Here is a 57,671-nt window from a genome sequence, read left to right as displayed (position 1 = left end):
CCAAGCTGAAGCTGGCCCTTAAGGAGGCCGAGGCCGCCGCTACAGCCCGCGAAAACTTCCTGGCCAACATGAGCCATGAAATTCGCACCCCCATGAACGGCGTGCTGGGCATGGCCGGCCTGCTGGCCAAAACCGAGCTCAATGAGCAGCAGCGGGCCTACACCGACATTATCATGCACTCGGGCCGCCACCTGCTCAACGTGGTGAACGACGTGCTGGACATGGCCAAAATCACCTCTGGCTACCTGGAGCTGGAGCAAGCGGCCTTCAACCTCTGCGACTCTATGGGCCAGGCCGTGCAGCCGCTGGTGCTGCAGGCGCAGGAAAAGGGCATCACGGTGCAAGGCACCCTGCTGCGCGAGTCATGCCCCCACCCCTGGGTAGTGGGCGACCCGTACCGGCTGAATCAGATTCTGATAAACCTGGTATCCAACGCCATTAAGTTTACGCCCTCCGGCGGCACGGTTACCGTGGGCGGCTACCTGGTAGATGAAACCGAAGACACCCTCACCACCGAGTTCCGGGTAAGCGACACCGGCATTGGCATCGCGCCCAACAAGCTGCAGAGCATCTTCCAGGAGTTTACCCAGGCTTATACCGACACTACCCGGCAGTTTGGGGGCACGGGCCTGGGCCTGAGCATCAGCAAAGCGCTGGTGGAGCAGATGGGCGGCACCCTCAGCGTGCAGAGCGAGCCCGGCAAGGGCAGTACATTCTCGTTCAGAACCACCCTGCCCAGGGCCACGGCCGAGCAGCGCCGCGCCGCGCTGGCCCCGAAAGCGGCCCTCAACACCTCGACGCTGCGCGGCCGGCGCGTGCTGCTGGTAGAAGACAATGCCGTGAACCGCGAAGTGGTGCACATGCTGCTCAGCAACTACGGCATGGTGATAGACGAAGCCGACAGCGGCCACCAGGCCCTGGAGCTGTTTGGGCAGCACCGCTACGACGTGGTGCTGATGGACATTCAGATGCCGGGGATGAATGGCATGGAGGCCACAGCCCTCATCCGGCAGCACGCCGACGCGACCCGGGCTGCCACGCCCGTGCTGGCGTTGACCGCCAACGCCTTTCGGTCGGATGCCGACAAGTACCGCGCGGCTGGCATGAACGACACCCTGCCCAAGCCTTTTGAAGAAGCCGAGCTGCTGACCAAGCTGGCCGCCCTCATCACCGGCAGCGCGCAGGCGGCAGACAGCCCACCGGCTCCAGCCGCGCCGCCGGCTCCTGCGCCCAGGAAGGCGGCCAAGGCGCCCAAGGCCGCGCCGCCCCTGTTCGACCTGACCATGCTGCGGCAGACAGCCCACGGCAGCACCGCCTTCATGAACCGCGTGCTGGCCTCGTTTCTAAACAATACGCCCGCCAGCCTGGAGGAGGTGCGGGCTGGCCTGGCGGCTGCCGACTGGCCGGCCCTGGCTACGCTGGCTCACAAGCTGCGGCCTTCCCTGCGCCTGCTGGGTGCCGCCGCCCTGGTCTCCCCGATGGAGGTGCTGGAGTCGCCCAATGCCAGCGACGCGGAGCGAAAAGCAGCCGCTGCCCAGTTTGCCGACGGCCTGCAGGCCTTGCTGGAAGTGCTACCCAACGACGTGGACCTGGTGCCCTAATCCCGGCCTGTTTTGTCCTGCCTATAAGAAACCAACGCCCCGACCAGACCGGCCGGGGCGTTGGATTAAGGGCAATGCCTCGGCAGCGCTAGGGCAGTATTACCTGGCGCTGGGTGCGGCCCAGGGCAGCCCCGTCCACGTCGAGCATGCGCACCAGGTAAGTGCCTGCGGCCAGGTTGCTGAGCTCCAGGCTGCCGGCGGCGCCGGCAGGCAGGGCCACCTCGCGTACTACCTGGCCCAGCGTGGTGTAGAGCTGCAGGCGGCCGGCGCGGCGGCCGGCCGGCAGCTGCCAGCTGAGCTTGGCCGTGCCGTGGGCGGGATTCGGGGCCAGGGTAAACACCACGTCGGCCTGCGTAGCCGCGGTCGAGAGCGGGGCGTTCACCACCACGGGCAGGTTCTGCAGGTCAATCACGGCCACATAGCCCCGGCTGCCGGCGCTGGTGAAGCAGCTGCCGCCCACGTACACTGTGCGGCCATCCGGCCCGGGCACCAGGTCGTACGACGACACCGCCGAGCAGGCCGTGCTCACGAAGGGGTACGCCACGCTCAGCTTGCCGGTATGGCCCAGCAGGCGCTGCACCACGAAGCTGTTGGAAGCCGAGGCGGTATTCTGAGCGGAGAGGAGCGTCAGCAGGGTGCCGTCGGCCAGCTCACATACCTTGCCGCCGTACTGCATGCGCTGGCCCGGGGCCAGGCGCTCGAGGTGATACCACTGCAGCTGCAGCATGGAGTCGACCTTAATCATGATGGGCTGGCTGATGAGGGCCCCGGTGGTGTTGCTGGTGGAGTCGGCCTGGGCCGGAATCAGGAAGCCGCCGTCGCGCAGCTGGGTAATGTGGTTGCTTACCGAGCTGATGCTCCAGTTGGCCGCCATGGGGCTGATAAAGGCGTTGCGCAGGGAGTCGCCCTGCTGATTGAGCAGCATCAGGCGCAGCTTGATGAGGTGGTAGGGCGCGCCGTACTGGCCGGTGCCGGCCATGAGCAGGCGGTTGGTGCGCTGGTTGGTTTGCAGCAGGAAGGGCACCTCAGTGAAGCTGATGCCGTAGTTACGCACCCACAGCGGCTGGCCCAGGCTGTCGGTTTTTACCAGCTGCCAGCTTTTGCGCATGCCGCCCATGCTGGAGCCGCTCACAAAGAAGCCGCCGTCGAGGGCCGGCGTGAGCTTGCCTACGCGGCTGAGGCGGCTGCCGGTGCCGGGGTTAAAGGTCTGCGTCCAGCGGGCGCTGCGGGTATCGGCCGCGTAGCGCCCCATGAAGAAGTCGCGCTCGGTGCATTGGGTAGCGCCGGGCAGAGCCCGCTGCTGGTCGCCGAAAATCACGAAGTCGTTGCGGCCCATCCAGGTGATGTCGGACCAGCCCCCGCTCAGGGCCGGGCCGCGCTGGGTCCACACCGTGTCGAGCAGGGACGAGAGCAGGAAGTTGTCGTTCAGCGTGGAGTTGCAGCCGGTGCCGGGGGCCTGGCTCGAGATACCCTGCACCAGCAGGTTGTTGGCCGGCGTCAGCTGCAGGCGGTAGATGTTGAGCTGGGACTGGCGCAGGCCGCTCAGCAGGCGCTCGCGCACCAGGCGCTGGGCCTGTGCCGGCTGGGCCGCAAGGGCACAAAGCACGAGCATCAGCACCGCCTGCGCGGTTTTAATCAGGGATGGGTAACCAGGTACGCGTGCCATAGAATAAATGGTTGGTTGCTGCTTGCCCGCGTCCGAAAGTGCCCGCTTCACTGGTCGCAAATCGACCCGAAACTGATTAAATAAAGAAAGGCAAATCCAGGCGCAGAATAAAAGAATAGTAAGGGTAATTCTGTTACCAAGTTAAGTGAACTTTTTTAGTTTTCAAGCTCATCACCCCAACCTTTCTGGAATTCTTTTCGTAGCGCAGCCCCTCAAGCACTAGAAAAAGGAAGGCACCCCTCCGAGAAAAACACGTTTTTTCATCATGTCAAGCCATTTTCTAAGCTGGCAATGTCAGAGCCGCCGGCCAAGGCCCCAGGTAGAGAGGCCACGGCACAATGTCCAAATTCTGCACATTCAGCCTTGCGCTACCGCACAATACATTCCTGCACTTTTCCCGGATTTCGCTTGAACTGAGCGGGGCCATTCAAAAGCTGTTGTCCAGCTTATCGCTCCCTGTTTGGCGGCTCCCTTTTCGTGCCAGCCCTCCAGGCCCGGCTGGCTGTCGGGTCAGGGAATGCCGTGTTCCTAGTTGCGTATGCGGCTATTTTGGGGCGCTATCGGCGCCCCAGCCGCCATTCAGCGCTGAGCTCGAAATAGGGCAGAATGCGCTTCGTTTCGCGGTCCAGGTCGGCGGGGGTATAGCTGCTGCCGGTGTAGGCGCCGCGGCCGGGCGCATAGGTGGAGAAGGTGCGCAGCCACTGCAGCCACACGCTGGCCACGAGGTTGAAGCCGGCATTGGCATGGCGCTCTACCGCCAGCTCGGGCCCGTGCTGCCGGGTGATGTTGTGCAAGTAGATGAGCTGCGACAACGGTCCGGTAGGGGCATCGGTGAGCAGGGCCGCCCGGCCGTAGTTGCGCTGCTCCAGCAGGCGGTAGCCCAGGCGCAGGGAGCTGCCGCCGCGGCGCCCGTTCCAGGTCTGGCGCAGGCCGGCGGTAAGGTCGTGCGTGACGCTGGTATCGAGGGGGCTTTCCCGAAACTGCTGCCACTGCAGCTGCCCCACGCGGTTTTCGCGGCGGGCGTAGTCGGCCAGCAGCAGCAGGCGCGGCCGCAGCTGGTAGCTGATGCTCTGGGTTTGCTCCAGCACGCGGCTGGCGCGGTTGCGGGCCTGCTCGCTGGGCCGGTCGCGCACCTGGTAGCTCACCCAGAGGTGGTAGCCCGACCGGATGCTGAGCTTGCCCGGCGCCCACACAAAGCCCGGCTCCCAGTGCAGCAGGTGGTCGGCGTAGTTTTCGGAGCTGAGCCCCGCCCGGATAAATACCGTCTGCCGGTACTCGCCGGCCACGGCCAGCGAGGTGCGAAACGCGCCGGCCCAGCGCCCGGTCCAGGTAAGGCGCAGCAGGTGCTGGGCTTCGTCGCGGGTTTGCTGGTTGTCGCGGCTGGGGGCATCCACGCGCAGCAGCTGGGCCGTGCCCAGCAGGGCCAGAACGTGCCGGGCGGTAGGCAGCCAGGTCAGGTCGCCCTGCCAGAGCGTGGTTTGCTCGGTAATGTCCTTCACCTGCTCGCGGCTCAGAGCCGCGTTGAAGCGGACGGGGCTTAGGAAGCGCGAGTTTTCCAGGTAGTAGGAGCGGCTGCGCTCGCGGTAGCTGAAGCTGATGCTGCTTTGCAGCCGGGGCCGGCTCAGGCGCAGCTCCTGCCGGGTGTCTATTTCGCGCTGGCGGTAGCCCAGGTCCTGCAGGGTATCGGCCGGGGCCGAGAGCCGGCGGTAGTTGAAGGCCCGGGTGGGCAGCAGCAGGCTGTTGTCGGAGCGCAGGCTGGCGTAGGGCGTGATGCGGTAGCTGGCACTGGCCTGCGCGGCCAGGGTGTCGGACTGAATGCGCTGCACCGAGCCGCGCAGGTAGTCCTCGGCGCGGTTGCTGCGGTAGCCCAGCCGGCCCTGCACGGTCAGGGGCGCCTGCTCCAGAAATGCCTGCTCGCCGACGGCTTCGGCCACCAGGCGCTGCACGGTGCGCGGCCCCAGCGCGGCCCGCGTGCCCAGCACCCGCACAATGAGGGGCGCCGCCGCGGGGCCATTGGCAAAGAGCATAGCCGCGGCATCAAGGCCATAGGCAAAGCCGGTGTCGTGGAAGCCGTTGCGGGCGTCGGTAGCCAGCCCGCCCAGCACCGTCAGGCGCAGCTGCGAGAGCGAGTCGCTGGCGTGGGCGGGGCGCAGGCGGCGCTGGTAGCCCAGCCGGCCCAGCCACAGGCCGGTGCGGGTGGCGTTGGCCCGGCTCTGGTCGTAATGCACTTGCTGGCCCAGCTGCCAGTGGTTGGCCTGGTCGAGGGCGTAGATGTGGGCCAGGTCGGCGCCGTAGTCTTCGCGCACAAAGGGCGGCTCGCCGCGGGAATCGTAAATCCAGTCGCTGCCCAGGCGGTAGCGCAGCTGCTGGCGCCGGCCCAGCGACAAAAAGCCGCGGGCGCTGCTGGTTTGCACAAAGGTGCTGATGCCCACCCGCCGGGCGCGGGTAGCCAGCAGCAGCAAGGTGTCGCGGCTGGCAGGGCGGGGCTGGTTGAAGACCGGTCCAAAAGCAGTGGCTCCCACTACCATCTGGCCTGCTGCCGGCATTGGCGCAGCCAGCAGCATAAGCCAGGCCAGCAGGGCCAGCACTTTTTTAACCGCTTCTGTGTTGCGCGCCTTCAGCCCGGCACGCCCCAGCGGCCGCCGCGCCTCGAATGCACAACAAAGAAACCAGTAAGCTAGCACACCAAAACGGCCATTTATTCCCTGCCTCCCGGCGCCGTACCGGGAAGGTAACACATCGGTTGATGTGGGACAAGAAATAGTTTTTCGTTAGGTTAGCGCTAGAAAGCAGGCTCGGTCCGCTTTCAGCCAGTAATGGAGTGCCGGGCCTGCTTGCTCGCACCCTCTTTTTCTGCTCTCCTCTATTATGCATAAGTTTCGTCCTGCTCCTCTGCTATCTGCCCTGCCGCTGGCAGCCTTCTTTCTGGGCGCTGCTCCTGCAGCGCAGGCCCAGCATGCTTTGTGGGCTTCCAAAATTATAGCTGTATCGTCGCAGAAGTCGGCTGGCAAAGAAGCCTTTTCCCCCGAAAAAGTCCTGGGCGCGCCCAATGCCCTGCCCCTGGGTCAAATCAACAACGAAGCCTGGATTCCCAAGAAGGAAGGCCCCAACGAGTTTATTGAGGTGAAGTTTGCCCGCTCCCTGCTGGCCCAGCAGGTGACGGTAGTGGAAAACTTCAACCCCGGCTCCATCACCAAGGTGGAGGTGGTCGACACCCGCGGCACCAAGCACGAGGTGTACAAAAACGACAACCCCGGCCCCATCCCGGAGCTGTACCGCACCCTGGAAATCAAGTTCCCAGCCGCTACCTACCGCACCATTGGCGTGGTCGTGACCATGAACACGGCCAAGGTGGAGGGGGTAAACCAGATTGACGCCATCGGCATTGCCGACGTGGCCCAGCAGATGGTGATGCAGGACTTCAAAGGACCCGCCGGCGACGACGACGCGGCGGTGAAGTTCGACTCCGCGCTGGTCAACCTGGGGCCCAACGTGAACACCCGCTACGTGGATACCCACCCGGTGATTTCGCCCGACGGCCGCACGCTGTTCTTTGCCCGCCAGGACCACCCCGGCAACGTAGGCGGCGGCAACGACCCCCAGGACGTGTGGTACTCCACCCTGCAGAACTCCAAAGCCAAAACCTGGGGGCCGGCCAAAAACATCGGCGCCCCCATCAACACCCCCGACGAGCCCAACGGCCTGGCATCGGTGACGGCCAGCGGCAACTCCGTGGTGCTCACCGGCGTGTACAGCGAAGGCGGCATTCTGGAACCCAAGGGCTTCAGCCTCAGCAGAAAAGTAAAAGGCGGCTGGTCGGTGCCTACCAAGATTGAGATTGAAGACTTCTACAACAACGACCCCGACCACGTCGACTGCTTCCTGGCTACCTCGGGCAAGGCCCTGCTCATGGCCGTGGAGCGTACCGACGGCCTGGGCGGCCAGGACCTGTACGTGAGCTTCCCCGCCCCCGGCAGCACCAAAAGCTGGACCCGCCCCCAGAACCTGGGGCCCAACGTCAACACCAAGAAAGCCGACTTTGCCCCCTTTCTGGCGGCCGATGAAAAGACTTTGTACTTCGCCAGCGAAGGCCGCGGGGGCTACGGCAAGTCCGACATCTTTTACTCCAAGCGCCTCGACGACACCTGGACCAACTGGAGCCCGCCCCGCAACCTGGGCTCGGTGGTGAACTCGCCCGACTTCGACGCTTACTTCACCCTGTCGGCCGCCGGCGACGACGCCTACCTGGTATCCTCCCGCAACGGCACCGACAAGTCCAAGGACATTTTTCGCATCGCCCTGTCGCCGGCCTTCCGGCCTGAAGTGGTAACGCTGGTACGCGGGCAGGTACTCGATGCCGTCACGAAAAAGCCCATCAAAGCCATTATCCGCTACGAAAACCTGCTCACCGGCGAGGAAATCGGGGTGACGGAAACCGACCCCGTCGACGGCTCTTATACCATTGTGCTGCCCAGCGGGGTGCAGTATGGCTACCGCGCCGAAGCCAAGAACTACATTGCCGAAAACGCCAACCTCGACGTGACTGCCCGCGACAAGTACTCGGAGCAGAAGCAGGACCTGTTCCTGGTGCCCTTCGCGGTAGGCCAAACCATTAAGCTGAACAACATCTTCTTTCAGCAAAGCAAGTATTACCTGCGCACCAACTCCTACCCCGAGCTGGCCCGCCTTATCCGCATCATGAAAGACTACCCCACGGTAGAAATCAAGCTTTCCGGCCACACCGACAACCAGGGCGACCCGGCCCTCAACCTCAAGCTCAGCCTCGACCGGGTGAACGAGGTTAAGAAATACCTCAGCAGCAAGGGCGTGAACGGGTCCCGCATCACCACCGAGGGCTTCGGCGACACCAAGCCCATCGCCAGCAACGACCAGGAAGAAACCCGCGCCCTGAATAGAAGGGTAGAGTTTACGATTACGAAGAAATGATTTTTGATGTGCTGATGGTTTGATGTGCTGAACCGGCGTGTCATGGCGAGCAAAGCGAAGCCATCCGTCCTCTCTGTGCGACTAGCCTTCTAATGTGAAAAGCCCCAACGCCAGCACTGGCATTGGGGCTTTTTGAGTTGTCACATCTCAAGGCGACTGAGAGCTAGAGGAAGGATTGCTTCGCTGCGCTCGCAATGATACATCAGCACATTATTAATCAGCACATCAAGACTGCCGCCCCTCTTCCCTACCCGGCTTCACGCTGCCGCTAGCGCCGCCAGGGTTGGCAATGGAGTCGCGCATCTCGGTATCAGCCTGGATGTTGCGCATCTTATAGTAGTCCATAATCCCCAGGTTGCCGCTGCGGAAGGCTTCGGCAATGGCGCGGGGAATTTCGGCTTCGGCGTCGACTACCCGAGCCTTGGCTTCCTGGGTTTTGGCGCGGTTTTCCTGCTCCATAGCTACGGCCATGGCGCGGCGCTCTTCGGCCCGGGCTTCGGCCACGCGCAGGTCGGCGCTGGCCTGGTCGGTCTGCAGCTTGGCGCCGATGTTTTCGCCGATATCCACGTCGGCAATGTCGATTGAGAGAATTTCGAAGGCCGTGCCGGCATCCAGGCCTTTCTGCAGCACCAGCTTGGAAATCTTGTCGGGGTTTTCCAGCACTTCCTTGTGCGACTTCGAGGAGCCGATGCTGGTGACGATGCCTTCGCCCACGCGGGCCAGAATGGTTTCCTCGCCGGCCCCACCCACCAGCTGGGTGATGTTGGCCCGCACCGTGACGCGGGCGATGACGATAAGCTGAATGCCATCCTGCGACACCGCCGCCACGTTGGGCGTGTTAATCACCTTGGGATTCACGCTGGTGGTTACGGCCTCAAACACATTGCGGCCGGCCAGGTCAATGGCCGTGGCCTGCTTGAAGCTCAGCGGGATGTTGGCCTTGTCGGCCGAAATCAGCGCCTTGATAACGTTGGGCACATTGCCCCCGGCCAGGTAGTGGGTTTCCAGCTCGTTGGCCGTCAGCTGCAGACCCGCCTTGGTGGAGGTAATCATGGAGTTGACGATAAGCGAGGGCGGCACCTTGCGCACCCGCATAAACACCAGCTGAAACAAGCTGACCCGCACCCCCGAAAATATTGCCGTTATCCACAGGCTGATGGGGAAGAAGTACAGAAAGACCAGCAGCACAACGGCTGCAATGCCCAGGGTAAATAATGAGAATTCCATGCCGCAATGTAGCGCGAAGTGGGCAGTTGACAGTTGACAGTTGTCAGTTGTTCGTTGTCAGTTGTCAGCTTCTTATTGCAAAGCAGCCGTCAGAACGACCTGACAACTGACAACGAACAACTGACAACAAACACTCTACACTGGCGCTACCACAATGCGGTTTTGCTCTATACCCAGCACCTGCACCTCGGTGCCGGCCGCCACAAACTCGCCGCGGGTAACTACCTCGCGCCGTTCTTCACCGAAGAGAACAGTACCGGAGGGCCGTAGCGCCGACAGGGAGCGGCCCAAGGTACCGGGCAGCATATCGGGGCGGCGGGCATCGTACACCGAGGCATCGTTAACATCCAGCAAAGCCACCTTGGCCAGGTTTCTGGGCCGCAGGCCAATGTAAACGATGAGCCCAGTAAGGGCCACCACGCTAAGCAAGGCAATATGGGCCATGGGCGTATCCAGGTCGCGGTAGCCCAGCCACACGCCTACTACCAGCAGCCCAAACCCAACAATGCCCACGATGGTGGTTCCCGGAATAAAAATAACTTCCGCCGCTAGAAACAGCAGGCCGAAGAGCAGCAGCATGACAATGGTGAGCCAAGGCATAAGACAAGGATTTTAAGTGGCAAAAGATAAAAGACCAGGGCTGAATTTGGGTCAGGCTGTTGGCCGCTTCTAATTTACGGCTTCCTTCACCCGATGTCATGCCCCCTGCCCCCGATTTTGCGGCGCCGGCCCGCCAGCTGCTCACTGCCCTGCTCAGCCAGGTGCCTTACCTGCCACCGGCCGAGATAGCCGAGTTTGCCGGGCTGTGGACCAAGGAGGTAGCCCTGAAGCGTGGCGACTTTCTGGTGCACCCCGGCCAGACCGAGCAGTTCCTGTACTTTATTCACCACGGGCTGCTCCGGATTTACTACCCCACGGCCAGCGAGGAAATCTGCGTGGGGTTTGGCCACGCCAATACCCTTATCTGCTCCTTTCCCTCCTTCGCCGCCGGCCGGCCTTCCGAGTATGCCATTCAGGCCCTGCGCCAGAGTGCCCTGATTGCCGTTAGCCGCCGCGACTTCCAGGCTTTTCTCGATGGCAGCCCGGCCTTTGCCCGGTTCTGGCGCTTTGAGCTGGAAAAAGCGCTGGTCGGCCGCATGGAGCACGAGATTGACCTGCTCATGCCCGAGCCGGCCCACCGGCTGGAGCGGCTGCGCAGGCGCAGCCCGCATATCTTTCAGCACGTGCCCAAGAAATACCTGGCTTCCTACCTGCGTATGTCGGCCGAAACCCTGAGCCGCCTGCGCTTTTGAGCTACCGTCCTGGTCAAGTTTGTCGGGTTAGGCCGCAGCCGGAACCAGCCGGCCCCAAGCGTATTCTTGATTCCCGTCAAGGTTTCGCCGGAAAGCAGCCCGGACCTTTGTCAAAAAACAAACACCATGAACGCCGCTGCTTTTCTCACCTCTCTGCAAGACGCCACCCAACAGCTTCGCGCTACTGCGCAGGCTGAGTTGGAGCCCCTGGAGCTGACCCTGCTCAACTACAAGCCCTCCCCTACCGCCTGGAGCATACTCGAATGCCTGGAGCATCTGAACCGCTACAGCCGCTACTACAACCCCCAGCTGGCCAAGGCCCTGACGCGCCCGGCAGCTCCGGCTCGTGCCCAGGAAACAGGCTATAGCTGGCTGGGCCGCAAGTCGGTAGCCATGATGCGGCCCGAAAACACAAAAAAGCAAACCACCTTCAAGCACATGAACCCCAGCGGCAGCAGACTGGGCCGGGAAGTGGTGAGCGAGTTCCTGGCCCACCAAACGCAGCTTCTCGACTTGCTGGCCCAGGCTCAGCAGGCCGACCTGAACCGCAAGGCCATCCCCGTGGAGTTCTTCCGGCTGCTGAAGCTGCGGCTGGGCGAAGCCCTGGAGTTTGTGGTAGTACACCAGCAGCGCCACCTGCAGCAAGCCTTGCGCGTGAAAGCAGGCCTGCAGGTGGCGCTGTCCTGCTAAGTCCGGTCCTTACTGCTTTACGGTGCCGTTGGCCACAAAGGCCGCCAGCCTGCCATCGGAGCTTTTCAGGCCCACAATCTCCACCAGCTCCTGGAAGAAGTCGGCTACCTGCTGGCGCTCCACGGCATTGCTGGTCAGCGAAGCCACCCGGGCGAGGCCTTTGTCGATGCATTCCAGGTAAGCCTCCCGGCTGGGAGTCTCCCGGGTTACCCGCCGAAACTCATCGGCGGCAATGATAAGCTGGCGGTTTACCTCCGGGCGGGCTTCCACGTGAATATTCTTGCCCGGCTTGGCTTTGGTAGCCACCGCCTGCTTGGTTACTTCCATGAAATCTTCCAGCTGCGTAATAGCATTGGCAGGTACTTGCACGGGAGTAGAGTCCTGGGCCAGGGAGGGCAACGAAGCCAATACAAAAAGGAAAGGTAGGAGGAGGCGCATCTGCGAAAGTAGATTGAGGATGAATGAATAGATAACAGGGGCTTGTACTGCTACGCCGCTGCTTCTGTTGTCTGTGGCAGGCACAACAAATTTATCCTCCCACCCAAGGGGGGCCTAATTATTTTTCTGTATCCGCAGACTTATTACCCCAACAAAACAGGGCCGGCCGCATTGCTGCGGCCGGCCCTGTTTTGTCAAGCTCCAGCGTAGAACGCGCCTGTGACTGAGCCTTAGTAAGCGCGGGCGAAGTAGGCCCGGCGTGGGCTGGGCTTGCCCGTCACCATGCAGATGCCCTCCTCATCAGGCTCGGCCAGCGCCAGGCAGCGCACCGTGGCCTTGGTTTCTTCTTTAATGCGCTCCTCGGTCTCCGAGGTGCCGTCGTAATGGGCCAGCACGAAGCCACCCTTGCCATCCAGCACCTGCTTGAACTCGTCGTAGCTTTCCACCCGGGTGGTGTGCTCCTCGCGGTAAGCTTTGGCTTTCTGGTAGATGTTGGCCTGAATGTCGTTGAGCAGCTGGTCGACGCTGGCCACGATGTCGGCCAGGGGCAGGCTCATCTTCTCCTTGGTATCGCGGCGGGCCACTTCCACCAGGCCGCTGTCGAGGTCGCGGGCGCCAATGGCCAGACGCACGGGCACGCCCTTCATCTCCCACTCGGCAAACTTGAAGCCGGGCCGCTCGGTGTCGCGGCTGTCCACCTTCACGGCAATGCCGCGGGCAATCAGCCCCTGTTGAATGGGCCGGATGCGCTCCAGCAGGGCGTCGAGCTCGCCGGTCTTGTAAATCGGCACAATAACAACCTGAATCGGGGCCAGCTTGGGCGGCAATACCAAGCCTTCATCGTCGGAGTGGGCCATCACCAGGGCGCCCATCAGGCGGGTGCTGACGCCCCAGCTGGTGCCCCATACGTGCTCCAGGCCACCTTCTTTGTTGGCGAAGGTCACGTCGAAGGCTTTGGCAAAGTTCTGGCCCAGGAAGTGGCTGGTGCCGGCCTGCAGGGCTTTACCATCCTGCATCAGCGCCTCGATGCAATAGGTGTCCTCGGCGCCGGCAAACCGCTCGTTGGGCGTTTTCACGCCCTTCACCACGGGCAGCGCCAGGTGCTCTTCGGCAAACTCAGCGTACACATCCAGCATCTGCCGGGTTTCAGCTACGGCTTCTTCGGCCGTGGCGTGGGCCGTGTGGCCTTCCTGCCACAGAAACTCGGCCGTGCGCAGAAACAGGCGGGTGCGCATCTCCCAGCGCACCACGTTGGCCCACTGGTTAATGAGCAAGGGCAGGTCGCGGTAGCTCTGCACCCAGTTCTTGTAGGTGCTCCAGATAATGGCTTCGGAGGTGGGGCGCACCACCAGCTCTTCTTCCAGCTTGGCGTTGGGGTCGACGCGCAGCTTGCCCGGCTTGTCGGGGTCGTTCTGCAGGCGGTAGTGTGTTACTACGGCGCACTCTTTGGCAAAGCCTTCCGCGTTTTTCTCCTCGGCCTCAAACAGGCTCTTTGGAATAAAAATGGGGAAGTAAGCATTCTCGTGGCCGGTGCGCTTGAACATGTCGTCCAGGGTGCGCTGCATTTTCTCCCAGATGGCGTAGCCATAGGGCTTAATCACCATGCAGCCGCGCACGGCCGAGTTCTCGGCCAAGCCCGCTTTTTTAACTAACTCATTGTACCAGAGAGAATAATCTTCCGCACGGGTAGGCAACTTTTTGCTCATAACAGGCATCTTACGGGTAAGCGAAATAAGTTCCCTAAACTGGTACAGCTTTTGATTTGACCGTTTGGGCACCGATTCGGGCTCAAATTACGTTATTAAACCGCAGCCCCTTGTAACGGTTATGATGAAGGGCAGAACTGTAAGCTGAGGCTCAGAACATTTGCTCACATATTTCGCAGTGGCTGCCTACTATCTTTACCTATTGTCTGCCTTTACGCACAAAGCCATGAAAAATTCCCTCACCGCGTTTCTTCCCGCCCTGGCCCTGCTGGCGTTGAGCGGCTGTGCCAGTACCGGGGCCATTGCCACGTCGGAAGACGATGGGGTATATTATTCCTCTAAAGACCGGAGTACCGCTATTGTAACCCCGGCCCCGGCGGCGGAAGCGCCCGCGGGCAATGAGGCGGCCAACCCCGATTACAACGGCAACGCGTCAACGCGCTCCAATGGTGGCAGCACCGCCAGCTCGCAGGACTATTACGACGACACCTACACCAGCACCCGCCGCACGTATGTGTATGCCGGCCCGGGGGTTGCTTACTACACTCCCGTAGTGTATGCTCCCTACACCACGCTGAGCTACGGCATCTCACCCTACGGCCCGGCTTTCTACGACCCGTTCTACTCGCCGTTTTATAGCCCCTTTTACGGCTATGGCCCGAGCGTAAGCATTAACATCGGCTATGGCCGCCCCTGGGGCTGGGGCCGCCACTATGGTGCCTACTACGACCCCTACTATGGCTATGCCTCCCCCTGGGGCTATGGCTATGCGGGCTACTACGACCCGTATTTCTATGGTGGCCGCTACTATGGGGGCTACTATGGCCCCCGTGGCTACTACGGCAATAGCTACTATGGCAACTCCTATTACGGCAACGCCTACTATGGTGACCGCAACCGGGCGCCCATCACCTCCCGTCACCGGGCTGACCGCATGTCAAGCGGTGGCCGGGTAAGCTCGGCCAGCTCGGGCAGTGGCACCAACGCCAGCACGGGCGGGGGCCGCGTTCGCACCGGGGGCCGCTCGGCGCTGACGGAGCCGGGTACTCCGCAGCCGATGGAAACCACCCCCGAGGGTGGCCGCGTGCGCAGCGAGGCCGCGGCGGCGATGCCGGCCAGCTATACTTCTCCCGAGCCGGTGGTAAAGCCACAGCGTAACCGCGACGAAAAGCCCCAGCAGTTTGGCACGGTAGACCAGCCTGCTAATCAGCCGGTACGCATGTCGGCTGAAGAAGCCCAGCCGGGTCGCAACACGGGCCGGGGCCGCTGGCGCGATGCGGAGCTCAACCAGCAGCTGGGGCAGTCGGCTCCGGAGCCGCAGCCCCAGCCTGCCGTACTGCCCGAGGGTGAGCGCAAGCCCCGCCGTGAGTACAACCAGGCCGAGGCGCCGGCAAATACCGGTTACGCTACGCCCGAAGGTTATTCCCGCCCAGCCGAGCAGCAACCTGCTCGCCGGCGCACCTACGAAGCTCCCCGCTCGTATGAGCAGCCGCAACGCAACCAGCAGCCTGCCTATTCGGCGCCGAGCTACTCTGCCCCCTCGAATGACGGCGGCTCGCGGGGAAGCAGCGGCGGTGGCCGTAGCCGCGGCCGGGCCGACTAACTCAACAGCTCACCCATTGTTTTCTGCGAAAACCTTTCCTGAGCCGGCCCAACGGCCGGCTCTTTTTCTTCCTAACCATGAAAAAACGGACTATCTGGCTTAGCCTGGCCCTGGCAGTGGGGCAGGCCAGCCACGCCTTTGCCCAGGACGCCAGCGATGCGCTGCGCTATTCCCGCCAGCAGTTTGGCGGCCCGGCCCGCACCTTGGGCATTGCCGGCGCCAACGTGGCCCTGGGGGCCGATTTCGGCAGCCTGAGCAGCAACCCGGCCGGCCTGGGCCTGTTTCAGAAATCGGAGCTGCACCTTACGCCGGGCCTGGGCCTGGGCCAGGGCGAGGGCCGAATGGAAGGCAGCAGCAGCGCGGCCCAGACCGAAAACAAAAACAGCTTCCACATTGCCAGCGCCGGCCTGGTGCTCACCGGCCGCAAAGCCGATACCGACCAAAGCTCCAACTGGCGAGGCGGCTCCCTGGCTTTTGGCTTCACACGCACGGCTGACTTCAACACGGCGTCGCGCTACGGTGCCACCCTCAACGAGCGTAGCATTGGGGGGCGCACGTACACGGCAGCCGAGCAGTCGTACTTGGCTTCGCTGGAAGGCACGGCCCCGCCGTCCTATTTCAGCGACATCCGCCGGCAGAGCAGCGCGGGCGACTACGAGACGGCCGATGCTTTGGCTTATGGCGCTTACCTCACCAATATTGTACGCAGCCGCAACGGCAGCGACTCCGCCATCGTGATGCGCCGCATGCGGGGGCCTATCGGACAGTCGGAGTCCATTGTTTCGCGCGGCTCCATGTCGCAGTTTGACATTGGCTACGGGGCCAGCTACCGCGACCGGCTGTACATCGGGGCGGCCCTTGGCATCGTAAGCTCCAACTACCGGACGACCCGCAGCTTTACCGAAACGGAGACGGACCCCACCACCCGGTTGAACAGCTACACGCTGCGCGACGACCTCAGCACCAGCGGCCGGGGCGTGAACCTGCGCGTAGGGGCCATCCTCCGCGCATCAGACTTCCTGCGGGTGGGGGCCTCCATTCAGACGCCTACTTTCCTGAGCCTGACGGATACGTACAACTCCCGCATCACCACCGACTTCAGCGCGCAGGGCAGCGACAACTCGCCTGCGCTGCCGGCGTCGGTAGTAGGTGTCACCTCGGTGGATGCGCTGGAGAATATCTACGACTATAATCTGACCACGCCCTTCCGGGCCAATGGGGGCGCGGCCCTGACCATTGGCAAGATTGGCTTCCTGACCGGTGATGTGGAGTACGTGGGCTACAACCAGGCCCGGCTGAGCAATGCCAAGGGCGAAGCCAATGGCGACGACTACTCATTTTCCAAGGAGAACAGCAGCATCCGCTCGCGCTACCGCAGCGTGGTGAACCTGCGCTTCGGCGGCGAGCTGCGCTACGATGTATTCCGGGTGCGGGCCGGCTATGCCCGCTACGGCGACCCCTACCAGACGGAATCCAGCGTAAACCGGATTCAAAGCTTTTATACGGCGGGGGCCGGTCTGCGCCAGGGCAGCTTTTTCCTCGATGCCGCGGTGATGTACCAGGCCTTCGACCAGGCCTATACTCCCTACACCCTCAGCAACGGCCTGGAGCCGCTGATTAAGGTAAATAACAACCGCTACACGACCAGCATCACGGCCGGGGTTACGTTCTAGCCAGCCTTGGCATTGAGCAGGCGGATGCTTAAGCGTCGGCCTCAACAACAAGCGGCTGCTCCTTGCTGGGGCAGCCGCTTGTTGTTTTACCTTACTTCTGAATGCGCACCGTACAGCTCACCAGAGGCACTGGCGTTCGAATTATATCATTGATAATGAGCAGGCCGTAACGGGTATCGGAGCTGCCTGGGTCGCGGGTTGCGAAAGCCAGCACATTGTCTTTAGCCAGTGGGCCGGTGCTGTTGGCGCTGGTGTACGCCGGGCTGTTGTTGTAGGCATCGCGGAGCTTGTCGCGGGTGTCGGCATTCTGAAACGCATCGCGGCTGAGATTGGCCCGTCGGATACTGGTAGGCCGGCGGTTAGCCGCTGGCCAGCGGGTGGTGGAGAGGGCCAGGGCACTGTGGTCCGGTGTTTCCAGGCTGATGTCGTTCTGACGCATGGCAAACACCAGGTCGACCAGCTTTTGATTTTCGGGCTGGGTGTTGACCGCGTACTTGGGCAGCAGCAGGCCGGGGCGCAGGGCCAGAAAGCGGCGGCCTTCCGGGCCATTGGCGGCGGGCCGGGCCACCAGGGTGTATGAGTGGTACACGGCCAGCGAATCGGACTTGCGCACGGTGATGCGGAAGGCCCGGCTGGCGGTGCGCCCCTCGCGGTCGGTGGCGCTGTAAATCCAGCGCTCGGTGCCGGAAGTGCTGCGGGCGCTAAAGCGGCTCTGAAACAGCACGTTCTTTTGCCCGGAGGTAAAGACGGAATCCAGGTAAATCAGCGTGGGCCCGTCGGGTGTGTCTTTGGGGTCGTAGCTGGAGGCGGGCGTGGGGTAGTTGATAGGGTTGGCCGTGGGCTCGTAGCTTACCTGCACCTGCAGGCGGCGGAGGGGCTCTTCGCTGGAGGCGTACACCCGCGTGGTCAGCGTGTCGGCCGCGCCGGCGGTGCGGTTGCTCGACGTAAGCCCGGTGGCCCCCACGAAGTCGAGGCGTACCGGGGCGGGCTCCGTGTCGCAGGAAGTAAGGAGGCCGGCCAGAGCCAGTAAAAGCGGGAGGCAGAAGCGCATAGTACAAAGGTAAGGGCCGGCTGAACGCACGGGCCGGCACGCTGGTTTCGGGGCGGGGCACGCAACGCCGCGCCGGCAGCGGCTATCTTTAACGCCCCACCCCGTTTCTTATTTCGTTACCCTTTTCTTTCCCCATGCGTTTTCGCACCCTTGCGCTGGCCCTGCTGCTAGCCTCCAACGGCCCGGCCCTGCTGTCGGGGCAGCCTTCGGCTGCACTATTTGCCCAACAAAAGCAGGCCCTGAGCCTGGAAGACATCTGGGCCTCGGGCAAGCTCCTGCCCCGCACCGTGCCCGGCTTCGACTGGATGAAGGACGGCCGCTACTACGCCGCCCTGGTCAACAACGAGGTGGTGCAGCACGAGGTGACCACCGGCAAAGCCGTGCAAACCCTGGTGCCGGCCGCCGACCTGAAGCCCGCCGGGCAGCAGGCGGCCATCACCATCAACGGCTACGTCTTTAATGCCGACGAGCAGAAGCTGCTGCTCAGCACCCAGACCGAGCCCATCTACCGGCACTCGCAGAAGGCCTACTACTACGTGTACGACCGGGCCAGCAAGAAGCTGGTGCCCCTTAGCCAGGGCGACAAGCAGGGCAACGCCACCTTCTCGCCCGACGGCCGCATGGTGGCCTTCACCCGCGACAACAACCTGTACGTGGTAGACCTGGCCACCATGACGGAAAAGGCCGTGACCAGCAACGGCGCCGTGAATAAGATAATCAACGGCTCGACCGACTGGGTGTATGAGGAGGAATTCGGCTTTGCCAAGGGCTACGACTGGTCGCCCGACAGCAAGCAGCTGGCTTACTACACCTTTGACGAAAGCCGGGTGCCGGAGTACAATATGCAGGAATGGGGCCCGCTCTACCCCAAAGACTACCGCTACAAGTACCCCAAGGCCGGTGAGAAAAACTCCATCGTGAGCATCTCGGCCTACGACCTGGGCAGCGGCCGCAGCACCCGCATGGACCTGGGCCCGGAAACCGACCAGTACATCCCGCGCATGATGTGGACCCAAACGCCGGGCCTGCTCAGCATGCAGCGCCTGAACCGCCTGCAAAACAAGCTGGAGATTCTGCACGGCGACCCGGCCACCGGCAAAACCACGGTGGTGCTCACCGACACCAACCCGGCCTACGTGGAAATCAACGACGACCTGCGCTACCTCGAAGGCGGCAAGCAGTTCCTCTTCACCAGCGAGCAGGATGGCTACCAGCACCTTTACCTCTACGACATCAGCGGCAAGCTCATTCGCCAGGTGACGAAAGGGCCCTGGGAAATCAGCGCCATCAACGGGTTTGACCCCAAGGCCGGCGTGGTGTACTACACCAGCACCGAAGCCTCGCCGCTGGAGCGCCACCTCTACCGCATCAGCCTGAAGGGCACCGACAAGGTGCGCATCAGCGACCCCGGCCATGGCATCGACAAGGTGAACATGAGCCCCGACACCCGGTACTTTCTCAACGACTTCTCCAAGGCCGGCACGCCCAGCGTCATCAGCCTGCGCGAGGGCCGCACGGGCAAGCTGGTGAAAGTTCTGGAAGACAACGCCAAGCTGCGCGAAACCCTGGGCCAGTACGCCATGGCCAGCTTCGAGTTTTTTAAGTTCAGCACCGCCGACGGCCAGCAGCTGAACGGCTGGATGATGAAGCCCGCGGACTTCGACCCCAGCAAGAAGTACCCCGTGCTGATGTACTGCTACGGCGGCCCCAGCTTTGGCAGCAGCAGCACCCAGACCGTGCTGGACAACGCGAGTGGCGGAGGGGGCGCCTTCAACCGCTACCTCTGGAACAATTACCTCACCCAGCAGGGCTACATCGTGGTATCGGTGGAGGGACGTGGCTCCTCGGGCCGCGGGGCTGCGTTCCGCAAAGCCACCTATGCCAACCTGGGCAAGTACGAAGCCATTGACCAGGGCGCCGGCGCCAAGCACCTGGGCACGCTGCCTTACGTGGACAAAAGCCGCATCGGCCTGTGGGGCTGGAGCTTTGGGGGCTACCTCACGGCGCTGGCCATTACCACCCAGCCCGAGCTGTTCAAGCTGGGCATTGCCGTGGCGCCCGTCACCAACTGGCGCTACTACGACACGGTGTACACCGAGCGCTACCTGAAGACGCCGCAGCTCAACCCCGGCGGCTACGACGACAACTCCCCCGTGCAGCACGCGGCCAAGCTCAAGGCGAAGTTCCTGCTCGTGCACGGCACCGGCGACGACAACGTACACTTCCAGAACTCGGTAGCCTTCACCGATGCCCTCATTGCCGCCAACAAGGACTTCCAGACCCTTTACTACCCCAACCGCAACCACAGCATCCGGGGCGGCAATACCTCCCTGCACCTCTACCGGCAGATGACGAATTTCATTCAGGCCAATCTGTAGTTGTTGGTTGTCAGTTGATAGTTGTCAGTTGTCAGAATGTTCTGGAGTCAGCCTTACCGGAATGCCCTGGCAACTGAAAACAAACAACTTGATTATAACGGCTGTTGACCCGGGCTCTCGGGCGTGCTGCAGTTGGAGGTCGATAGGCTCGGGCGGGTACAGGGACGCTAAGGCTGGTAGTCGTAGCGCAGGGCGCCCCCCGGATAGGCCTTGCCTACAGCCTCTATCTCAGCAAATGCCTGCTTAGAAGCATTGTTCGTGATAGCTGCCCGTTCTTCTACTGCAAACGTCCCGAACGTGCCGCGCCACTGCCCTGTCAGGCGCAGGCCTGTTTTGCAGGTGATAGCCAGAATGTGCATGGAGTGAGAGCCGCTTTTGGTGTACGCTCGCGGTTTGGTGATGATGCTCGACAAGTCGTAATCAATCTTTTCAATGGCAAAGCCGCGCTCTTGCAGAATGCCTGCTATGGTTCGTAAAGCCGCTCGGGCGCTGTCACTTGTGTTTACCAACAGCACGTTGGCCTTATAGAACGGAGCCACGGCCGGGGGTGGTGGCTGCATGACAACATTTGGCTGCTGAGCAAACACAGGAGCTGCCCCCAATAGCAGGGCGAAAAGCAGATAGATTGTTCTCATAGCCGCCAATATACATCTCGGCCGGGTGGTGCCACCAATACCCCGCCCCGGCCCCTGCTTGCCCCGGCCTAGGGGTAGCTTTGGGATTAGTTGTCAGTTGTCAGATTGTTCTGGCAAAGCTGACTCCAGAACGACCTGACAACTGACAACTATCAACTGACAACTATAAACCCCACCCCAAAGCGCCCCTGCTACTCATAGCAGGGGCGCTTTTTGTTGATGCGTGCTACAGATTCGTCCGGCACTGCCGACGCCTCATCCTTTACATCCGCCGATTCGGTCACATTGAATGGCACGCTGGACCTTGCTCACTGTAGCTTTGGGATATGAAAACGCTTTACACCCTCCGTCCTGCGCTGCAGCGCCTCGCTCTCCTCACCGTACTGGTAGTTGCCTGGGTAGGCCTGCAGGCCCGCCCCCTCCCCAATGGCACGCCCAGCGTCACCACCACCGATGGCGTGGCCCTGTATGCCCGCGTGGCCGGCCAGGGCCTGCCCTGCGTGTTTGTGCACGGCGGACCTGGTGCGGGCAGCTTCGCAGTGGAGTCGCTGGCTGGCCCGGTGCTGGAAGCCCAGTTCCAGATGATTTACCTGGACCAGCGCGGCAGCGGCCGCTCGGCCAGCTCACCGGCCAAAAGCTACGGGCTCGACCGGCTGGTGCTGGACCTGGAGGAGCTGCGCCAGCAGCTGGGCCTGAAGAAATGGGTGCTGATGTCGCACTCCTTCGGCGGCATCATCGCCACGGCCTACGCCAGCAAGTACCCCGAGCGGGTGCAGGGCCTCATCCTGGTCAACAGCATTCTGAGCCTGCCGGCCTCCATGGAAAGCTACGCCAGCGCCGGCTACGCCCTGCTGCCCGCCGCTACCCGCCCGCCCCTGGACCCGGCCGCTCCCCTGCCCCAGCGCTTCTTCATGGTGTCGGCGCTGCTGGGCCAGCAGCGCCTGCAAGGGCAGCTGATGTACGCCCACGACTCTACCGCTACCCGGCTGGCCCGCCTCGAGCCGGCCCAGCCGGCCAACCTCGACTTCGCCAGCTCCCTCTTCAACCAGCCCGGCTCAATCGATGGCTACCTGCAGGACTTTACCGCCATTACCGCCCAGCTGAAGATACCGGTGCTGGTACTGCCCGGCGCGGCCGACCATGTGACGGGGCCCACGCATCATCAGTCCTTTCACTTCCCCCGCCAGCAGGTAGTGGTAATGCCCGGCAAGCACTACGCCCTCATCGAAAGCCCCCGGGAGTTCGGCCAGGCCCTGGCTGGGTTTGGAAAAATGCTGTAAGCGTAACGAAAGGCAGAAGCTTGCACTAAGCCCACATAACAGTCAAAAGAACGTCATGCTGAGCGGAGCGCAGCGCAGTCGAAGCATGACGTTCTGTTTTCGGATTAGCCGTTGAGCCTCAGGCCTTGTGTCTAGCCTGGCCTGGCTAGGCGGAAGCCCGCACCATGCGGGCCTTGCCGAACATGTCGTCCACGGCGCGCACCTCGCGGTAGCCCTGGTTCTGCAGTAGCACGACGGTCTCCTGCCCGAAGGCTTCGTTGATTTCAAAGTACAGGCCGCCACCGGGTCGCAGCAGCTGCCGCCCCAGCGCCCCAATGCGGCGGTAAAACAGCAGCGGGTCGGCGTCGGGCACAAACAGGGCGGTGGCAGGCTCCCAAGCCAGCACGTTGTCCCGCATCAGCGCTTTTTCGCTTTCCCGCACGTAGGGCGGGTTGCTGACGAGCACATCGAGGGTGCCGGGCGCTACCGCCGGCATTTGCGTCAGAATATCCACGCGCTGAAAATCCACCTCGGGCGCGTACCGCCGGCCGTTGCGACGGGCTACGGCCAGGGCTTCTTCGGAAATATCGACGCCCAGGGCGCGGGCCGGCTGCAGGGCCCGGGCCAGGGCCAGCACCAGGCAGCCCGACCCTGTGCCCACATCCAGCAGGCCGCGCACCGGCTGCCGCTGCCAGTCGGCCAGCACCAGGCGCACCAGCTCCTCAGTTTCCGGACGCGGAATAAGGGTGGCCGGGCTTACTTCCAGCTCCATGCCCTCGAAGTGGGCCGTGCCCAGCACGTACTGCACCGGCTCGTGGGCCAGCAGGCGCGCCTGCTGCGCCGGCAGCTGGGCCAGCACTTCGGCTGGCACTGGCTGCCCCGCCTGCATCATAAACGTCAGACTGCTAAGGCCCAGCTGCTGCTGCAGGACAAGGCGGGCAATGGCCTCGGCTTCCGGAGGCGGGTAGGCCGCTGCCAGGGCCGCGGCGAGGGAAGCGGTGGTTTCGCGTAGGGTCATCGGCCGCAAAGGTCGGCCAGCGCCGGGTTTATATAGCTCCCAGGCCCACTGCCGGCGCACCCGCCGGCGCTACAGGTGCGTACAAGGCCCGTCTGCCCCACCTCCCCTACTACCTTTGCGCCATGTCCGATGAGCTATTCATGCGCCGTGCCCTCGACCTGGCACATCTGGGCACCGGGTATGCCCGGCCCAACCCCCTGGTAGGCTGCGTTGTCACCCACGAAGGGCGTATTATCGGCGAAGGCTACCACCAGCAGTACGGCGGCCCCCACGCCGAGGTAAACGCCCTGGCGGCCGTAGCCGACCAGTCGCTGCTCAAAAAAAGCCGGGTGTACGTGACGCTGGAGCCCTGCGCCCACCACGGCAAAACCCCGCCCTGTGCCGACCTGCTCATCGAAAAAGGCGTGCCCGAAGTGGTGGTCTGCAACCGCGACCCCTTTCCCCTGGTGGCCGGCAAAGGCATTGAGAAGCTGCGTGCCGCCGGCATCAAGGTCGAAACCGGCCTGCTGGCCGAGGAAGGCCGCTGGCTGAACCGGCGCTTCTTCACCTTTCACGAGCAGCAGCGCCCCTACCTGGTGCTGAAGTGGGCCGAAACCTCCGACGGCTTCCTGGCCGGGCGCTTTTTTCAGCCTGTGGCCATCAGCTGCGAGCAGGCCCGGCTGCTTACCCACCAGTGGCGGGCCGAGGAAGCCGGCATCCTGGTAGGCACCCGCACCGCCCTGCACGACAACCCCCGCCTGAACGTGCGCGACTGGCCCGGCCCCCAGCCCACGCGCATCATCATCGACAAGAACCTGAGTCTGCCCCCGGCCCACCACATCCTCGACGGCAGCCAGCCCACCCTTATCTACTCCTACCGCCACCGCGACGGTCGCCCCAACCTCCAAACCGTAACCCTGCCCGAGTCGGCGGAGCTGATGTCGGTCATGCTGCATGACCTGTACCAGCGCAACATCCAGTCGGTGCTGGTGGAAGGTGGCCCCACCGTGCTCAACGCCCTGATTGAAGCCGGCATGTGGGACGAAATTCGCGTGTTCCGCGCTCCCATGCAGCTGGAGCAGGGCATTGCCGCGCCCCGGCTGGGCCTTACCCACCTACGCGAGCAATCCACGGTTGGCATCGACCAGCTGTTCTGGTACGTGAACGACAAGTAGATTTTAGTTGTCAGTTGTTCGTTGTCAGTTGTCAGGATTGTTCTGAAAAGTCGACTGCCTGAACACTGACAAGGGCCTGCTTCGATAAAGACCGAGGACAGAACACTGACAACGAACAACTGACAACTGACAACTAAAAAATGGCTGAAACCCTTTTTCTCGATACGACGCAAACCAAGGCGGAGCAATACCGCCAGCTGCTTCCCCAGATTAGCGCCCTCACCAGCGGCGAACCCGACCTCACCGCCAACCTGGCCAACACCGCAGCGGCCCTGCGCCAGGCCTTCGGCTTTTTCTGGGTAGGTTTCTACCTGGTAAAGGGCGACGAGCTGGTGCTGGGCCCCTTCCAGGGGCCCATTGCCTGCACCCGCATCCGACGCGGCAAGGGCGTGTGCGGCAGCAGCTGGGCCGAAGCCAAAACCCAGCTCGTGCCCGATGTGGAGCTGTTTCCCGGCCACATCGCCTGCAGCAGCGACTCCAAATCGGAGATTGTAGTGCCCATCTTCAAGAATGGCGAAGTGGTGGCCGTGCTCGACGTCGACAGCGACAAGCTCAACGACTTCGACCACGACGACCAGGCCGCCCTGGAGGAGCTGATGCAGCTGGCTGCCACCTGGTTTTAATCATTTGCGTAGCTTGGCCGTACTACCTGCCGGGACCTAAGCTATAATTCCCGCAGCGTTTTCCTCCATCACCAAGCCCCTAGCACCTAGCACTGAGCACTACTATGAAAAAGCACTTTCATCCCCTCGGCGACTGGCGCCGCAATGTGCTGATGATTGCCGCCGCCACCAGCCTGGGCCTGGCCTTACCGGCCTGCTCCAGCAACGACAACGGCTCGGAGGGCGACTGGAGCGCCCAGGGCCAGGACCCGCCCCAGAGCTACAGCCAGGGCGTCATCACCGAAATGACGGAAGTGCAGCCCGGCCAGTGGAAAATCACCGCCGAGCGGCCCGCTGGCAAGGAAGAGGTAGCGGCCATCCTGCACCACTTCGATGGCAAGACTGACACCCTGCAGGGCCAGGCCCTGCAAAAGCAGATGCAGGAGTACAGCCGCGTAAACCCCGAAAACCGGCACAATGGCACCAGCATGATGGACGTGCTGATGTGGGGCGGCATCGGCTACATGGCCGGCCGCTTCCTCACCCCCAACCCCGGCGTGTATGCCAACCCCGGCATTCTGCAGCGCAACCAGGGCTGGCGGGCCAACATGGCCCGGGAGCGGCAGAACGAAGGCCGCGGCTTTTTCGGCCGGGGCTTCCGGGGCAGCCCGTCCAGCAATGCGGGCATTCAGGAAAGCCGCTCAACGATGCGCTCGGCACCCCGGCCCAGCTACCGCAGCAGCGCCCCCAGTGGCCGCAGCAGCGGCTTTGGCAGCCGCGGCGGCTTCCGTGGCTTCGGTGGATAGCCTTTCAATGAACAGTTAGTAGTGAGCAATGAACAATGTCGTTCTAACCGCTCATTGCTCATTGTTCACTGCTAATTGTTCATTGACTACCATGATAAACCTCCTTCCTCTATCCGGCGACGTTTCTCCTGCCGTGCGCACCCTGGGCTGGGACTGGGCCATTGAAGATGCCTGCCAGAACTACGTGGCGCGCGAAGCCGTGCAGCTCAGCGAAGCCGAGGCCGAAGCGCTGCTGCAGGCTGCCGACACCCTGTACGACATGCTGGTGCAGGCCATTCCCGACCCCATCCCCGACGACTTCCTGCAGCAGCTGGCCATTCCCCCGGTGCTGTGGGCCCCCATTCGCCATTCCTGGAACGACGAGCGGCACTGGCACCTCTACGGCCGCTTCGACCTGGCCCTGACGGCCGAGGGGCCCAAGCTGCTGGAGTTTAATGCCGACACCGCCACCAGCCTGCCCGAAACGGCCGTGGTGCAGTGGGCCAGCCTGGTGGCGGCGGGCCGCGCCAGCGACGAAAGCCAGGCCAATGGCTTGTTCGAGTGCTTGGAAGACCAGCTCCGCCACTGGCGGGCCCTCAACGACACCCTGCAGGACAGCCTGCTGCTGGTGTACCTGCCCGACAGCGCCGAAGACGAAGCCAACTGCGCCGTATTGGCCGAAGCTGCCCGCGCCGCCGGCTTTGCCTACGTCCACACCTGCCCCGTCGACGACATGAAGGTGTCGGTGCAGGGCGAAGACCGCGGCGCCTGGGCCGAAACCGGCCCCAGCCAGTGGCAGAAGTTCGACTTTGTGTTTAAGCTCGTACCCTGGGAAATCCTGGCCGAGGAAGAACCCGAGCTCACCGCCGACCTCGCCCAGCTTATGCTCACCCGCGACGTCATCATCGCCAACCCGGCCTACAGCCTGCTGTTTCAGAGCAAAGCCGTAATGGCCCGCCTCTGGGAAGTATTCCCCCACCACCCGCTGCTGCTCGAAGCCAGCCTAACCAACCTGCCCGGCCACCACGTGCGCAAGCCCCTGTTTGGCCGCGAAGGGCAGAACGTGGCCGAAATCCAGCCCGATGGCCGCGCCAGCACCGAGGTACCCGGCGACTTTGCCGCCCAGCCCCAGCTACGCCAGCGCTGGGCCGAGCTACCCACCGACGAGCAGGGCCGCCGCTACCAGGCCGGCGTGTTCTGGGCCGGCGAAGCCTGCGCCATCGGCTTCCGCCGCGAAGCCGGGCTCATCACCAACCTGTCGGAGTTCGTGCCGCACACTCTTGTCTGAACCGCAGATTTTAACGGATTTGACGGATAAGAACGGATTCTTACGGATTCGTTCTTATCCGTTTTTCTTTGCCATTACAGTAGCTTGCCGTCAGTTCTTATATCGAGCTAGCTAATGATAAAAGACGCTATTAATCTAGATGATTACCGTGAATTAACAGGTAAGATTATTGGCTGCGCCATGCAGGTGCATCGCGTTCTTGGAACAGGCTTTCAGGAAGTAATTTATCAGCGCGCCCTTGCTATTGAGCTTGAGCAGTGCGGAATTGTTGCTCAACGCGAATTGGAAATGCCAATTTTCTACAGAGCGCATGAAATTGGCTCACGGCGCGTCGATTTTCTAGTGAACGAAACGGTATTGGTAGAGCTAAAGGCATTAAGCGGCTTAAATGAAGCGCATCAGGCCCAAATCATCAATTACTTGGAAGCCTATCGGCGGCCCATTGGATTGCTCATAAACTTTGGGGCGCCGTCCTTGGAGTTAAAGCGGTTTGTGAAGACAAGGCCTGTTTACTAAGGTATACCAGTACTGTTTTAAAAGAAAAACGGATAAGAACGAATCCGTAAGAATCCGTTCTTATCCGTCAAATCCGTTAAAATCTGCGGTTCAGACTTTAAGCTGGCAAATCACGGTCTCACCGCCTTTTACTTTCTGGCCCAGCTCAACTTTCACCACGGTGTCGACCGGCACAAACAGGTCGACGCGGGAGCCGAACTTGATGAAGCCGAACTCCTCGCCCTGGGTTACCTCGTCGCCTTCGTTTACATACCACACGATGCGGCGGGCCATGGCGCCGGCAATCTGCCGGAACAGCACCAGAGGGCCGGCGTCGCTTTCCACCACTACCGTGGTGCGCTCGTTCTGGGTACTGCTTTTGGGGTGCCAGGCCACCAGGTAGTTGCCGGGGTGGTACTTAAAGTACTTCACGATGCCCGAGATGGGGTTGCGCGTCACGTGCACGTTGATGGGCGACATGAAGATGCTGATTTGCTTGCGCACGTCGTTGAAGTACTCCGGCTCCTGCACGTCTTCAATTACCACCACCTTGCCGTCGGCCGGGGCCAGCAGCAGGTCTTCGTGGGTAAACATGTGGCGGAAAGGGCTGCGGAAAAACTGCAGTATCAACAGAAAGATGATGACCGTAGCGCCGGTAAAGAGGCGATTTACCAGGTCATTGCCCTTGTTGAAGTGGTACATCAGCAGGTTCAGCGCAATCAGCACCAACAGCGTGACAAATAGTATGCGTCGTCCTTCTTTGTGAATCTTCATAATCACTGATTTTCGCTGATTAACCCTGATTTCGCTGATTTCAGCCGGGTTTTTCGGCGCAACAACTCTTACGGCATTTTAGCCCAGACGGGGCAAATTACGGCCAAAAACAGAAATGGCACCGACCCAGCGGCCGGTGCCATTCCATTTTCTCCGCGGTTCAGCTTAAAAGCTGCCTAGCTAAAGTCAAAAAAATCAGTGAAATCAGCAAAATCAGCGGCAATCAGCGATGATTAGAAGCCGCCGCGGAACTTGTAGGTCTGGGCCACTTTGTCGATAGATACCACGTAGGCCGCAATGCGCATCGGAATCTTGTATTTCTGGCTGGTCTGGTACACTTTCTCGAAGGCGTCGTTCATGATGCGGTCGGCGCGCTCGGTCACCATGTCCTCGCTCCACTTGAAGCCCTGGCGGTTCTGTACCCACTCGAAGTAGGAAACCGTCACGCCGCCCGAGTTGGCCAGAATGTCGGGCACCACCATGATGCCCTTCTCGTTGATGATGGGGTCGGCCGAAGCCGAGGTGGGGCCGTTGGCGCCTTCCACGATGAGACGGGCCTTGATGTCGCCGGCGTTGTGCTCGGTAATTACATCCTCCACGGCAGCGGGCACCAGCACCTCCACGTTGGAGACGAGCAGGTCTTCCGGGTTTTCCATCATCACGGCGCCGGTGAAGCCGTCGAGGCGGCCGTTGTGGGCATTCTTGTACGCCACGGCTTCGTTGATGTCGATACCGTTCTCGTTCCAGTAAGCACCGGATACGTCGCTGATGGCCTTAATCTTCACGCCCTTGTCGAACAGCAGCTTGGCGGCCCAGGAGCCTACGTTGCCGAAGCCCTGCACGGCGGCCGATACTTCGCTGGGGTTGAGGCCCAGCTTTTTCAGGGCGGCCAGGGCCGATACCATCACGCCGCGGCCGGTGGCCTCGGTGCGACCCAGCGAGCCGCCCATTACCAGGGGCTTGCCGGTTACAACGGCGGGCGAAGTGGCGCCCACGGTCTTGGAGAATTCGTCCATCAGCCAGGCCATCTCGCGGGGGCCGGTGCCCATGTCGGGGGCCGGAATGTCACGGTCGGGGCCAAACACGTCCTTCATGGCCATGGTGTAGCCGCGGGTGAGGCGCTCGAGCTCGCCCACGCTCATGGTAGTGGGGTCGCAGATAATGCCGCCCTTGGCGCCGCCGTAGGGAATGTCCACCACGGCGCACTTCCAGGTCATCCAGGCAGCCAGGGCCTTCACCTCGTCAAGGTGCACGTTCTTATCGTAGCGGATGCCGCCTTTGGAAGGGCCCAGGATGGTGTTGTGCACCACGCGGTAGCCTTCGAATACGCGCACGGTGCCGTTGTCCATGGTTACCGGGATGTTCACGATTACCTGCTTGTCGGCCACTTTCAGCACGTTGTAGGTAGCTTCGTCGAGGCCCAGAATTTCGGCCGCGATGTTGAAGCGCGACATCATGGACTCCAGCGGGTTTTCGCGGTCAACTATCGGAGCGGGCTCTTTGTAAACGGATTTTGCAGCCATGCGAGGAATTAAGAAAAGTGTTGGGTGGGAGTAGGTACGGTTTAGGGGCGCAAAGGTATTGCTTTTGTCAACATCACACGCGGCCCATATTAAAGCCGGGTACTGGCGCAAGTTTAGCGCAGCGTATGTCGTGACTTATTACCCGGGTGAAGCTACGTCTCGCCGCAGAACCATTCCGCCACAGGTTCTACTTGCGCGTTTCGGGCTTGCCGCTGAGGCGGCAGTGGAGGCACAGCCTCCACATCGTGGTTAGTCACGAGTTACGGCTTCGCCTAAACTCGCGCCAGGTGTGCGCCAGGAGCTTTGGGCTGCTTACCCCGCCAGCAGCTGCAGCAGCGCCAGAATGGGCAGTACGAACAGGAAGGCATCGAATCGGTCGAGCAGGCCGCCGTGCCCGGGCATGATGCTGCCCGAGTCTTTCATATCGACGCTGCGCTTGAGCATGGATTCGGCCAGGTCGCCGAGGGGACCGAACACGGCCACCACGGCGGCCGCTACGAGGCGGTGCGTGAGCGGCAGCTCGGGAATAAGGTAGCCCAGGGCCCAGCCCATGACCAGGGTTAGCACCGCGCCGCCGGCCCAGCCTTCCCAGGTTTTGCCGGGCGAGATAGCCGGGGCCAGCTTGTGCTTGCCAAAGGTTTTACCGGCGAAGTAGGCGCCAATGTCAGCTGACCAGATGAGGAAAAGTAGCACAATGACGCGGCGGTAGTCGTAGCCGTGCGGGAGAAAGGCCAGCACGATAAGCAGGGCCATGGGCATGCTTATGTACAGCAAGCCAGCTAAGGTGGCCGCCACGTTGGTGAATGGCTGACCATGCTCGGGCCAGGCCAGCATTTCCCGCACCAACAGCGCCACGGTAGTCAACACAAGCAAACAGCCCGGAATGGCGAAGAAAGCGGCCCAGGTCTGTCCTTGCCGGAATGAAGAGGTGATGTGCTCGGCCAAGGCCTCCCCTCCGGTTACTTCACCTGCGGGGGAAATGGGAACAACCTTCCCACCCAGCATGTAGTGGGCCGCCAGCAGCACGGCGCCAAAGGACAGCAGGCTCACTGCCACTCCCAGCCATACCGCCGGCTTGCTTCCGCCCTTCTCCATCATGCGGTAGAATTCCCAGAGCATCACGGCCTGCACGAAGGCGAAAAACAGCCCGAAGGTCCAGGGGCTGAACCATACGCTGCCTACCAGCAGGGCCGCGCCGAGCAGGCCGTAGATGGTACGAAGCTGCAGGTTGCTGGGGCCGGCTTTGGCCGGCTCCCCGGGGGTGCCGGTGGGCGCAGAAGAAGGCAGAGAATCAGACAAGCTAAAAAGCGGAAATGAAGGCGAAAAGAGAAGTAGCTAGCCCTGCGGCTCCGCGCGGCGCACGGCCACGCCGTCGTGGCTCAGGGTGAGCATCTGGGTAGGTACGGACGCGGCGCTCATGCGTTGGTGCAGGAAGTAGAGCAGGCCCGCGCTGCCCACGGCCGAGAGCAGCACCAGCGGCCAGGGCAGGGCCTCATTGCTGTCGGGGTCGAAGTTCCAGCCGAAAGCGCCGTGCTGGGCGCCGTACACCAGCAGCAGCTGAAAGGCATTCTGGGTGAAGTGGGCCGCCATGGGCACCAGAATGTTGCCGCTCCACTCGTAGAGGTAGCCCAGCACCAGGCCCAGCACGAAACGGGGCACAAAACCCAGAAACTGCAGGTGAATGGCGCTGAAGATGGCCGCCGCCAGCCACACGCCCACGTGCCGGGAGCTAAACCAGCGCACCAGGTTTTTCTGAATCACCCCCCGGAACACCAGCTCCTCGGCCACGGCGGGCACCACGGCCACCACCAGCAGCCCCACCAGCAGCCGCCCGGCCGTGCTGAAGCGCGTGAGGTAGCGCGTAAGTTCCTGGGCCTGCGCTTCCTTGGCCCGGGCCCACACCTCGAAGTCGTGCAGGAAAGCCGGAAACTCCACGTTGGCATTCCAGGCAATCAGGCCCGACATCAGGGGCAGGATGACGATGATGAGCAGGGCGGCGGCCAGCAGCCACCAGGCCTGTTTCAGGCGGCGGGGGTTGAAATACTCTCCCCAGCGGTAGCCCAGCAGGAGCGGCAGCGCCAGGGCTGCCCCGCCAAAAGCCCCGAACAGCAGCACGCCCTGCGTCAGCATGGCCAGCGCCCAGCCCTGCGGATAATCGCGGGGCTGCGTCATCATGGCCTGCAGCTGCAGGGCCGGCACCTGCAGCCAGGTCATGGCAATGGCGTAGATGAGGGTGAAAGCCATCAGGGCCCCGGCCATCATCAGTACCACCAGCCACAGCAGCTGAAAGCCAGGGTGCAGGGTGCGGGGCAGGAAACCTTTCATGGGGGCGGGCTAGTTCGGGAGGTTGTAAATTTGCGGATAATCTGGCAAACCGGCCGCTCTTACTGTTTAGTCGAAACAGTAAGAACGTCATGCTGAGTGCAGGCTAAGCATCTCTACCACGAGCGTAAATCCAATCAAAGAGGATTACCTCCCCTGGCAAGATGCTTCGGCAAGCTCAGCATGACGTTCTAATCGAAAAGACGCTCCGCTCAGTACGACATTCTGAAATAACAGCAAATACTCATCTCCGTGGTTCAAATAGGCAACATCCAGCTTCCCGACTTCCCGCTTCTGCTTGCGCCCATGGAGGACGTGAGCGACCCGCCCTTCCGGGCCGTGTGCAAAGCCAACGGGGCCGACCTGATGTACACCGAGTTTATTTCCTCGGAAGGCCTGATTCGGGCGGCGGCCAAAAGCCGCAAGAAGCTCGACGTGTTCGACTACGAGCGGCCCATTGGCATTCAGCTCTTCGGCTCCGACGTGGATACCATGGGCGAGTGCGCCGCCATCAGCACCGAGGCCGGGCCCGACTTGATTGACATCAACTACGGCTGCCCGGTGAAACAGGTGGCCTGCCGCGGCGCCGGCGCGGCCCTGCTGCAGGACATTCCCAAGATGGTGCAGATGACGGCCGCCGTGGTGAAGCACACCCACCTGCCCGTAACCGTGAAAACCCGCCTGGGCTGGGACGAAGGCACCAAGAACGTGGAGGAAGTAGCCGAGCGCCTGCAGGACGTGGGCATCAAGGCCCTCACCGTGCACGGCCGCACCCGCGCCCAGCTCTACAAGGGCGAGGCCGACTGGCGCCTCATCGCCAAGATTAAGGACAACCCCCGCATTCAGATTCCCATCTTCGGCAACGGCGACATCGACTCGCCGCAGAAAGCCCTGGAGTACCAGCAGCGCTACGGCGTGGATGGCGTCATGATTGGCCGCGCCAGCATCGGCTACCCCTGGATATTCCGGGAGGTGAAGCACTACGTGGCCACCGGGCAGCTGCTGGCCCCGCCCACGCTGGAAGAGCGGGTGGGCATGTGCCGCATGCACTTCGAGAAAAGCATCGAGTGGAAAGGCCCGCGCGTAGGCATCTTCGAGATGCGCCGCCACTACGCCCACTACTTCCGCGGCCTGGAAGGCGCCAAAGCCTGGCGCACCCGCCTGGTAGACGCCGAAACGCCGGAGCTGGTGAACGAGATTCTGGAGGAAATTGCCAGCAGCGACGCCGTGATGGTTTCTGGTTTTTAGTTGTCAGCTGTTGGTTGTCAGTTGTTAGTTCGTTCTGACGGCTGCTTTCCAGAACAACCTGACAACTGACAACGAACAACTGACAACTGATTTAATGAACCCCATCTACGACCAGAAGTCGCGCATAAAAATTCTGATTGCGGTGCTGGCCCTTTTCATTGGGGCGGCTACGGTGATTTATACCAACGTGCTGGTGCAGCGGGTGTCGCAGCGGGAGCGGGAGCAGATTCGGCTGTACGCCAAGGCCCAGGAGTTCATCATCAACTCGGAGGTGGACTCGAACACCAACTTCGTGTTCGAGGAGATTCTCAAGGCCAACACCACCATTCCGATTATCCTGTCGGATAGCCTGAATGTTATCGACTCCAAAAACCTCAACCTGCCCAAGGGCCTTTCGGCGCGCGACTCCGTGGCGCTGCTGCTGCGCGAGTTCGAGCAGATGAAGCAGGGCCACCCGCCCATTGTGGTGGAGCTGGGCGCCGGCATTCGCAACTTCATCTACTACAAAGACTCGCAGCTGCTTACCCAGCTGCGCACCTACCCGCTGGTGGGCTTGGCCGTTATCGGCTGCCTGGGCATTATTGCCTACTTCGCCTTCAGCTCCTCGCGGCGGGCCGAGCAGAACCGCGTGTGGGTAGGCCTGGCCAAGGAAACCGCCCACCAGCTGGGCACGCCGCTCAGTAGCCTGGTAGGCTGGCAGGCGTATTTGCGGGAGTCCGACAAGTTCAAGGACGAGCCCATTGTGGAAGAGCTGGGCAAGGACATCCGCCGCCTGGAAATCATTACGGAGCGCTTCAGCAACATCGGCTCGGTGCCGGTGCTCAAGGACGAGAACCTGCTGCAGACCACCAAAAATGCCATTGCCTACCTCGAAAGCCGGGTATCGAAAAAGGTGAAGTTCAGCATCGAAACCGACCTGCCCACCGACACGCCCGCCCGCATCAACGTGCCGCTGTTCGACTGGGTAATCGAAAACATCTGCAAAAACGCGGTGGATGCCATGGATGGCCGCGGCTCCATCACCCTGCACCTGCGCCGGGTGCGGGTGCGGGGCCGGCAGAGCAAGCCCCAGGTGGCCGTCGACATCACCGACACCGGCAAGGGCATACCCAAGAATAAAATCGACAACGTCTTCCTGCCCGGCTACACCACCAAGAAGCGCGGCTGGGGCCTGGGCCTGGCCCTGGCCAAGCGCATCATCGAGAACTACCACGAAGGCAAGCTCTTCGTGAAGTGGAGCGAGGTAGGCCGGGGGACTACGTTTAGAGTGGTGTTGAATCAGTAGCGTGGACTCTGCGAGTCCGCGCGTACGAACGTTCACACGCGCGGACTCGCAGAGTCCACGCTACATTATCGGTTCGTTATTTCCACATACGCATTGCCCGTTACCGGCTTTCCATTGTGGGTGCCGGTGACGCGGCACATGCCTTCCCAGTAGTGCAGCTTCAGTACTTTAAATAGCTTCAGGCTAAGCTCCTGGTGGGGCACCAGGGGCTCCACTACCAGGTCGTAGCCCTTGGAAGGCACCGTGACGCGCCACTTGGCCGGGTACTTCCGCTTGGAGGTGGGACTGGTCCAGTACGTGAGGGGCTCCAGCTTGAAGTCGGACTCGGCCAGGTGGGTGTTTTCGCCCTGGGGGCCGTAGTGCGAGCCGCCGCCGATGTGCTCCTGGGTTTTCTTGTTGTGCACGGCGTAGAGCATGATGTCGTCTTTGGGCTCGTTGAGCTGAATGCTGAGCCAGTCCCAGGCCACGTGCTTTTTGTTGACGCCGCCGCAGTTCCACTGCCGGTCGTACCACAGCTCGCCGGCTACCTGGTGGGTTTTGCCGCCCACCACGATGGTGCCGGTGGTGCTCAGGCGCGGGTAGCTGTAGTAACCGGCCTGGGCCACCTTGCCGTACTGCTCGTAGCCGGTGCCGCCGTGCAGCAGCACGGGCTTGGCCGGCGTGGTGCGCAGGCTGATGCTCTGGCCCGGGTGGGCCGCCATGCTGGCCTGCAGGGTGTAGCTTCCCTCCTGCCCGGTGAGCGTCCAGCGCTGCCCGCCTTTCTCTTCGGTAAGGTTGATGGGCAGGGTGGCCTTAAGCGGCGCCGGCAGCTTGCCCAGGTCGTAGTCGTAGCGGAACTGCTGGGTTTGCGGGTCGGTGAGGGCGAAGTTCACCATCTGGTAGTCCTGCTTGCCATCGGGGCTGAAGTGGAAGAAGACGTACTCCACGCCAAATTCCTCGCCGCTGGCAACGTCCTTTAAGTGGCCCGTGAAGTACCACCACTCCAGGGAGTTCAGCACGTGGGGCGCTTCCTCCTGCGGCAGCTGGGCGCGGCCGGGGAATACGTCGTTTTTGGTGGTAGGCTTGAGGATGGAGCAGGCCGAGGCCAGCAGGCAGAGCAGGGCGAAGCGCAGGGTATTCATACCCTGGGGTAAGGCTTCTAAAGGGCGAAAGGTTTGGCTAATCGTTACTTTTTGCCTAGCTCAGATAAAGGCTTGGGAGGCTGAATGGGCACTGGTTTTCCTTTAAGTCTTCCCCTGTCTGGGCTGGAAGGCAACCGGATAGCCAAGAGACCTGGCTCCGGGTTACCTGCCAGATTTGCCTTCACTGTGGCGCCCTGCAACATATATGCAATGCCGGGCACTTCTAAATGCACCTCACCGCTCCTGACGGGCTCCCAGTCAGCCGGAAACGATAGTGTGAAATTGCCTTGCGCGTCGGTGATGGTCCCGTACTCGGTGCCGGCGATAAAGACGTAGGCTCCTCTTAAAGGCCTATTCAATGTGTCGTCAATTACCTGTCCACGAATGGTAACTTGTTGCTGGCTGGCAGTGGGAGTTTGAAACGTTGCACTGGCCTGGGGCAGGACCTGTGGAGGTTTGCTCGCACACGATGCCAGCGAATGCCACCCTACCAAAGCCGCCAGTGCCAATAGCCAGCCATGCACACCTCTTGGCTGCAACTGATGCGCAGGCTCCACTACTGGTATATACATAGCGCCGCACACCCGCTGCCCCTGACGGGCTGCCAGATAAGCCAGCACCTCCTCCTCACTCATGCGGGTAAAGTCAACGACTTCGGTCTGGCAGGCAGCGCAGTAGCGCCCGGCTTCGGTAGGCGTCATCGCCGTCCAGCTTTTGGGGCATGGCTTAGGAATGGAAACAACAGGCTGCCGCATAAGCCAAATGATTTATGGATGAGAGTCTACCCCCGCGGCGGCTTCACCGGCGGCTCGGGCATCATCATGCGGCCTACTACCTGCCCGCGGTCGGGAATGGACTTCATGGTCACCTTCAGGGCGGCGGGCTTGGCCTGGCTGCGGGTGTTGAGCTTGACGGTCTGCTTCTCGAAGTCGAAGGGGCTGCCGATAAACTGCAGGTTGAGCTTGCCCGACTTGATGGGGGCCCAGCCGGGGGCCATCACCAGCTCGAAATTACCCTGTTCGTCAGTAGTAGTGCCGAAGTTGGTGTCGTTGATGAGCACGCGTACGCCGGCCACGGGCTTGCCGTCACGGTCGTCGAGCACCTGCCCGCGCACGGTTACCTGATTGCCGGGCTTGCCGGGCTTGGAGCCCTGTCCTTCTTCCAGGCGGGGCAGCGGCTCGGGCGCGGGCGGGCCAGCCGAGGCTGCCTGCACCTGCCAGCCAAACAAGGCCAGGGCCGCCAGCAGCCAGCGCCGGGGGGCGCTGCTGGGCTTGTACACCTGAGGAAGCACGGCTTGGCCCACGAGGCGCCCGCACACGTGCTGCCCGCGCCGGGCCGAGAGGTAGGCCAGCACTTCGGCGTCGCTCATGCGGGCGAAGTCGACCACTTCGGTCTGGCAGCTGCCGCAGAAGCGGCCGGCCTCGGTGGGCGACATGTCGGCCCATTGCTTGGGGCAGGGCTGGGGAATGGACGGGGTAAAGGAGGGTGTAGCCATGTGCCTAAGGTAACTGCTTTTTTTACCCGCCTACGCTAATACGGCTGAAAAGGGCGCGTGAGCTGGTATTTGGCTCGTCTGGCGCGAGTTTAGGCGCAGCCGTAACTCGTGACGAAATATGAGGTGGAGGTTGTACCTCCACCGCCGCAAAGCGGCAAGCTGGGAACCGCGCCGGCAGGTTATTCTCCTGAGGTGTTCTACCGGCCGTTCTGTTGGGAGGCACAGCCTCCCCCGAATGAAGGGCACGAGTTACGGCTGTGCCTAAACTCGCGCCAGCTTGGAGCTGCAGGATGCTGATAGTAAGAGCCACAGCTCAGATAATCAATGAATAAACCTACTTCTGGAAAGGGCGAGTGAGCTGCCACTTAGCCCAGTAGTAAAAAGTCCGGGGATGCCAGGGCCAGGGTTTTACCCCACTTATACCTCCCTTCATTTCAATCTGCATCTTCAGCACCATCTCGTCGCCATACCATTGCCCGGGGGTGGGGGCCAGCTCCTGGAAGGCATACCCAATGTACTGAAGTGCAATGGCCTGTTGTGAGTTGGTTATTTCTATGGGGCAGCTTAACTCAAATGTGCCATCTGCGTTGGTTTGCGTACCAATAGTGGTGCCTTTGATAATAATGGACACCCCGGGCAAGCTTTCTCTCGTCTGAAAGTCAACAATCCGGCCGCGTAAAACCCGGGCTTTTACCTGTCCTTCATAGTCAGGCCGAGCGGAGTACTCCAGATGAGACCCGCTTGGCACGGCCCGCTGCTCCGTCGGCGCCTGCGCTTTGGCCTCGCTCCCACTCACTTCCCGCAACCCCCACAGTGCCACGGCCGCCGCCAGCCAGGCACGCCAGCGCCCAAGGGCAGCCGGGGCGGCGCGCTGCAACGGCCGCTCCAACTGCCCCGCCGCGAAACGGCCGCAGATGCGGCCGCCCGCAGCTCGGCCCAGATACGCCAGGATTTCGGCATCGGATTGCTGGGTGAAGTCAATTACCGTGGTTTGACAGCTTTCGCAGTGCCGACCGTTGCCTGCGGGGCGCATGGCGGTCCAATTTTCCTGGCAGGGCTGGGGAATGGTGAGGCGCATACTGTGCTCGGGAAATGCTTGCAGAAAGTTGCTTTAGTAGCTCCGGAAGGGGCGCGTAACCCAATACTTGGCCCAGCCATACAGGGCCCGGGGCCGCCAGGGGGCGGGGGGCATAGCGCGGTATCCCCAGGCGCCTATAATAACAATCTCGCCCGCCAGCTCTCCCTTCACATCGGCGTGCAACTCTACCCGCAGCACTTGCTCGCCGATAGTAAGGGGAGTTGTACGCAGCTGACTTGCGTACCCGATGTATTTAAACTCCAGGCTCACGCTGTCCTGATTTTGATACTCAGCCGGCAAAATCAGCTCAAAACAGCCATCTAACCCAGTCGAAATGCCCACTTGGGTACCAGGAATAAGCACCGTGACACCTGGCAGGCTTTGAGTCCCTTCCACCACCTGGCCCCGGATAACACTGATTCTCTCAACCGGCCTGGCTTCCTGCTCGCGCCAGTTGCGCTTCATGTCGATTGGTTTGCGGGCCGTCTGCTCCACGGGTACCTGCTGGGCGCGGGCATCCAGACTCAGCAGCTCGCGTAGGCCCAGCAGCGCGGCCAGGGTGGCAGCCCAGGTACGCCAGCGCTGTGCTGGTGCCAGGGCCAGCGGCTGTAAAGGCCGCTGCAGCTGGTTTTCGGCGAAGCGCCCGCAGGTGCTGCCTTGTCCTGCTTTGCTCAGGTAGGCCAGCACTTCGGCGTCGCTCATGCGGCTGAAGTCGACCACGGTTTTCTGGCAGGCGGCGCAGTGCCGGCCCTGGGCGGTGGGTGTCATGGCGGCCCAGCTTTCGTGGCAGGGCTGCGGAATGGCAATGGTAAGGGAGCGGCGCATAGGCGGACGGTTGTTTCCTGTCCGATGCCAGGCGGCGGAGAATTGCACATGCCTGCCTTCCAATTGCAGCGGCTTCCGTCGCAGCCCGGCAGCTTACCCCGGGCCGCAGCCGGGCCACCTACTCGCAAAAGCCCTATCTTTTGCCCCTCAAAACCTGTTTCCGCGCATGCCGCCTTCCAACAATTCCCTTTTTCGCCGCAAAACCATTGCGGCCATTCTCCAGAACCCGCCGGCCGACCACGACCTGGTAACGCCCGGCGGCCTGGCCCGCCACCTGAGTGTGCGCGACCTCACCGCCCTGGGCATTGCCGCCATTATCGGGGCCGGCATCTTCAGCACCATCGGCAAAGCCAGCCTTGATGGCGGCCCGGCCGTGTCGCTGCTGTTCGTGTTCACCGCCGTGGCCTGCGCCTTCTCGGCCCTGTGCTACGCCCAGTTCGCGGCCACCGTGCCCGTCAGCGGCTCGGCCTATACCTACGCCTACACCTCGTTCGGGGAGCTGGCGGCCTGGATTATCGGCTGGGCCCTGATTATGGAATATGCCGTGGGCAACATCGTGGTGGCCATTTCCTGGTCCGACTACTTTACCGGCCTGCTCGACGGCATCGGCATCCATATTCCGGCCTACCTGAGCACTGGCACCCAGAGCGCCCACATCGGCTACACCGCCGTGATGGAGCTGATGCAGGCCGGCAAGCCGCTAAGCGAAGCCACGGAAGCCCAGCTGGCCGGCTACCAAATCTGGAACTCAGCCCCCGAGCTGTTTGGTGGCCTGCGCCTGGTGGCCGACCTGCCTGCCTTTACCATCACCGTGCTGATTACCGCGCTGGTGTACATCGGCATCAAGGAAAGCAAGACGGCCTCCAACATCCTGGTGCTGCTTAAGCTGGTGGTAGTGTTCGTGGTAATTGCCGTGGGCGCCTTCTACGTGCAGCCGGCCAACTGGAGCCCCTTCGCCCCCAACGGCGTGGGCGGCGTGCTCAAGGGCGTGTCGGCAGTATTCTTCGCCTACATCGGCTTCGACGCCATTTCCACCACGGCCGAGGAGTGCCGCAACCCCCAGCGCGACCTGCCCAAGGCCATGATGTACGCGCTGATTATCTGTACCGTGCTCTACGTCGTCATTACGCTGGTGCTCACCGGCATGGTGCCCTATACCAAGCTGGGCGTGGGCGACCCGCTGTCCTTCGTATTTGCTGAGGTGGGCCTGCCCAAGCTCTCGGGCCTGGTGGCGGTGAGTGCGGTGTTTGCCATGGCCTCGGTGCTGCTGGTGTTTCAGCTGGGCCAGCCCCGCATCTGGCTCACCATGAGCCGCGACGGCCTGCTGCCCCGGGTGTTTTCTACCATTCACCCGCGCTTCCACACGCCTTCGTTCAGCACCATCGTCACGGGCTTTTTCGTGGCTGTGCCCGCGCTGTTTCTCAACATGGATTTGGTGGTCGACCTCACCAGCATCGGCACCCTGTTCGCCTTCGCGCTGGTATGCGGCGGCATCCTCATCATCGACCCCTATGGCCGCTCCGAGGCCCGCTTCAAGGTGCCCTACATCAACGGGCAGCTCCTGATGCCGCTGATTCTGCTGGTGGCCGCCGCCCTGCTGTTTGTGTACAACCGCGAGCAGGTAAACGACTTCTTCCGCCTGGCCAGCTTCGGCGAGGGCTACGAAGGCTTCCGCCACCAGATTCCCATGCTGGTGTTCCTGCTGTTATGCCTGGCCTTGGCTTGGTTATCGTTCCGCAAGCGCCTGAGCCTACTGCCCACCCTGGGCCTGCTTATCAACCTCTACCTGATGACGCAGCTGGGCATCAACAACTGGACGATGTTCTTCATCTGGCTGCTCATTGGGCTGGTGATTTACTTCGGCTACGGGTACAAGAACTCCAAGCTGGGGCAGCCGGCGGCAGCTTAGCGCGGAGTCGCGTTGCCCTGCAGCGCCGCCGTCACGGCATCGAGCCGCTGCACCAGCTCCTCGTTGCTGGGGAAGAAGGGGCGCAGCTCGGCTGGCAGCGTGTCGGTAAGGGTGTAAGTGGCCACGCCAATGGGCTTGCTCACGTCGCGCAGGGCGAATTCCACCACCGTGCGCTGCTTGCTTTGGCAGATGATGATGCCAATGCTGGGCTGCTCGTGGGCCTTTTTCACTTTCTCGTTCAGCAGCGAGAGGTAGAAGTTCATCTTGCCCGCATACTCGGGCTGGAACTCGGTTATTTTCAGCTCCACGGCTACCAGGCACTGCAGCTCGCGGTGGTAGAGCAGCAGGTCGACAAAGTATTCCTGCCCTTCCAGCTCCAGCCGGTACTGGTTGCCGATAAAGGTGAAGTCGCCGCCCATCTCAATCAGGAAGCGGCGCACGTTGCCCAGCAGGGCCTGCTCCAGCTCGTACTCGGAATGCTCCGGCGTCAGGGCCAGGAAGCCAAAGGTGTACTCGTCCTTCAGGGCCAGCACGGCGGCAGGAAGCTGCGCCGCCGGCATGGTTTCGGCGAAATTCTGCTGGGCCAGCACCGTGTTATCGTAAGCGCGGGCCTTGATTTGCTGAGCTAAAACTGCCTTGGTCCAGTTGTTCCGCCGCGTTTGCTCGGTGTAGTACAGGCGCTCGTGCGGGCTTTTGCATTTGGTCATAATAACCAAATGTTTCGCCCAGCTAATTTCTGCAACCAATGGTTGCAGAAGTTCATCGGTACTGTACTCCAGATAAAAATCCCGCATGTACCAGAGGTTGCGGGACGAAAACCCACTCATGCCTGCAAACTCCTTTTGCAGGTCCTGAGCCAGGGTTTCGACTATGCTTTTGCCCCAGCCGTGCTGCTGCTGGCGCTCGGCAATAAGCCGGCCCAGGTCCCAGTAAAGCTGAATCTGCTGCTGATTAACCTGCTGCAGCGCACGGTACTGGGCCTCTCGGACCCGCTGCTTCACAATAGTCAGCAGCTGATGGTAGTCGGTAGAAAATGATGGATTCATACCGGCAATATAATGTCAGCGCTATGAATTTATTTATACCACAGCCCGGCCTGCTTCAATCTGCACTAGCAGTTCGGCCACCCGCGCCGCCAGCCCGCCCGGCCCCTCCCCCGGCAGCAGCTTGGAGCCGATGCTGACGCAGCTGGCTCCGGCCCGGAACCACTCGGGCACCTCCGCCAGCTGCACTCCCCCGCTGATGAGAAATGGGGCATCGGGCAGCGGGCCCCGCAAGGTTTTAACATAAGCAGGACCCAGATGGCTGGCGGGAAACACCTTCACCAGGGCAGCCTCCTGCTGGAGGGCCTGCCAGATTTCGTTCAGGGTTTGGGCGCCGGGCAGCCAGGCCAGGTCGTGGCGCCGGCACACGGCGGCCACCTCCGGCTCGATGATGGGCGACACGATGAAGTCGGCGCCGGCGCTGATAAACCGCTCGGCATCCTCGGCGGTGTAGATGGTGCCGGCGCCCAGCAGCAGGCCGGGATATTCTGCCTCTACAAAGCGCTGCAGCTCGGCGAAGATGGCCAAGGCCTGGGGGCCGCGGTTGGTGTACTCGTACACCCGAACACCGCCCTGGTAGCAGGCGCTGAGCACCTCTTTGGCATAGGCGGCCTCGGCGTGGTAAAAGACCGGAATAAGCGGGGTGCGCAGAGCCTGGGTAAGCAAATCGGTGCGGGTGAAGCGGGCCATGGTATGGTTCGGGAGGGTGAAGTGCTTAGTACGGGTTTTGGCGGATTTCTAGTTAAAAGTTAAAAGTGAAGAGTTGAAAGGCAGAACGGCTTTTAACTCTTCGCTTTTAACTAACTATAACCGCTGCCCTGGTGTAAGTTGCGGCATGATGCCTGCCCCTGCTCCTGCCCCGCCCCCCACAACTGACGCCAGCCTGGCCGCCCGCCTCGACGCCTCCCGGCAGGAGCTGCTGGACCTGGGCCTGCGCAACCCCCTGCTCAACTTCCGGCTGTCGAAAGCCCAGGGCGTGGCCGTGCAGCGGGAAGCGTCGGTGCCCGTGTACGAGGTGCTGGTGAAGCAGGGCAAAACCATGTACTTCCAGGCGGCGCCGGAAGCTAAAAAGAGCAGCGCAGGCAGTACGGCAGTCCTGGCAGACACATCGGAGGAGCTGCCAACAGCTCCGCCAAACGAGCCTTTTTCTGCGGCCGGCAATGAGGCCGCCGAGGCCACCCCTCAGGCGTTGCTTACCGACAACAAGCTGCAGACCGACGAGCCCCTGCCCAGGCTGGAAAGCCGCCTGCTGAACACCTACTACACGGCCCGCACCAGCCTGGAAGAACAGGGCGTCAACATCCTGTACCTGGCCCTGGGCATGCTGCGCTGGTACGAAGCCGACAGCAGCGAAGAGCCCCGGCTGGCCCCGCTGGTACTGGTGCCCGTGCTGCTGGAGCGCGGCAGCGCCGCCGAGCGGTTTAAGCTGCGCCACACCGGCGCCGAAGTGGAAGGCAACCTCTCGCTGCAGGCCAAGCTGAAAGCCAGCTTCGGCGTGAGCCTACCCTTGCCCGAGCTGGACGAGGACAGCCGGCTGGGCGACTACTTCGCCACCGTGGCGGCGGCCGTAGCGGGTATGCGCCGCTGGCAGGTTGAGGAGAACAGCATCGCGCTGGGCTTTTTCTCCTTCGGGAAGTTCATGCTCTACCGCGACCTGGACCCGGCCAGCTGGCCGGCCGGCAGCACCCTGCTCGACCACCCCGCCATTCAGGCGCTGCTGGGCGCCGACACCGGCTTTCGGGATGCGCCGCCAAGCGTCAGCGACTTGGCTTTTTTGGATACCGAGAGCCCTGCCGCCGAGCTGCACCAGGTGCTCGATGCCGACTCCTCCCAGCTGCTGGCGCTACTGGCCGTGCACGAGGGCCGCAACCTGGTCATTCAGGGGCCGCCCGGCACGGGCAAGTCGCAAACCATTGCCAACCTGCTGGCCGAAGCCATTGGCGCGGGCAAGAAAGTGCTGTTCGTAGCCGAGAAGATGGCCGCCCTGGAAGTGGTGAAGCGCCGCCTCGACGCCCTGGGCCTGGGCGCCGCCTGCCTGGAGCTGCACAGCCACAAAGCCAACAAGAAAGCCCTGCACGACGAGCTGCGCCACACCCTGGGCCTGGGCCGCCCCGCCAGCGCGGCCGCCGTGGAAGACCAGGTAAGCCAGCTGCCCCGCTACCGCCAGGCCCTCAACGACTACGCCCTGGCCGTGAACGCGCCCCTGGGCCGCAGCCGCCGCACGGCCCAGCAGGTGGCCGGCGAGCTGCTGCGCCTGGCCGAAGCGCGCGGCGCTACCGAGCTGCCCCGCGTGCCTTTCACCAGCCTGGCCGAGTGGACCGACGCCGACGCCGCCCGGGCCGAAGCCCTGGCAGCCCGCCTGCAGGCCACGCTGCAGAAAATCGGCACTCCCAAAAGCCTGCTGTTCTGGGGCTCGGAGCTGACGGTGCTGCTGCCCGCCGAGCAGGACGCCCTGCCGGCCCGGCTGGGTGAAGCCCAGCTCGCCGTAGCTGAGCTGCAAACAGCTGCCGAAGCCCTGGCCCAACACCTGGGCCTGCCCCTGCCCACCGACCGCGCCGGGGCCGAAGCCCTGCTGCCCGCCTCCCGCCACGCCCAGCTGGCCCCGCCCCTGGGCCGCGCCGCAGTAGCCAGCCCGGCCTGGGTGCAGCAGTCGGCCCGCCTGACGGAAGTTATTCAGGCTGGCACCGCGTACGCGGCCCTGCACCAGCAGCACGACGCCACCCTGCTGCCCGAAGCCTGGGGCCAGCAGCTGCTGGCCGAGCGGGCCGCCCTGCTGGAGTACGGCCATAAGTGGTGGAAATTCCTGAGCGGCGACTACCGCCGGGCCCGCAAGCGCCTGCAAACCATCTGGCGCGGCCCCTTGCCCAACGACCCCGCCGCGCTGGTGGCGGTGATTGACGCCATCCACGAAGCCAGCCGCCACCGCCAAACCATTGAGGAAGCCCACCCCCTGGCCGGCCCCCTCTTCGGCCATACCTGGCAGACGCTGCGCTCCGACTGGCCCGCCCTGCGCCGCACGGCCGACTACCTCATGCTCACCCACCAGCGCATCGCCCGCGGCGAGCTGCCGGCCGCCCTGCTCACTTATTTAAGCCAGGCCGGCCCCCAAAGCAGTGGCTACAACTTCAACCAGGCTCCCCTTCCCACAGGGGAGGGGCCGGGGCTGGAGCTGGCCGCTCCCGTAGCCACCCTGGAAACGGCCCTGGCCACGCAGCGCCAGGCCGTGCAGGCGGTGGCCGACGCCCTGCAGCTAAACGAGGCCCGCCGCTTCGGCCCGGAGGGGCGCCTGCAGTTTCAGCCTTTTGCCGTTCAGCTGCAAACCCTGGCCGCCTGGGCGGCCGACCTGCCCGCCCTGCGCCTGGTAACGGAGTGGAACAACGTGGCGGCCACGGCCCGGGATGAACAGCTACCGGAGCTGCTGCTCCTGGCCGAAAGCTGGCCGCAGGCGGCGCAGCACCTGGCGGTGGCCGTGCGCCGCACCTGGCTGGAATACCTGCAAAAAGTGGCCTATGAGACCTACCCGGCCCTGCGCCAGTTTGAGCGGGCCAGCCATGAGGAGGTAGCCGCCCGCTTCCGGCAGGCCGACCGCGACTCGCTGTACCACAACCGCATCCGGGCCATGCGCCAGCATTATGAGCAGCTGCCCAGCCCCCAGGCCGGTGGGCAGATGCTGGTCATCAAGAATGAGTTTGCCAAAAAAACCCGCCACCTGCCCCTGCGCCGGCTCATGCAGCAGGCCGGGCGGGCGGTGCAGGCCCTCAAGCCGGTGTTTATGATGTCGCCGCTGTCGGTGGCCAGCTACCTGCCGCCGGGCGCGGTGGAGTTTGATTTGGTGGTGTTCGACGAAGCCAGCCAGGTGAAGCCTGTGGATGCGCTGGGCGCCATTGCCCGCGGCCGGCAGCTGGTGGTGGTGGGCGACTCCAAGCAGCTGCCGCCCACCAGCTTTTTCGACTCCCTGACTGGCACCGGCGAGGAAGCCGACGAGGAAAACGTGACGGCCGACATCCAGAGCATCCTGGAGCTGTGCAAGGCCCGGCAGATGCCCGAGCGCATGCTGCGCTGGCACTACCGCAGCCTGCACCAGTCGCTGATTGCCGCCTCCAACCACCTGTTCTACGACAACAAGCTGGTGATTTTCCCCAGCCCCGGCGGCCAGGGCCAGCTGGGCCTGCGCTACCATCACCTGCCCCACACGCACTACGAGCGCGGCACTACCCGCACCAACCCGCTGGAAGCCGCCGCCGTGGCCGAGGCCGTGCTGCAGCACGCCCGCGCTACGCCCCGGCTCACCCTGGGCGTGGTGGCCTTCAGCACGGCCCAGCGCCAGGTCATTCAGGATGCGCTGGAGCGCCTGCGCCGGCAGCACCCCGAAACCGAGGCGTTTTTCAACCGCCACCCCCACGAGCCTTTCTTCATCAAGAACCTGGAAAACGTGCAGGGCGACGAGCGCGACGTCATGCTCATCAGCGTAGGCTATGGCCGCACCCGCGAGGGCTACCTCAGCATGAGCTTCGGCCCGCTGAACGGCGAAGGCGGCGAGCGCCGCCTCAACGTGCTGATAACCCGGGCCAAGCAGCGTTGCGAAGTATTTACTAACCTCACGGCCGATGACATCGACCTGAGCCGCAGCCCGGCCAAGGGCGTGGCTGCGCTCAAAACTTTTCTGAATTACGCCCAGCACGGCTACCTGAACCAGAACGTAGAAACCGGCCGCGCCCTGGAGTCGCCTTTCGAGGAAGCCGTGTACCGGGCCCTCACGGCGCGGGGCTACCAGCTGCGCCCCCAGGTGGGCTCCCAGGGCTTTTACATCGATTTGGCGGTGGTCGACCCCGACCAGCCGGGGCGCTACGTGCTGGGCATTGAGTGCGACGGGGCCATGTACCACTCCGCCCGCTCGGCCCGCGACCGGGACCGGCTGCGGCAGACCGTGCTGGAAAACGTGGGCTGGCGCCTGCACCGCATCTGGAGCACCGACTGGTTTCGCGACCCCGCCCGGGAAACCGAGCGCGCCGTGGCCGCCATTGAAGAAGCCCGCCGCCTGGCTGCGCTGGACGCGCCCGACGAGCCCGAGGAGGAAGCCGAAGCCGCCTTCGCCGGCCTGCAGCGGGAAGCACCACCCGCCGCCGGCCGGACCAGCGCGGCCCCGCCCTACCAGCTGGCCCAGCTGCCGCCCGCCATCCGGCAGCGCGAGCTGCACCAGCACCCGGTGGGCCGCCTGGCCGCCTGGGTAGCCGAGGTGGTGGCCGTGGAAAGCCCCGTCCATACCGACGAGGTAACCCGCCGCCTGGCCCTGGCCGCCGGCGCCAGCCAGGTAGGCTCCCGCATCCGGGCCAGCGTGGCCGAGGCCATTCGCCTGGCCGCCAGCACGGGCGGCGTGCGGCAGCAAGGCGACTTTCTGTGGACGCCCAGCATGAAAACGCCTCCCGTGCGCGAGCGCAGCGCCCTGCCCGCCGCCTCACGCAAGCTGCCCTATGTAGCCCCCGAAGAGCTGGCCCAGGCCGTGCTAACGGTGGTGGGCGACGGCTTTGCCGTAGCCCGCGAGGCCGTGGCGCTGCCCGCCGGCCGCCTGCTGGGCTTCGCCCGCATCAGCGAGGAGCAGCGCGAGCTTATCAACAGTGTAATCGACAGCCTGCTGACCGAGAGCAGGCTGCTCGACAAAAATGGGGTGCTTACTTTAAGCAGTCAATAAATCCGCTTGCTCCTGCGTTATCTGCGCCAGCTTCTGCGCCCTCTGCGGGCTAAAAACATCATCCATGAGCTTCTCCTTCAAAGCACTGCTGCTTACCATGTGCCTGGCCCTGCTCCCGCTGGCTTTCGGCTACTGGGTGAATGCCACCGCCCGCCATGCCCCCACCGATGCCCGAGTAGCCGGACGCTGCACTCGCTACTGCGAGCAGCACGGCTGCCCCCACGCCACGGCAGCCAACAGCCCGGCCTTCTTCCGGCTGAAGCCCTTGTACGTGGCCACCATCAAATTCCTGGCCATGGGCGGGATGGGCCTGTACGCGGCCGCCAACATTGCCTTCTACGTCCTCCTGATTCCGGCCCTGCTGCTCTGGCTTACCTATGGCGCGCTGCGCAACATGAGCACCATCCGCCGGCTTAAACAGCAGCCCCGCTCATGAATACGCTAACGCAGCTTGCCGCCCGCTTCGTGCACTGGGCCTTCTGGTACTGCACCGACTTTATGGTGAACCTAGCCAACCTCACCCATACGTCCTATGACGAAGCCAACACCTGGGTGCTCCTATTGCTAATTCCCGCGCTGCTGGCGCTGCTTATCGGCATCCGCATCGTGCAGTGGTTTCAGCTTAGAAAGTTAAAAGTGAAGAGTTAAAAGTTAAAGCCGAAAGCCCTTTCAACTTTTAACTCTCAACTTTTAACTCCCACTCTACCGCTGTGGACCAAACCATTCTGCTCACCTTCCGGCTGCACGGCAGCATTCCGGCCAGCACCGGCCGCGAGCTGAAAGCCGGGCTGCGCGCCGCTCAAGAGGCCGTGCAGGCCCAAGCCGATGCCGGGGCCAGCCCGGCGGAAACCGCGGCTGCCCGGCAGCGGGCGCAGAAGGCCTTTTTCGCCAAGTACGACGCCGTGCTCGACCGGGCGCCCAGCGGCCCGCGCTACTTCGAGCTGGAGCAGATGGCCGAAGTGCTGGCCGGCGAAATCATGATGCTGGAAGAAACCGGCTTCACCGTGCACGGCTTCGCCATTTTGCCCAACCATGCCCACGCCGTGCTGCACCTGCCCGCCCGCAGCAGCCTTTCCCTCGCCAAATCCCTGGATTTGCTGCACCTGCGCAGCGCTACGGCCTGCCGCCGCCTCGTGCGTCCCAGGCTCCCGCCCGAAGCCGAGTTCTGGCAGGCCGGCTGGCACGAGTACGCGGTGCAGGATGAGGTGGAGCTGGCCCGGCTGCTAGCCTACCTGAAACAGCAGGCCCAGAAGGCCGGGCTGCCGGCGCGGTTTAGCGAGTGGCCTTACATAGATGAGGTGATTGGCTGACGGCAGCACGCAACTCCCCTCCTTACCAAGGAGGGGATGTTTTCGCGCAAGCGAAAACAGGGGTGGTTAGGGCATCTGCGCCGGCAGAACGAGTTGTTCGAATATTGTCGTTCGGGTGTCGTTCTGGCGAGGTCAACCACCCCAGCTAAGCCTGCGGCTTAGCATCCCCTCCTCTTCTGAGGAGGGGAGTGTTGTTCTGGCACATCAGCACATCTGATAAAACTACTTCGCCCGGTGCACGATAAACACGCCCAGCAGAATAATGGCCATGCCCACGGCGTGCCAGAGGTTGAAGGCCTCGCCGTCGAGCGCGCCCAGGGCCAGGGCCACAATGGGAATGAGGTAGGTGCTGGACGAGGCAAACAGCGTGGTCGACTGCTGAATAAGCTTGTTGAACAGCACCATGGCCACGGCCGTGCTCATGGTGGCCAGCAGGGCAATGTAGCCGAAGGCCGTCCAGGCGCCGGGCACGGTGGCCAGCTTGTGCAGGAAGCCGGTGCCCACCAGCAGGTAGGCCAGCGCCGGCCCGCCGATGAGCAGCAGCAGCAGCGAGGTGACTGCCACCGGCGACAAGCCGCTGACGCGGTGCTTGATGATGTTGACGCTGAAGCCGTAGCCGATAGTGGCGGCCACGATAAAGAGCCCGTACCAGGCGTTGCCCTCGCCGGTGGGCGTGGCTTCGCCCCCACTGCCGCCCAGGCGAATAAGCACGATGGTGCCCAGCAAGCCCAGGGCAATGCCCAGCACGCGCAGCCCCGTGAGGCGCTGCCCGAACAGCAGGGCGCCCACCAGCAGCGTGAACACCGCCGTGAGGGCGTTGAGCACGCCGGCCAGGCCCGAGGCCAGCTTGGTTTCGGCGTAGGCGAACAGCATGGCGGGCAGTAGGGTGCCCACCACCCCGCTGGCCAGCAGCCACCACAGCTGGCTGCGGCTGGCCTTGCCCACGTGGCGCAGCCCGAACGGCAGCAGCAGCAGCGCCGCCACGCTCACCCGCGTAACGCCCAACTCCACGGCCGAGAACACCTCCAGCCCGCGCTTCATCAGAATAAAGGACGTGCCCCAGATGCCGGCCAGCACAATCAACAGCACCCAGGCCGTAAGGGAAATAGGTTGCGCAGCCGCCTCCGAAGCCGGCACCGGCGCGATTATTGGCGTTTCGGCCGACAGCGTGGCATCGGCCGAGGCCAGGTCGGAAGAGGAAGTGTGGGAAGAAGCAGAGGGGGTGGGATGCATGGCGCAAAGGTACGGCCGGCGGCAAGGGCTATTGCTGCTAGTGGAGGCACAACCCAGACCGGGAGCTCTACCTTGGCCCCAAAGCACCAGGGGTGTCGCGCCGGCTCATTTCACCAAACAAGCTACCAGACTAGTAGTGGCGCACAGCGTAGCCGCAGGCAACCCGCTGGCTTTAACCAACGAATGCAGCCGTAGAACTGTCGCGGCAACGTCGCCATCCGACGCTGCTGAGGGCCCATCTGCCGATTAGTTAAGCCCGGCCGAACCCTCGCCCTTGCCCGGCTGTTTCTTTTCTAGCGAATCCTGCCGTAATTTTGTGGTCCGGTTTCGTACTGGTATCTCCTATGTCGCATCCCTTCAAGGCGGTAAGCCTCTCGTTCAAGAAAGCCCCGCTCGCCATTCGCGAGCTGCTCTCGCTGGATGAGGCTGCCTGCCGCCGTTTCCTGCACACGCTGCACCACGATTTGGGTTTGTCGGACCTGCTCGTACTCAGCACCTGCAACCGCACCGAGGTGTATTACGCGGCCGACGATGACCGCAGCCGTGAAATCATCCTAGCCCTGGGCGACCTCAAAGGCCGCACCGACACGGGCAGCTTTATCCCTTACTTCGACCTGCTGACCACCGCTGAAGAAGCCGTGCAGCACCTGTTTGAGGTAGCCATGGGCCTCGACGCCCAGGTGGTGGGCGACCTGCAAATCAGCAACCAGGTGAAGATGGCCTACCAGTGGAGCGCCGACGCCGATGCGGCCGGCCCCTTCCTGCACCGCCTGCTGCACACGGTGTTCTTCACCAACAAGCGCGTACAAACCGAAACCAGCTTCCGCGACGGGGCTGCCTCGGTGAGCTACGCCGCCCTGGAGCTGATTGAGGAGCTGACCGCCGACGTGGCCAACCCCCGCGTGCTGGTGGTGGGCCTGGGCGAAATCGGCGCCGACGTGTGCCGCCACCTGGCCGCCAGCAAGGCGTTTTCCGACATCACCATCTGCAACCGCACCCGGGCCAAGGCCGAAGAGCTGGCCGAGGAGTGCGGCATGCGCATCGTGGACTTCGAAAACCTGGTGCCGGCCCTGAAAGATGCCGACGTCATCATCTCGTCCATCAACCGCGCCGAGCCGTTCTTCACCAAAGACCTGGTGGAAAACCTCGACGTGCTGAGCTTTAAGTTCCTCATCGACCTGAGCGTGCCCCGCAGCATCGCCGCCGACGTGGAGCACGTACCCGGCGTGCTGGTGTACAACATCGACGCCATTCAGAGCAAGGCCTCGGCGGCGCTGGAGATGCGCCTGGCGGCGGTGCCGCAGGTGCGGGCTATTATCGCCGAAAGCCTTTCGGGCCTCAGCGAGTGGGCCAAGGAGATGATGGTGTCGCCCATCATTCAGAAGATGAAAGCCGGCCTGGAGCAGCTGCGCCAGGAAGAGCTGGACCGCTACCAGAAAAAAGCTACCCCCGCCGAAAGCAAGCTGCTCGACGAAGCCACCCGCTCGCTGATGCAGAAGATTCTCAAGCAGCACGTGCTGCAGCTCAAAGCCGCCTGCAAGCGCGACGACGCCGGGCAGCTGGTGGAGATGCTGGGCGAGCTGTTCGACCTGGAAAAGCAGGGCTCGGCGGTTGCTTAGCGGGCTTTCCGATAGAGGAAGCTCACGCAGAGGTTCGCAGAGTTAACACCGCAGAGGTCCGCAGAGGATGTTCAACGAAAGAACAGCTCTGCGGACCTCCGCGGTTTTTTGCTTTGCGTACCTCTGCGTGAGTTCCTTCTAAGCATCCTCAAGCGGAATGCAGGTAGATGCGGAAAGTGCTGCCCCGCCCTACTTCGCTGGCCAGCTCCAGGCGGCCGCCGGCCTGCTCCACCAGGCGCTGCACCAGGTACAGGCCCACGCCGGAGCCGGCTACGTGGTCGTGGAAGCGCTGGAAGAGCTGAAACAGCTGGTTGCCGTGCCGGTGCAGGTCCAGCCCCAGGCCATTGTCCTGAATCACCAGCACGGGCACGCCCTCGCTGAGCTCGGTGCGCACGGTAATGCGCAGCGGCCGCTGCGGGTCGGCATACTTAACGGCATTGCTGAGCAGGTTGTAGACAATGCTGCGCAGGTTGGCCCGCACAAACACTACGGCTGACACTGCCGAGAAGTCCAGCTCCCAGGTGGGTGGGTTGCTGCCCGTGTCTTGCACCAGCTTTACTACCTCCTCCACCAGGGGCTGCAGCTGCACCGGTTCGGGGGGCAGCTGCTCGGAGCGGCGCTGCACCTGCACTACTTCGGTAAGCGACTGAATGGTGCTGTGCAGCTGGTCGAGGGCTTCGTCGACCATGCCTTCCATCTGCCGGGCGTCGGGGTCGTGGAAGGTAGCGCTGCGCTTGAGCTCATCGAAGAGGCCGGCCAGGTTTTGTACGGGCTGCTTGAGGTCGTGGGACGCGGCGTACACGAAGGTGTCGAGGTCGCGGTTGGTGCGGGCCAGCTCGGCGTTCTGCGCCTGTAGGGCCTCGCGCAGGCTGTGCTGCTCGTGGATGTCGGTGCAGGTGCCAAACCACTGCACGGGGTCGGGGCCGTTGTGGGTATCGAGCAGGCGGGCCTGCACCAGAAACCAGCGGTAGTCGCCGCTGGCCCGGCGCAGGCGGTACTCGCCCTCAAACAAGCCGCCGGTGTGCAGGGCCTGCTGCCAGTGCGCCTCGGCCGCTTCACGGTCATCGGGGTGCAGCAGGGTTTGCCAGGGGCGGCCCAGCCATTGCCCGGCCGCGATGCCGGTGTAGTCCACGGTGCGGCCATCGCAGTAGCTGAGCTCACCGGCGCCGTTGGCGGCCCAGACCAGCTGTGGAATGCTTTCCATGAGCACGCGGTACTGGATTTCGCTGCGCTGCACCTGTTCCTGCAGCAGCTGCATCTCGGTTACGTCGGTGTTGGTGCCAAACCAGCGGGCAATTTTGCCGTCGTCCCCGCGCACGGGCTCGGCGCGGGAGAGAAACCAGCGGAACTCGCCGTCGTGGCGGCGCAGCGGGAACATGTCCTGCCAGGGTGTGCCGCCAGCCAGGTGCTGTTTCCAACGCGCCGTTACGGAAGTCAGGTGCTCGGCATCGTGCACCTTCTCCCAACCCCAGCCCTCCATCTCATCGAAGGTGGTGCCGGTGTAGTCGTACCAGCGCTGGTTGTACCAGAAGATATGACCATCGGGCTCGGCCATCCAGGCCAGCTGCGGAATGGCATTGGCCAGGGTGGTAAACTCCGAGTTGCGGCGCGTCAGCTGCTCGGCCAGGTCGCGTAGCTGCTGGTTGGCCGTGGCCAGCTCGGCGGTGCGCTCCTTTACGATTTGCTCCAAGTCGGTAGGGGTGCGCAGCAGCAGGGCGCGGGGCAGCACCTCCATCAGGGCCAGCACCGTACCCCAGGAGGCAATGGCCGTTACCAGCCGGACGAAGGCGCTAAGCCGGTACACCGGCACCCAGAAAATGAGGGCGTCAATCAGGTGGGTAGCGCCGCAGGCAAAGATGAACAGCCCGAACATCCAGAACATGCGGTCGAAGGGGATGTCGCGCCGCTGCCGGATAAAGTTGATGAGCAGGAAGGGAATAACGAAGTAGGCCGCCCAGATAAACAGGTCGGAAATGATGTAGAGCCAGCCGTGGAAGCCAGTCCAGTGCCCGCAGTGCCAGCGCGCCGGAAAGCCCAACGGGCTCAGCATGTGAGCAAAAAACTCCCACACCTGACTACCCAGCGACTGTGAAGTGCCAGTGCCCCGTACCGGTGGCGTGGCCCAGCCACTGATAGCCAGCAGCAGGATGCCCGCCAGAAGCCAGAAACGTTGTCTCATACAAGAAATAGGGGGCCGCTGGGCGCAGGCTGCGCCTCCCGGACCAACAGGCTAAAAGTACGCAGCGGTTTGTTGGTAGCCGCAATACTCCAGGCTTGCAACCCATCCTCGCGCCGGAAATAGCGCGCAGCCAATTCTCCTACATTAGCTGGGCTGAAAGCCGTAGTGAAAAAAGTAAGGCTTTTTTGCCAGGCAACTTCTTTACCTTTCGATTTCTGCGGGCGGCTGTTCACCGGCAGCCAGCACATCCACTTCTGGCTGAAGCAAGCGGCCGCTCCACACCAATTCAATTCCAAGATTACTAACTGCCACTATGAAAGCATTTCTACAAACCCGGCCCCTGCTTGCCGCTGCCCTGCTGCTCGCCACTACCAGCCTGCTGGGCTGCGAAAAGGAGAAAGCCCGGCCAACTTCCAAAGCCGATATACTTACGGCGCACAAGTGGCAGGTGACCTCCTGGCGCCTCACTACGCGCACCTACATGACCTCAACCGGGCCCGGCAGCCAGCAGCCTACCGTGCTGACATCGGACCCGCAAAGCTGCGACCTTGACGACGTAGACACCTACAATGCCGATGGCACCCTGCTGACCGACTATGGCACTATAAAATGCCAGACTTCTGACCCTCAAACCGTGAATGGAACCTGGCAGCTACTGAATAACGAAGCCCAGCTGTCATACGTCTTTCGGATAGGGCAGCCACCTCGCGAATTCACCATCAACCAGCTAAGCCATACGTTGCTGGATATCACCGAATCCAAGGTTACTACCCGCAATGGTTACACGTATGAGTACGAGTACACGGCTCAGTACCGGGCTCGCTAGCGAAAAGCTGCCACGCCCCGGAAGCTTCCTTTGCCTCCACTACTGAGTAGCAGCTACCAGACCGTACCGAGGAGGAAGCAGCAGGGCTACACCTTTTCTATCGTCACTACCACGAACTTGCTGGTGGGCGTGTTGCTCTTGTAGGCCACGCTGCCAATGGGTACCAGCACGTTGCCCTCGGGGAAATAGGTAGCACAGTTGCCCCGGGGAATGTCGTAGGGCACGGCCACAAACCCTAGGGCGTGCCGCTGCTGGCCTTCAAAGTGGCTGGTGATGCTGACCAGGCCCTTTTCGGGGATGCCGCGCTCGGCCATGTCGGCCGGGTGCAGGAAGATGACGCGGCGCTCGTTGTACACGCCCCGGTACCGGTCGTTGTAGTCGTAGATGGTGGTGTTGAACTGGTCGTGGCTGCGCATGGTCATCATCACCAGCTGCCCGGGCTGCAGCGCGTGCTTTTCCAGGGGCGTGCTCGTGAAGTTGGCTTTGCCGTTGTCGGTGGTGAAGTTGCGCTCGCGAGGGCCGTTGGGCAGGTAGAACCCGCCCGGCTCGCGCACCTTCTCGTTGAACTTCTCGAAGCCCGGAATGGTGCGCGCCACGTAGTCGCGGACAAGGTCGTAGTTCTGGGTGCAGCCCACCCAGTCGACGGTGCTGCGCTCGCCCAGGGTGGCCAGGGCCATGCCGCACACAATGGCCACCTCGCTCAGCATCTGGCTGTTGGGCAGGGGCTCCAGCACCCCTTTGCTCATGCTTACCACGCCCATGGAGTTTTCGCAGCTCATAAACTGCGGCCCGCTCTGCTGCACGTCGAGGTCGATGCGGGTGTGGCAGGGCAGCAGCAGGGCCATCTCGCCGTTTACCAGGTGGCCGCGGTTGAGCTTGGGTGTGACGTGCACCGACAGGCGCAGCTTGCGCATGCCCTCGGCCACAAACTCGGTGTCGGAGCAGGCGCCGAGCAGGTTGCCGCCCATGGCCACAAACACCTTGATTTTGCCCTCGTGCAGGGCTTTCACGGCCTCCACGGTGTCGTAGCCGTGCTCCCGCGGCGGCTGGAAGCTGAACTCCCGCTCCAGCGCGTCCAGGAAAGACTTCGCCGGCCGCTCCCAGATGCCCATCGTGCGGTCGCCCTGCACGTTGGAGTGGCCGCGCACGGGGCAGAGGCCCGCTCCGGGAATGCCCACGGCACCTTTCAGGAAGTGCAGGTTCACGATTTCCTGAATGGTGTACACCCCGTTTTTCTGCTGGGTGAGACCCATGGCCCAGCAGGTGATAATCTTCTTATGCCGGGCTATCAGGCTGGCGGCCTCCTGAATCTCGGCGCGGCTGATGCCACTGGCTTCCTCAATGTCGGCCCAGCTGGTTTGGTTGAGCGTTTCAATCAGCTCGGGGTAGCCGGTGGTGTATTCCCGGATGAAGGTCTGGTCGAGCACCTGGCCGGGGTTGAGCTGCTCGGCATCGAGCAGGCACTTCATCAGCCCACGCATTACCAGCTGGTCGGAGTTGATGCGCACCTGCAGGTACACGTCGGTGATGGGGGTGCCGTTGCCCAATAAAGCCCCCAGGGCCCGCAAGGGATTGGTAAAATCCTGGGGGTTTTTGAAGTTCAGCAGGCCGGCTTCCTTCAGGGGGTTGATGCTGATGATTTGGGCCCCGTTGCGCTTGGCTTCCTGCAGGGCGGAGAGCATGCGCGGGTGGTTGGTGCCTGGGTTTTGCCCGATGATGAGAATGACCTCGGCCTCGTGGATGTCGTTGAGCGTGACCGAGCCCTTGCCCAGGCCGGTGGTGTTGGTAAGGGCCGCCCCGCTGCTCTCGTGGCACATGTTGGAGCAGTCGGGCAGGTTGTTGGTGCCAAACTGCCGCACAAACAGCTGGTAGAGGAAGGCCGGCTCGTTGGGCACCTTGCCCGAGGTGTAGAAAACAGCTTCGTGGGGCGAAGGCAGGGCATTCAGCTCCCGGCCTACCAGCTCAAACGCCTCGGTCCAGGAGATGGGCGTGTAGTGGGTGGCGCCGGGCCGCAGCACCATGGGGTGGGTGATGCGCCCAGCGTTGTTGAGGTCGCGGTCGGTCATGCGCGACAGCTCGGCCAGGCTGTGGCGGGCGAAAAACTCTGGCCCTACGGGGTCGCGCTGGGCGTCGGAGGCCGTGGCCTTGGCGCCGTTTTCGCAGAACTCGGCAAAGGAGCGGTGGTCGTCGGGGTCGGGCCAGGCGCAGCTGGAGCAGTCGAAGCCGTCCTTCTGGTTGAGCTTGAGCAGGGCCCGGGTGCCGCGCAGGGGGCCATCATAAGCCCAGGCATACTGGCCCGACTTAAGCACGGCGGTCAGGCCCGCAGCCACGGTGGCGGGCTTGCCCAGCTTCAGGCCAGTGAGCCCGGCCGGGGGCTGGGCCAGGATGGGGTGCTTATCAGCATTAAGGGTATCGGGAGCTTGCATGGGGCGGGGGTCGGCGTCGGTTTTGTCGGAGTTGGCCCAGGGGTCGAGGGTAGGTGCCTGCCCTTGCGCGGGCCGCTCCCCGCTGCGGGGCACGTTCTTTTCCGCAGCCTGCTGTTCAGCTTTCCCGGACTGGCCGGGGTCTTCGGCGGGTGAGTTCTCCATGCTAACCGGTAATTAGAGCGGTTTCGCAGTTACTGTACATGATATCCGCAATGGTCAAACCAGTTTTTGGCATCCTGTTCGGTTATCCAGGCGGCG

General features: G+C 62.8%; 45 protein-coding genes (1 of these 45 running past the window's edge). 22 read left to right on the top strand and 23 right to left on the bottom strand.

All coding sequences use genetic code 11. The features are described 5' to 3' along the window. Positions 1–1,601 carry the 3' portion of a response regulator gene (locus tag ABD919_RS01585; RefSeq protein ID WP_345233177.1) on the top strand. It extends 1,177 nt beyond the left edge of the window, so only the last 1,601 of its 2,778 coding nucleotides appear in the window; its start codon lies beyond the left edge, outside the window; its stop codon occupies positions 1,599–1,601. A gap of 88 nt (positions 1,602–1,689) precedes the next feature. On the opposite strand, the gene ABD919_RS01580 is transcribed toward ABD919_RS01585, so the two are convergent. Continuing rightward, the gene (locus tag ABD919_RS01580) at positions 1,690–3,267 is read right to left on the bottom strand and encodes a hypothetical protein (RefSeq protein WP_345233175.1); all 1,578 of its coding nucleotides are present in this window, start codon (positions 3,265–3,267) and stop codon (positions 1,690–1,692) included. Positions 3,268–3,824: 557 nt separating this feature from the next. After that, positions 3,825–5,831 (bottom strand): hypothetical protein, encoded by a 2,007-nt coding sequence (locus ABD919_RS01575; protein WP_345233173.1) that lies wholly within the window; start codon positions 5,829–5,831, stop codon positions 3,825–3,827. A 304-nt stretch (positions 5,832–6,135) separates the two neighbouring features. On the opposite strand from ABD919_RS01575, the gene ABD919_RS01570 reads away from it, so the two are divergent. Continuing rightward, a complete protein-coding gene (locus ABD919_RS01570; protein ID WP_345233171.1) occupies positions 6,136–8,214 on the top strand; it encodes an OmpA family protein in 2,079 nt (692 codons plus the stop codon). Between the two features lie 225 nt (positions 8,215–8,439). Here ABD919_RS01570 and floA read toward each other — a convergent pair whose 3' ends face one another. Beyond that, positions 8,440–9,441: a flotillin-like protein FloA gene (floA, locus tag ABD919_RS01565; RefSeq protein ID WP_345233170.1), complete on the bottom strand. Its 1,002-nt coding sequence runs from the start codon at positions 9,439–9,441 to the stop codon at positions 8,440–8,442. Between the two features lie 135 nt (positions 9,442–9,576). After that, positions 9,577–10,041, bottom strand: coding sequence for an NfeD family protein (locus tag ABD919_RS01560; RefSeq protein ID WP_345233168.1), 465 nt, complete (start codon positions 10,039–10,041; stop codon positions 9,577–9,579). A 98-nt stretch (positions 10,042–10,139) separates the two neighbouring features. On the opposite strand from ABD919_RS01560, the gene ABD919_RS01555 reads away from it, so the two are divergent. Together ABD919_RS01555 and ABD919_RS01550 are read left to right on the top strand one after the other, a co-directional pair. Beyond that, positions 10,140–10,733 (top strand): Crp/Fnr family transcriptional regulator, encoded by a 594-nt coding sequence (locus tag ABD919_RS01555; protein WP_345233167.1) that lies wholly within the window; start codon positions 10,140–10,142, stop codon positions 10,731–10,733. Positions 10,734–10,859: 126 nt separating this feature from the next. Further along, complete coding sequence (locus tag ABD919_RS01550) at positions 10,860–11,423, top strand: DinB family protein (RefSeq protein WP_345233165.1); 564 nt, start codon at positions 10,860–10,862, stop codon at positions 11,421–11,423. 9 nt (positions 11,424–11,432) lie between these two features. Here ABD919_RS01550 and ABD919_RS01545 read toward each other — a convergent pair whose 3' ends face one another. Then, entirely contained in the window at positions 11,433–11,831 is a 399-nt protein-coding gene (locus ABD919_RS01545) for a hypothetical protein (protein ID WP_345233163.1), read from the bottom strand. Between the two features lie 260 nt (positions 11,832–12,091). Further along, positions 12,092–13,567 carry a proline--tRNA ligase gene (gene proS / locus ABD919_RS01540; RefSeq protein WP_345233162.1) on the bottom strand — a complete coding sequence of 492 codons (1,476 nt, stop codon included), beginning with the start codon at positions 13,565–13,567 and terminating at the stop codon, positions 12,092–12,094. A gap of 226 nt (positions 13,568–13,793) precedes the next feature. Here proS and ABD919_RS01535 point away from each other — a divergent pair, with 226 nt between their 5' ends. Together ABD919_RS01535 and ABD919_RS01530 are read left to right on the top strand one after the other, a co-directional pair. Then, positions 13,794–15,170, top strand: a complete 1,377-nt coding sequence (locus tag ABD919_RS01535; RefSeq protein WP_345233160.1) for a hypothetical protein — start codon at positions 13,794–13,796, stop codon at positions 15,168–15,170. A 77-nt stretch (positions 15,171–15,247) separates the two neighbouring features. Beyond that, positions 15,248–16,843, top strand: coding sequence for a hypothetical protein (locus tag ABD919_RS01530; protein WP_345233159.1), 1,596 nt, complete (start codon positions 15,248–15,250; stop codon positions 16,841–16,843). A 91-nt stretch (positions 16,844–16,934) separates the two neighbouring features. On the opposite strand, the gene ABD919_RS01525 is transcribed toward ABD919_RS01530, so the two are convergent. Continuing rightward, entirely contained in the window at positions 16,935–17,894 is a 960-nt protein-coding gene (locus ABD919_RS01525; protein WP_345233157.1) for a hypothetical protein, read from the bottom strand. A 134-nt stretch (positions 17,895–18,028) separates the two neighbouring features. Between ABD919_RS01525 and ABD919_RS01520 the strand changes: the two genes are divergently transcribed. Continuing rightward, complete coding sequence (locus tag ABD919_RS01520; RefSeq protein ID WP_345233156.1) at positions 18,029–20,272, top strand: S9 family peptidase; 2,244 nt, start codon at positions 18,029–18,031, stop codon at positions 20,270–20,272. Positions 20,273–20,439: 167 nt separating this feature from the next. Here the strand turns inward: ABD919_RS01520 and ABD919_RS01515 are convergent, their stop codons facing one another. Further along, positions 20,440–20,907, bottom strand: coding sequence for a hypothetical protein (locus ABD919_RS01515; RefSeq protein ID WP_345233154.1), 468 nt, complete (start codon positions 20,905–20,907; stop codon positions 20,440–20,442). 326 nt (positions 20,908–21,233) lie between these two features. Between ABD919_RS01515 and ABD919_RS01510 the strand changes: the two genes are divergently transcribed. Further along, positions 21,234–22,187 carry an alpha/beta fold hydrolase gene (locus tag ABD919_RS01510; RefSeq protein ID WP_345233153.1) on the top strand — a complete coding sequence of 318 codons (954 nt, stop codon included), beginning with the start codon at positions 21,234–21,236 and terminating at the stop codon, positions 22,185–22,187. Positions 22,188–22,332: 145 nt separating this feature from the next. On the opposite strand, the gene prmC is transcribed toward ABD919_RS01510, so the two are convergent. Then, positions 22,333–23,184 (bottom strand): peptide chain release factor N(5)-glutamine methyltransferase, encoded by an 852-nt coding sequence (prmC, locus tag ABD919_RS01505; RefSeq protein WP_345233151.1) that lies wholly within the window; start codon positions 23,182–23,184, stop codon positions 22,333–22,335. Between the two features lie 122 nt (positions 23,185–23,306). Between prmC and ribD the strand changes: the two genes are divergently transcribed. The 5 genes from ribD to ABD919_RS01480 all read left to right on the top strand — a co-directional run bounded on the left by ribD (position 23,307) and on the right by ABD919_RS01480 (position 27,529). Beyond that, entirely contained in the window at positions 23,307–24,338 is a 1,032-nt protein-coding gene (ribD, locus tag ABD919_RS01500; RefSeq protein WP_345233149.1) for a bifunctional diaminohydroxyphosphoribosylaminopyrimidine deaminase/5-amino-6-(5-phosphoribosylamino)uracil reductase RibD, read from the top strand. 140 nt (positions 24,339–24,478) lie between these two features. After that, a complete protein-coding gene (locus ABD919_RS01495) occupies positions 24,479–24,961 on the top strand; it encodes a GAF domain-containing protein (protein WP_345233148.1) in 483 nt (160 codons plus the stop codon). Positions 24,962–25,065: 104 nt separating this feature from the next. Continuing rightward, a complete protein-coding gene (locus ABD919_RS01490; RefSeq protein ID WP_345233146.1) occupies positions 25,066–25,746 on the top strand; it encodes a Cj0371 family chemotaxis-regulating polar lipoprotein in 681 nt (226 codons plus the stop codon). 91 nt (positions 25,747–25,837) lie between these two features. Further along, on the top strand, positions 25,838–27,013 hold the full coding sequence (locus tag ABD919_RS01485) for a glutathionylspermidine synthase family protein (RefSeq protein WP_345233143.1): 1,176 nt from the start codon (positions 25,838–25,840) through the stop codon (positions 27,011–27,013). 114 nt (positions 27,014–27,127) lie between these two features. Continuing rightward, a complete protein-coding gene (locus tag ABD919_RS01480; protein ID WP_345233141.1) occupies positions 27,128–27,529 on the top strand; it encodes a GxxExxY protein in 402 nt (133 codons plus the stop codon). A 90-nt stretch (positions 27,530–27,619) separates the two neighbouring features. Here ABD919_RS01480 and ABD919_RS01475 read toward each other — a convergent pair whose 3' ends face one another. The 4 genes from ABD919_RS01475 to ABD919_RS01460 all read right to left on the bottom strand — a co-directional run bounded on the left by ABD919_RS01475 (position 27,620) and on the right by ABD919_RS01460 (position 32,130). Next, positions 27,620–28,282, bottom strand: a complete 663-nt coding sequence (locus ABD919_RS01475; RefSeq protein WP_345233140.1) for a phosphatidylserine decarboxylase family protein — start codon at positions 28,280–28,282, stop codon at positions 27,620–27,622. A 233-nt stretch (positions 28,283–28,515) separates the two neighbouring features. Beyond that, positions 28,516–29,805: a Glu/Leu/Phe/Val family dehydrogenase gene (locus ABD919_RS01470; RefSeq protein WP_345233139.1), complete on the bottom strand. Its 1,290-nt coding sequence runs from the start codon at positions 29,803–29,805 to the stop codon at positions 28,516–28,518. Between the two features lie 312 nt (positions 29,806–30,117). Further along, positions 30,118–31,104, bottom strand: a complete 987-nt coding sequence (locus tag ABD919_RS01465; protein WP_345233138.1) for a phosphatidate cytidylyltransferase — start codon at positions 31,102–31,104, stop codon at positions 30,118–30,120. 36 nt (positions 31,105–31,140) lie between these two features. Beyond that, positions 31,141–32,130 (bottom strand): CPBP family intramembrane glutamic endopeptidase, encoded by a 990-nt coding sequence (locus ABD919_RS01460; protein ID WP_345233137.1) that lies wholly within the window; start codon positions 32,128–32,130, stop codon positions 31,141–31,143. A 249-nt stretch (positions 32,131–32,379) separates the two neighbouring features. Here ABD919_RS01460 and dusB point away from each other — a divergent pair, with 249 nt between their 5' ends. Together dusB and ABD919_RS01450 are read left to right on the top strand one after the other, a co-directional pair. Then, positions 32,380–33,375, top strand: a complete 996-nt coding sequence (gene dusB / locus ABD919_RS01455) for a tRNA dihydrouridine synthase DusB (protein ID WP_345233136.1) — start codon at positions 32,380–32,382, stop codon at positions 33,373–33,375. A gap of 94 nt (positions 33,376–33,469) precedes the next feature. Beyond that, a complete protein-coding gene (locus ABD919_RS01450) occupies positions 33,470–34,660 on the top strand; it encodes an ATP-binding protein (RefSeq protein WP_345233134.1) in 1,191 nt (396 codons plus the stop codon). Between the two features lie 65 nt (positions 34,661–34,725). Here the strand turns inward: ABD919_RS01450 and ABD919_RS01445 are convergent, their stop codons facing one another. The 5 genes from ABD919_RS01445 to ABD919_RS01425 all read right to left on the bottom strand — a co-directional run bounded on the left by ABD919_RS01445 (position 34,726) and on the right by ABD919_RS01425 (position 39,179). Beyond that, positions 34,726–35,781: a lipocalin family protein gene (locus ABD919_RS01445; RefSeq protein WP_345233133.1), complete on the bottom strand. Its 1,056-nt coding sequence runs from the start codon at positions 35,779–35,781 to the stop codon at positions 34,726–34,728. Between the two features lie 44 nt (positions 35,782–35,825). Further along, positions 35,826–36,482, bottom strand: a complete 657-nt coding sequence (locus tag ABD919_RS01440) for a carboxypeptidase-like regulatory domain-containing protein (protein ID WP_345233131.1) — start codon at positions 36,480–36,482, stop codon at positions 35,826–35,828. Between the two features lie 80 nt (positions 36,483–36,562). Beyond that, positions 36,563–37,276, bottom strand: coding sequence for a carboxypeptidase-like regulatory domain-containing protein (locus ABD919_RS01435; RefSeq protein ID WP_345233129.1), 714 nt, complete (start codon positions 37,274–37,276; stop codon positions 36,563–36,565). A gap of 334 nt (positions 37,277–37,610) precedes the next feature. Continuing rightward, positions 37,611–38,354, bottom strand: a complete 744-nt coding sequence (locus ABD919_RS01430; protein WP_345233127.1) for a carboxypeptidase-like regulatory domain-containing protein — start codon at positions 38,352–38,354, stop codon at positions 37,611–37,613. Between the two features lie 33 nt (positions 38,355–38,387). Continuing rightward, positions 38,388–39,179, bottom strand: a complete 792-nt coding sequence (locus ABD919_RS01425; protein WP_345233125.1) for a carboxypeptidase-like regulatory domain-containing protein — start codon at positions 39,177–39,179, stop codon at positions 38,388–38,390. A 166-nt stretch (positions 39,180–39,345) separates the two neighbouring features. Between ABD919_RS01425 and ABD919_RS01420 the strand changes: the two genes are divergently transcribed. Continuing rightward, on the top strand, positions 39,346–41,088 hold the full coding sequence (locus tag ABD919_RS01420) for an amino acid permease (protein WP_345233124.1): 1,743 nt from the start codon (positions 39,346–39,348) through the stop codon (positions 41,086–41,088). Here the strand turns inward: ABD919_RS01420 and ABD919_RS01415 are convergent. Both ABD919_RS01415 and ABD919_RS01410 read right to left on the bottom strand, forming a co-directional pair. Continuing rightward, positions 41,085–42,134, bottom strand: a complete 1,050-nt coding sequence (locus tag ABD919_RS01415) for a PDDEXK nuclease domain-containing protein (RefSeq protein WP_345233122.1) — start codon at positions 42,132–42,134, stop codon at positions 41,085–41,087. The two genes, ABD919_RS01420 and ABD919_RS01415, sit on opposite strands and share 4 nt — an antisense overlap. 33 nt (positions 42,135–42,167) lie before the next feature. Continuing rightward, positions 42,168–42,821, bottom strand: coding sequence for a beta/alpha barrel domain-containing protein (locus tag ABD919_RS01410; RefSeq protein WP_345233120.1), 654 nt, complete (start codon positions 42,819–42,821; stop codon positions 42,168–42,170). 145 nt (positions 42,822–42,966) lie between these two features. Between ABD919_RS01410 and ABD919_RS01405 the strand changes: the two genes are divergently transcribed. The 4 genes from ABD919_RS01405 (at position 42,967) to ABD919_RS01390 (ending at position 49,130) form a co-directional block, all read left to right on the top strand. Continuing rightward, positions 42,967–47,820 carry an anti-phage protein ProA gene (locus ABD919_RS01405; protein WP_345233118.1) on the top strand — a complete coding sequence of 1,618 codons (4,854 nt, stop codon included), beginning with the start codon at positions 42,967–42,969 and terminating at the stop codon, positions 47,818–47,820. Positions 47,821–47,884: 64 nt separating this feature from the next. Then, positions 47,885–48,256, top strand: coding sequence for a hypothetical protein (locus ABD919_RS01400; RefSeq protein WP_345233116.1), 372 nt, complete (start codon positions 47,885–47,887; stop codon positions 48,254–48,256). Continuing rightward, the gene (locus tag ABD919_RS01395; protein ID WP_345233115.1) at positions 48,253–48,468 is read left to right on the top strand and encodes a hypothetical protein; all 216 of its coding nucleotides are present in this window, start codon (positions 48,253–48,255) and stop codon (positions 48,466–48,468) included. The genes ABD919_RS01400 and ABD919_RS01395 overlap by 4 nt, the downstream gene beginning before the upstream one ends. A 62-nt stretch (positions 48,469–48,530) precedes the next feature. After that, a complete protein-coding gene (locus ABD919_RS01390; protein ID WP_345233113.1) occupies positions 48,531–49,130 on the top strand; it encodes a hypothetical protein in 600 nt (199 codons plus the stop codon). A gap of 222 nt (positions 49,131–49,352) precedes the next feature. Here the strand turns inward: ABD919_RS01390 and ABD919_RS01385 are convergent, their stop codons facing one another. Beyond that, the gene (locus ABD919_RS01385) at positions 49,353–50,363 is read right to left on the bottom strand and encodes a DMT family transporter (protein ID WP_345233111.1); all 1,011 of its coding nucleotides are present in this window, start codon (positions 50,361–50,363) and stop codon (positions 49,353–49,355) included. Between the two features lie 344 nt (positions 50,364–50,707). Between ABD919_RS01385 and hemA the strand changes: the two genes are divergently transcribed. Beyond that, a complete protein-coding gene (gene hemA, locus ABD919_RS01380; protein ID WP_345233109.1) occupies positions 50,708–51,982 on the top strand; it encodes a glutamyl-tRNA reductase in 1,275 nt (424 codons plus the stop codon). A 148-nt stretch (positions 51,983–52,130) separates the two neighbouring features. Here the strand turns inward: hemA and ABD919_RS01375 are convergent, their stop codons facing one another. Next, positions 52,131–54,161, bottom strand: a complete 2,031-nt coding sequence (locus tag ABD919_RS01375; protein WP_345233107.1) for a sensor histidine kinase — start codon at positions 54,159–54,161, stop codon at positions 52,131–52,133. A 313-nt stretch (positions 54,162–54,474) separates the two neighbouring features. Between ABD919_RS01375 and ABD919_RS01370 the strand changes: the two genes are divergently transcribed. Continuing rightward, positions 54,475–54,987 carry a hypothetical protein gene (locus ABD919_RS01370; RefSeq protein WP_345233103.1) on the top strand — a complete coding sequence of 171 codons (513 nt, stop codon included), beginning with the start codon at positions 54,475–54,477 and terminating at the stop codon, positions 54,985–54,987. An 86-nt stretch (positions 54,988–55,073) separates the two neighbouring features. Here the strand turns inward: ABD919_RS01370 and ABD919_RS01365 are convergent, their stop codons facing one another. Further along, entirely contained in the window at positions 55,074–57,575 is a 2,502-nt protein-coding gene (locus tag ABD919_RS01365) for an FdhF/YdeP family oxidoreductase (protein ID WP_345233101.1), read from the bottom strand. Between the last annotated feature and the right edge of the window lie 96 nt (positions 57,576–57,671).

It is taken from the genome of Hymenobacter saemangeumensis (genome assembly GCF_039541835.1).
Taxonomy (GTDB): Bacteria; Bacteroidota; Bacteroidia; order Cytophagales; family Hymenobacteraceae; genus Hymenobacter; species Hymenobacter saemangeumensis.
The sequence above is the reverse complement of the archived record's forward strand: the minus strand, read 5'-3'. Positions and strand labels throughout refer to the sequence as shown.

Coding starts and splice junctions, on each gene's coding strand:
- ABD919_RS01580 (WP_345233175.1), bottom strand. CDS start 3,267: ATGGCACGCGTACCTGGTTACCCATCCCTGATTAAAACCGCGCAGGCG.
- ABD919_RS01555 (WP_345233167.1), top strand. CDS start 10,140: ATGCCCCCTGCCCCCGATTTTGCGGCGCCGGCCCGCCAGCTGCTCACT.
- ABD919_RS01375 (WP_345233107.1), bottom strand. CDS start 54,161: ATGAGACAACGTTTCTGGCTTCTGGCGGGCATCCTGCTGCTGGCTATC.
- ABD919_RS01365 (WP_345233101.1), bottom strand. CDS start 57,575: ATGGAGAACTCACCCGCCGAAGACCCCGGCCAGTCCGGGAAAGCTGAA.
- ABD919_RS01385 (WP_345233111.1), bottom strand. CDS start 50,363: ATGCATCCCACCCCCTCTGCTTCTTCCCACACTTCCTCTTCCGACCTG.
- ABD919_RS01440 (WP_345233131.1), bottom strand. CDS start 36,482: ATGACGCCTACCGAAGCCGGGCGCTACTGCGCTGCCTGCCAGACCGAA.
- ABD919_RS01480 (WP_345233141.1), top strand. CDS start 27,128: ATGATAAAAGACGCTATTAATCTAGATGATTACCGTGAATTAACAGGT.
- ABD919_RS01530 (WP_345233159.1), top strand. CDS start 15,248: ATGAAAAAACGGACTATCTGGCTTAGCCTGGCCCTGGCAGTGGGGCAG.
- ABD919_RS01525 (WP_345233157.1), bottom strand. CDS start 17,894: ATGCGCTTCTGCCTCCCGCTTTTACTGGCTCTGGCCGGCCTCCTTACT.
- ABD919_RS01520 (WP_345233156.1), top strand. CDS start 18,029: ATGCGTTTTCGCACCCTTGCGCTGGCCCTGCTGCTAGCCTCCAACGGC.
- ABD919_RS01515 (WP_345233154.1), bottom strand. CDS start 20,907: ATGAGAACAATCTATCTGCTTTTCGCCCTGCTATTGGGGGCAGCTCCT.
- ABD919_RS01510 (WP_345233153.1), top strand. CDS start 21,234: ATGAAAACGCTTTACACCCTCCGTCCTGCGCTGCAGCGCCTCGCTCTC.
- ABD919_RS01550 (WP_345233165.1), top strand. CDS start 10,860: ATGAACGCCGCTGCTTTTCTCACCTCTCTGCAAGACGCCACCCAACAG.
- ABD919_RS01475 (WP_345233140.1), bottom strand. CDS start 28,282: ATGAAGATTCACAAAGAAGGACGACGCATACTATTTGTCACGCTGTTG.
- ABD919_RS01400 (WP_345233116.1), top strand. CDS start 47,885: ATGAGCTTCTCCTTCAAAGCACTGCTGCTTACCATGTGCCTGGCCCTG.
- proS (WP_345233162.1), bottom strand. CDS start 13,567: ATGAGCAAAAAGTTGCCTACCCGTGCGGAAGATTATTCTCTCTGGTAC.
- ABD919_RS01445 (WP_345233133.1), bottom strand. CDS start 35,781: ATGAATACCCTGCGCTTCGCCCTGCTCTGCCTGCTGGCCTCGGCCTGC.
- ABD919_RS01485 (WP_345233143.1), top strand. CDS start 25,838: ATGATAAACCTCCTTCCTCTATCCGGCGACGTTTCTCCTGCCGTGCGC.
- ABD919_RS01575 (WP_345233173.1), bottom strand. CDS start 5,831: ATGCTGCTGGCTGCGCCAATGCCGGCAGCAGGCCAGATGGTAGTGGGA.
- ABD919_RS01420 (WP_345233124.1), top strand. CDS start 39,346: ATGCCGCCTTCCAACAATTCCCTTTTTCGCCGCAAAACCATTGCGGCC.
- ABD919_RS01570 (WP_345233171.1), top strand. CDS start 6,136: ATGCATAAGTTTCGTCCTGCTCCTCTGCTATCTGCCCTGCCGCTGGCA.
- ABD919_RS01405 (WP_345233118.1), top strand. CDS start 42,967: ATGATGCCTGCCCCTGCTCCTGCCCCGCCCCCCACAACTGACGCCAGC.
- ABD919_RS01395 (WP_345233115.1), top strand. CDS start 48,253: ATGAATACGCTAACGCAGCTTGCCGCCCGCTTCGTGCACTGGGCCTTC.
- ribD (WP_345233149.1), top strand. CDS start 23,307: ATGTCCGATGAGCTATTCATGCGCCGTGCCCTCGACCTGGCACATCTG.
- hemA (WP_345233109.1), top strand. CDS start 50,708: ATGTCGCATCCCTTCAAGGCGGTAAGCCTCTCGTTCAAGAAAGCCCCG.
- ABD919_RS01410 (WP_345233120.1), bottom strand. CDS start 42,821: ATGGCCCGCTTCACCCGCACCGATTTGCTTACCCAGGCTCTGCGCACC.
- ABD919_RS01495 (WP_345233148.1), top strand. CDS start 24,479: ATGGCTGAAACCCTTTTTCTCGATACGACGCAAACCAAGGCGGAGCAA.
- ABD919_RS01560 (WP_345233168.1), bottom strand. CDS start 10,041: ATGCCTTGGCTCACCATTGTCATGCTGCTGCTCTTCGGCCTGCTGTTT.
- ABD919_RS01490 (WP_345233146.1), top strand. CDS start 25,066: ATGAAAAAGCACTTTCATCCCCTCGGCGACTGGCGCCGCAATGTGCTG.
- floA (WP_345233170.1), bottom strand. CDS start 9,441: ATGGAATTCTCATTATTTACCCTGGGCATTGCAGCCGTTGTGCTGCTG.
- ABD919_RS01425 (WP_345233125.1), bottom strand. CDS start 39,179: ATGCGCCGCTCCCTTACCATTGCCATTCCGCAGCCCTGCCACGAAAGC.
- ABD919_RS01430 (WP_345233127.1), bottom strand. CDS start 38,354: ATGCGCCTCACCATTCCCCAGCCCTGCCAGGAAAATTGGACCGCCATG.
- ABD919_RS01470 (WP_345233139.1), bottom strand. CDS start 29,805: ATGGCTGCAAAATCCGTTTACAAAGAGCCCGCTCCGATAGTTGACCGC.
- ABD919_RS01415 (WP_345233122.1), bottom strand. CDS start 42,134: ATGAATCCATCATTTTCTACCGACTACCATCAGCTGCTGACTATTGTG.
- prmC (WP_345233151.1), bottom strand. CDS start 23,184: ATGACCCTACGCGAAACCACCGCTTCCCTCGCCGCGGCCCTGGCAGCG.
- ABD919_RS01450 (WP_345233134.1), top strand. CDS start 33,470: ATGAACCCCATCTACGACCAGAAGTCGCGCATAAAAATTCTGATTGCG.
- ABD919_RS01460 (WP_345233137.1), bottom strand. CDS start 32,130: ATGAAAGGTTTCCTGCCCCGCACCCTGCACCCTGGCTTTCAGCTGCTG.
- ABD919_RS01435 (WP_345233129.1), bottom strand. CDS start 37,276: ATGGCTACACCCTCCTTTACCCCGTCCATTCCCCAGCCCTGCCCCAAG.
- ABD919_RS01370 (WP_345233103.1), top strand. CDS start 54,475: ATGAAAGCATTTCTACAAACCCGGCCCCTGCTTGCCGCTGCCCTGCTG.
- ABD919_RS01535 (WP_345233160.1), top strand. CDS start 13,794: ATGAAAAATTCCCTCACCGCGTTTCTTCCCGCCCTGGCCCTGCTGGCG.